Annotated in this window: 56 protein-coding genes (2 of these 56 only partly in view); 36 read left to right on the forward strand and 20 right to left on the reverse strand. The window is 57.7% G+C overall.

What is annotated here, in order from left to right:
• The 4 genes from ACR0AU_RS00865 to ACR0AU_RS00880 form a co-directional block, all read left to right on the forward strand.
• On the forward strand, positions 1-780 hold the 3' portion of the coding sequence (locus tag ACR0AU_RS00865; protein WP_170597949.1) for a sulfite exporter TauE/SafE family protein. 45 nt of this gene lie to the left of the window's left edge; 780 of the gene's 825 nt are visible here — the last part of the coding sequence; the start codon falls outside the window, past its left edge; its stop codon occupies positions 778-780.
• Positions 774-1559: a hypothetical protein gene (locus ACR0AU_RS00870; RefSeq protein ID WP_480795150.1), complete on the forward strand. Its 786-nt coding sequence runs from the start codon at positions 774-776 to the stop codon at positions 1557-1559. Before ACR0AU_RS00865 ends, ACR0AU_RS00870 begins: the two co-directional genes overlap by 7 nt.
• A 36-nt stretch (positions 1560-1595) precedes the next feature.
• A complete protein-coding gene (locus tag ACR0AU_RS00875) occupies positions 1596-2324 on the forward strand; it encodes a SpoIIAA family protein (RefSeq protein ID WP_480795151.1) in 729 nt (242 codons plus the stop codon).
• Positions 2325-2604: 280 nt separating this feature from the next.
• Positions 2605-2805, forward strand: coding sequence for a hypothetical protein (locus tag ACR0AU_RS00880; protein WP_170733410.1), 201 nt, complete (start codon positions 2605-2607; stop codon positions 2803-2805).
• A 9-nt stretch (positions 2806-2814) separates the two neighbouring features.
• Here the strand turns inward: ACR0AU_RS00880 and ACR0AU_RS00885 are convergent, their stop codons facing one another.
• Genes ACR0AU_RS00885 through ccmI form a run of 3 tightly spaced genes read right to left on the reverse strand, consistent with a single transcriptional unit; the run spans position 2815 to position 4747 of the window.
• A complete protein-coding gene (locus tag ACR0AU_RS00885) occupies positions 2815-3048 on the reverse strand; it encodes a DUF1289 domain-containing protein (RefSeq protein ID WP_170396339.1) in 234 nt (77 codons plus the stop codon).
• Between the two features lie 17 nt (positions 3049-3065).
• Complete coding sequence (ruvX, locus tag ACR0AU_RS00890) at positions 3066-3530, reverse strand: Holliday junction resolvase RuvX (protein WP_170403288.1); 465 nt, start codon at positions 3528-3530, stop codon at positions 3066-3068.
• Positions 3527-4747, reverse strand: coding sequence for a c-type cytochrome biogenesis protein CcmI (gene ccmI, locus ACR0AU_RS00895; RefSeq protein ID WP_170466350.1), 1221 nt, complete (start codon positions 4745-4747; stop codon positions 3527-3529). The genes ruvX and ccmI overlap by 4 nt, the downstream gene beginning before the upstream one ends.
• Positions 4748-4925: 178 nt before the next feature.
• Here ccmI and ACR0AU_RS00900 point away from each other — a divergent pair, with 178 nt between their 5' ends.
• From ACR0AU_RS00900 to ACR0AU_RS00915, 4 genes are all read left to right on the forward strand, one after another.
• Positions 4926-6170, forward strand: a complete 1245-nt coding sequence (locus ACR0AU_RS00900; RefSeq protein ID WP_480795152.1) for a sarcosine oxidase subunit beta family protein — start codon at positions 4926-4928, stop codon at positions 6168-6170.
• Between the two features lie 88 nt (positions 6171-6258).
• The gene (locus ACR0AU_RS00905; protein WP_170396347.1) at positions 6259-6588 is read left to right on the forward strand and encodes a sarcosine oxidase subunit delta; all 330 of its coding nucleotides are present in this window, start codon (positions 6259-6261) and stop codon (positions 6586-6588) included.
• Positions 6589-6631: 43 nt separating this feature from the next.
• On the forward strand, positions 6632-9646 hold the full coding sequence (locus tag ACR0AU_RS00910; RefSeq protein WP_480795153.1) for a sarcosine oxidase subunit alpha family protein: 3015 nt from the start codon (positions 6632-6634) through the stop codon (positions 9644-9646).
• Positions 9639-10205, forward strand: coding sequence for a sarcosine oxidase subunit gamma family protein (locus tag ACR0AU_RS00915; protein WP_170422292.1), 567 nt, complete (start codon positions 9639-9641; stop codon positions 10203-10205). Before ACR0AU_RS00910 ends, ACR0AU_RS00915 begins: the two co-directional genes overlap by 8 nt.
• A 108-nt stretch (positions 10206-10313) precedes the next feature.
• Here ACR0AU_RS00915 and ACR0AU_RS00920 read toward each other — a convergent pair whose 3' ends face one another.
• Entirely contained in the window at positions 10314-11081 is a 768-nt protein-coding gene (locus tag ACR0AU_RS00920; RefSeq protein ID WP_170733408.1) for an FkbM family methyltransferase, read from the reverse strand.
• Positions 11082-11182: 101 nt separating this feature from the next.
• Between ACR0AU_RS00920 and ACR0AU_RS00925 the strand changes: the two genes are divergently transcribed.
• Both ACR0AU_RS00925 and ACR0AU_RS00930 read left to right on the forward strand, forming a co-directional pair.
• Positions 11183-11782 carry a superoxide dismutase gene (locus ACR0AU_RS00925; RefSeq protein ID WP_480795154.1) on the forward strand — a complete coding sequence of 200 codons (600 nt, stop codon included), beginning with the start codon at positions 11183-11185 and terminating at the stop codon, positions 11780-11782.
• Between the two features lie 284 nt (positions 11783-12066).
• Complete coding sequence (locus tag ACR0AU_RS00930) at positions 12067-12519, forward strand: baeRF12 domain-containing protein (RefSeq protein WP_170396355.1); 453 nt, start codon at positions 12067-12069, stop codon at positions 12517-12519.
• Positions 12520-12567: 48 nt separating this feature from the next.
• Here the strand turns inward: ACR0AU_RS00930 and ACR0AU_RS00935 are convergent, their stop codons facing one another.
• Positions 12568-13119: a TIGR00730 family Rossman fold protein gene (locus ACR0AU_RS00935; protein WP_170396357.1), complete on the reverse strand. Its 552-nt coding sequence runs from the start codon at positions 13117-13119 to the stop codon at positions 12568-12570.
• A 126-nt stretch (positions 13120-13245) separates the two neighbouring features.
• Between ACR0AU_RS00935 and ACR0AU_RS00940 the strand changes: the two genes are divergently transcribed.
• From ACR0AU_RS00940 to ACR0AU_RS00950, 3 genes are all read left to right on the forward strand, one after another.
• A complete protein-coding gene (locus tag ACR0AU_RS00940; RefSeq protein WP_170396359.1) occupies positions 13246-14586 on the forward strand; it encodes a LysM peptidoglycan-binding domain-containing protein in 1341 nt (446 codons plus the stop codon).
• A 59-nt stretch (positions 14587-14645) separates the two neighbouring features.
• Entirely contained in the window at positions 14646-16457 is a 1812-nt protein-coding gene (locus tag ACR0AU_RS00945; protein WP_170776390.1) for an ABCB family ABC transporter ATP-binding protein/permease, read from the forward strand.
• A 136-nt stretch (positions 16458-16593) separates the two neighbouring features.
• Positions 16594-16917 (forward strand): hypothetical protein, encoded by a 324-nt coding sequence (locus ACR0AU_RS00950; RefSeq protein WP_170511927.1) that lies wholly within the window; start codon positions 16594-16596, stop codon positions 16915-16917.
• A 46-nt stretch (positions 16918-16963) separates the two neighbouring features.
• Here the strand turns inward: ACR0AU_RS00950 and ACR0AU_RS00955 are convergent, their stop codons facing one another.
• Both ACR0AU_RS00955 and ACR0AU_RS00960 read right to left on the reverse strand, forming a co-directional pair.
• On the reverse strand, positions 16964-20779 hold the full coding sequence (locus tag ACR0AU_RS00955) for an efflux RND transporter permease subunit (RefSeq protein WP_480795155.1): 3816 nt from the start codon (positions 20777-20779) through the stop codon (positions 16964-16966).
• On the reverse strand, positions 20776-21999 hold the full coding sequence (locus ACR0AU_RS00960) for an efflux RND transporter periplasmic adaptor subunit (RefSeq protein WP_480585410.1): 1224 nt from the start codon (positions 21997-21999) through the stop codon (positions 20776-20778). Before ACR0AU_RS00960 ends, ACR0AU_RS00955 begins: the two co-directional genes overlap by 4 nt.
• Before the next feature lie 226 nt (positions 22000-22225).
• On the opposite strand from ACR0AU_RS00960, the gene ACR0AU_RS00965 reads away from it, so the two are divergent.
• The 5 genes from ACR0AU_RS00965 to ACR0AU_RS00985 all read left to right on the forward strand — a co-directional run bounded on the left by ACR0AU_RS00965 (position 22226) and on the right by ACR0AU_RS00985 (position 27609).
• Positions 22226-22897, forward strand: a complete 672-nt coding sequence (locus ACR0AU_RS00965) for a hypothetical protein (protein WP_170396370.1) — start codon at positions 22226-22228, stop codon at positions 22895-22897.
• Between the two features lie 40 nt (positions 22898-22937).
• The gene (locus tag ACR0AU_RS00970; RefSeq protein WP_170396372.1) at positions 22938-24260 is read left to right on the forward strand and encodes an outer membrane protein assembly factor BamB family protein; all 1323 of its coding nucleotides are present in this window, start codon (positions 22938-22940) and stop codon (positions 24258-24260) included.
• A 49-nt stretch (positions 24261-24309) separates the two neighbouring features.
• Positions 24310-25773 carry a ribosome biogenesis GTPase Der gene (der, locus tag ACR0AU_RS00975; RefSeq protein WP_480795156.1) on the forward strand — a complete coding sequence of 488 codons (1464 nt, stop codon included), beginning with the start codon at positions 24310-24312 and terminating at the stop codon, positions 25771-25773.
• A gap of 164 nt (positions 25774-25937) precedes the next feature.
• Positions 25938-26924 carry a fatty acid desaturase gene (locus ACR0AU_RS00980; protein WP_170396376.1) on the forward strand — a complete coding sequence of 329 codons (987 nt, stop codon included), beginning with the start codon at positions 25938-25940 and terminating at the stop codon, positions 26922-26924.
• An 88-nt stretch (positions 26925-27012) separates the two neighbouring features.
• Entirely contained in the window at positions 27013-27609 is a 597-nt protein-coding gene (locus tag ACR0AU_RS00985) for a helix-hairpin-helix domain-containing protein (RefSeq protein WP_170626636.1), read from the forward strand.
• 51 nt (positions 27610-27660) lie between these two features.
• Here the strand turns inward: ACR0AU_RS00985 and serS are convergent, their stop codons facing one another.
• A complete protein-coding gene (serS, locus tag ACR0AU_RS00990; protein ID WP_170733402.1) occupies positions 27661-28953 on the reverse strand; it encodes a serine--tRNA ligase in 1293 nt (430 codons plus the stop codon).
• Positions 28954-29025: 72 nt separating this feature from the next.
• Complete coding sequence (locus ACR0AU_RS00995; RefSeq protein WP_170565860.1) at positions 29026-30690, reverse strand: mechanosensitive ion channel domain-containing protein; 1665 nt, start codon at positions 30688-30690, stop codon at positions 29026-29028.
• A 192-nt stretch (positions 30691-30882) separates the two neighbouring features.
• Here ACR0AU_RS00995 and yajC point away from each other — a divergent pair, with 192 nt between their 5' ends.
• From yajC to ACR0AU_RS01045, 10 genes are all read left to right on the forward strand, one after another.
• Positions 30883-31170: a preprotein translocase subunit YajC gene (yajC, locus tag ACR0AU_RS01000; protein WP_155151194.1), complete on the forward strand. Its 288-nt coding sequence runs from the start codon at positions 30883-30885 to the stop codon at positions 31168-31170.
• 33 nt (positions 31171-31203) lie between these two features.
• Entirely contained in the window at positions 31204-32865 is a 1662-nt protein-coding gene (secD, locus tag ACR0AU_RS01005; RefSeq protein ID WP_170403231.1) for a protein translocase subunit SecD, read from the forward strand.
• A gap of 1 nt (position 32866) precedes the next feature.
• Positions 32867-33835 carry a protein translocase subunit SecF gene (gene secF / locus ACR0AU_RS01010; RefSeq protein WP_170396385.1) on the forward strand — a complete coding sequence of 323 codons (969 nt, stop codon included), beginning with the start codon at positions 32867-32869 and terminating at the stop codon, positions 33833-33835.
• On the forward strand, positions 33816-34574 hold the full coding sequence (locus tag ACR0AU_RS01015; RefSeq protein ID WP_480613196.1) for a TSUP family transporter: 759 nt from the start codon (positions 33816-33818) through the stop codon (positions 34572-34574). The genes secF and ACR0AU_RS01015 overlap by 20 nt, the downstream gene beginning before the upstream one ends.
• Before the next feature lie 10 nt (positions 34575-34584).
• On the forward strand, positions 34585-34938 hold the full coding sequence (locus tag ACR0AU_RS01020; RefSeq protein WP_170565867.1) for an Mth938-like domain-containing protein: 354 nt from the start codon (positions 34585-34587) through the stop codon (positions 34936-34938).
• A 130-nt stretch (positions 34939-35068) separates the two neighbouring features.
• The gene (ccmA, locus tag ACR0AU_RS01025) at positions 35069-35683 is read left to right on the forward strand and encodes a heme ABC exporter ATP-binding protein CcmA (RefSeq protein WP_170403218.1); all 615 of its coding nucleotides are present in this window, start codon (positions 35069-35071) and stop codon (positions 35681-35683) included.
• Positions 35680-36336, forward strand: a complete 657-nt coding sequence (gene ccmB / locus ACR0AU_RS01030; RefSeq protein WP_170396393.1) for a heme exporter protein CcmB — start codon at positions 35680-35682, stop codon at positions 36334-36336. Before ccmA ends, ccmB begins: the two co-directional genes overlap by 4 nt.
• A 61-nt stretch (positions 36337-36397) precedes the next feature.
• Positions 36398-37171: a heme ABC transporter permease gene (locus ACR0AU_RS01035; protein ID WP_170396395.1), complete on the forward strand. Its 774-nt coding sequence runs from the start codon at positions 36398-36400 to the stop codon at positions 37169-37171.
• Positions 37168-37326 carry a heme exporter protein CcmD gene (gene ccmD / locus ACR0AU_RS01040; protein ID WP_170422269.1) on the forward strand — a complete coding sequence of 53 codons (159 nt, stop codon included), beginning with the start codon at positions 37168-37170 and terminating at the stop codon, positions 37324-37326. The genes ACR0AU_RS01035 and ccmD overlap by 4 nt, the downstream gene beginning before the upstream one ends.
• The gene (locus tag ACR0AU_RS01045) at positions 37319-37861 is read left to right on the forward strand and encodes a DsbE family thiol:disulfide interchange protein (RefSeq protein WP_170396396.1); all 543 of its coding nucleotides are present in this window, start codon (positions 37319-37321) and stop codon (positions 37859-37861) included. Before ccmD ends, ACR0AU_RS01045 begins: the two co-directional genes overlap by 8 nt.
• Here the strand turns inward: ACR0AU_RS01045 and ACR0AU_RS01050 are convergent.
• The 3 genes from ACR0AU_RS01050 to acnA form a co-directional block, all read right to left on the reverse strand.
• Positions 37856-38557, reverse strand: coding sequence for an SDR family NAD(P)-dependent oxidoreductase (locus tag ACR0AU_RS01050; RefSeq protein WP_480570282.1), 702 nt, complete (start codon positions 38555-38557; stop codon positions 37856-37858). The two genes, ACR0AU_RS01045 and ACR0AU_RS01050, sit on opposite strands and share 6 nt — an antisense overlap.
• Positions 38558-38672: 115 nt before the next feature.
• On the reverse strand, positions 38673-40175 hold the full coding sequence (locus tag ACR0AU_RS01055; RefSeq protein ID WP_480795157.1) for a BCCT family transporter: 1503 nt from the start codon (positions 40173-40175) through the stop codon (positions 38673-38675).
• A 117-nt stretch (positions 40176-40292) separates the two neighbouring features.
• Positions 40293-42983, reverse strand: coding sequence for an aconitate hydratase AcnA (gene acnA, locus ACR0AU_RS01060; protein ID WP_480795158.1), 2691 nt, complete (start codon positions 42981-42983; stop codon positions 40293-40295).
• 226 nt (positions 42984-43209) lie between these two features.
• On the opposite strand from acnA, the gene ACR0AU_RS01065 reads away from it, so the two are divergent.
• Positions 43210-43911: a DUF1223 domain-containing protein gene (locus ACR0AU_RS01065; RefSeq protein ID WP_170396404.1), complete on the forward strand. Its 702-nt coding sequence runs from the start codon at positions 43210-43212 to the stop codon at positions 43909-43911.
• On the opposite strand, the gene ACR0AU_RS01070 is transcribed toward ACR0AU_RS01065, so the two are convergent.
• From ACR0AU_RS01070 to purB, 4 genes are all read right to left on the reverse strand, one after another.
• Complete coding sequence (locus ACR0AU_RS01070) at positions 43912-44835, reverse strand: lysophospholipid acyltransferase family protein (protein WP_170396406.1); 924 nt, start codon at positions 44833-44835, stop codon at positions 43912-43914.
• An 85-nt stretch (positions 44836-44920) separates the two neighbouring features.
• A complete protein-coding gene (locus ACR0AU_RS01075; RefSeq protein ID WP_170733501.1) occupies positions 44921-45997 on the reverse strand; it encodes a FliG C-terminal domain-containing protein in 1077 nt (358 codons plus the stop codon).
• An 84-nt stretch (positions 45998-46081) separates the two neighbouring features.
• Positions 46082-46624: a hypothetical protein gene (locus ACR0AU_RS01080; protein ID WP_170403198.1), complete on the reverse strand. Its 543-nt coding sequence runs from the start codon at positions 46622-46624 to the stop codon at positions 46082-46084.
• A gap of 380 nt (positions 46625-47004) precedes the next feature.
• The gene (gene purB, locus ACR0AU_RS01085) at positions 47005-48309 is read right to left on the reverse strand and encodes an adenylosuccinate lyase (protein ID WP_170396410.1); all 1305 of its coding nucleotides are present in this window, start codon (positions 48307-48309) and stop codon (positions 47005-47007) included.
• A gap of 88 nt (positions 48310-48397) precedes the next feature.
• On the opposite strand from purB, the gene ACR0AU_RS01090 reads away from it, so the two are divergent.
• From ACR0AU_RS01090 to ACR0AU_RS01110, 5 genes are all read left to right on the forward strand, one after another.
• The gene (locus ACR0AU_RS01090; RefSeq protein ID WP_170733393.1) at positions 48398-48730 is read left to right on the forward strand and encodes a hypothetical protein; all 333 of its coding nucleotides are present in this window, start codon (positions 48398-48400) and stop codon (positions 48728-48730) included.
• Entirely contained in the window at positions 48727-49149 is a 423-nt protein-coding gene (locus tag ACR0AU_RS01095) for a DUF6314 family protein (protein ID WP_170626642.1), read from the forward strand. The genes ACR0AU_RS01090 and ACR0AU_RS01095 overlap by 4 nt, the downstream gene beginning before the upstream one ends.
• Before the next feature lie 75 nt (positions 49150-49224).
• Positions 49225-49812, forward strand: a complete 588-nt coding sequence (locus tag ACR0AU_RS01100; RefSeq protein ID WP_170396416.1) for a biotin transporter BioY — start codon at positions 49225-49227, stop codon at positions 49810-49812.
• Positions 49813-49951: 139 nt separating this feature from the next.
• The gene (locus tag ACR0AU_RS01105; protein WP_170511968.1) at positions 49952-50509 is read left to right on the forward strand and encodes a hypothetical protein; all 558 of its coding nucleotides are present in this window, start codon (positions 49952-49954) and stop codon (positions 50507-50509) included.
• 10 nt (positions 50510-50519) lie between these two features.
• Positions 50520-50870 carry a hypothetical protein gene (locus ACR0AU_RS01110; RefSeq protein ID WP_170511970.1) on the forward strand — a complete coding sequence of 117 codons (351 nt, stop codon included), beginning with the start codon at positions 50520-50522 and terminating at the stop codon, positions 50868-50870.
• Positions 50871-50925: 55 nt separating this feature from the next.
• Here the strand turns inward: ACR0AU_RS01110 and ACR0AU_RS01115 are convergent, their stop codons facing one another.
• On the reverse strand, positions 50926-52140 hold the full coding sequence (locus tag ACR0AU_RS01115; protein WP_170403180.1) for a bifunctional alpha/beta hydrolase/OsmC family protein: 1215 nt from the start codon (positions 52138-52140) through the stop codon (positions 50926-50928).
• A 255-nt stretch (positions 52141-52395) separates the two neighbouring features.
• On the opposite strand from ACR0AU_RS01115, the gene ACR0AU_RS01120 reads away from it, so the two are divergent.
• Positions 52396-52590, forward strand: coding sequence for a hypothetical protein (locus tag ACR0AU_RS01120; RefSeq protein ID WP_170396424.1), 195 nt, complete (start codon positions 52396-52398; stop codon positions 52588-52590).
• Positions 52591-52600: 10 nt separating this feature from the next.
• Here the strand turns inward: ACR0AU_RS01120 and dddP are convergent, their stop codons facing one another.
• Positions 52601-53944: a dimethylsulfonioproprionate lyase DddP gene (gene dddP, locus ACR0AU_RS01125; RefSeq protein WP_170626646.1), complete on the reverse strand. Its 1344-nt coding sequence runs from the start codon at positions 53942-53944 to the stop codon at positions 52601-52603.
• Positions 53945-54068: 124 nt separating this feature from the next.
• Here dddP and ACR0AU_RS01130 point away from each other — a divergent pair, with 124 nt between their 5' ends.
• Positions 54069-54812 (forward strand): heme-dependent oxidative N-demethylase family protein, encoded by a 744-nt coding sequence (locus ACR0AU_RS01130; protein ID WP_170612390.1) that lies wholly within the window; start codon positions 54069-54071, stop codon positions 54810-54812.
• 36 nt (positions 54813-54848) lie between these two features.
• Here ACR0AU_RS01130 and ACR0AU_RS01135 read toward each other — a convergent pair whose 3' ends face one another.
• Complete coding sequence (locus ACR0AU_RS01135; RefSeq protein ID WP_480436677.1) at positions 54849-55757, reverse strand: hypothetical protein; 909 nt, start codon at positions 55755-55757, stop codon at positions 54849-54851.
• 197 nt (positions 55758-55954) lie between these two features.
• Positions 55955-56486 carry the 3' portion of a lytic murein transglycosylase gene (locus ACR0AU_RS01140; protein ID WP_170733389.1) on the reverse strand. 263 nt of this gene lie beyond the right edge of the window, so 532 of the gene's 795 nt are visible here — the last part of the coding sequence; its start codon lies beyond the right edge, outside the window; its stop codon occupies positions 55955-55957.

Below are 56486 nucleotides of genomic sequence, written 5' to 3' on the forward strand. Positions count from 1 at the left end.
GTGATCGGCGCTTTGGCCGGGGTGTTGGCTGGACTTTTGGGCGTTGGCGGTGGAATCGTTCTGGTGCCCGCGTTTTTCTATGCGTTTCAGACACTTGGATATGGCGGGCCTCAGCTGATGCAGCTATGCCTCGCAACTTCGCTGGCGACGATCATTGTAACGTCGATCCGATCGGTTCTTAGCCATAACAAGAAAGGCGCGGTGGATTGGGGCATCCTGCGCGGCTGGGGGCCAGGCATAGCGGTGGGTGCGGTGATCGGTGTTCTGGTGGCTTCAGCTCTGAGGACAGAGTTTTTGCAGGCACTGTTCGGCATGCTTGGCATGGTTATCGGCATCTATCTTGGATTGGGTAAATCCGAGTGGCGGTTGGGGGATGCAATGCCCAAGGGATTGCGCCGCGCTGTGCTTTCGCCTTCGGTCGGGTTTCTGTCGGTACTGATGGGAATTGGCGGGGGCAGTTTCGGTGTTCCGCTCATGAGCCTTTATAACACTCCGATCCACCGGGCGGTTGCGACCGCAGCGGGCTTTGGCGTGATCATCGCTGTACCGTCGGTGCTGGGTTTTTTATTTCTCAACATCGCTCCGGAGCATCGCCCGCCGCTGACCATTGGCGCGGTCAATCTGGTGGCTTTCGGTATCGTCGTTGCGATGACTATGATCACCGCCCCGTGGGGCGTTAAGCTGGCGCATGCGATGGATCCGAAGCCGCTCAGGCGGGTCTTCGCGGTATTCCTTACCCTGGTTGCTCTGAATATGCTGAGAAAGGCGTTGGGGTGGTAGCGTCGTTTTACGAGCTAGGTTGGATAAAGTTTCCTTATGAAGGAGTGTTGGCGGATTGGGTGGCGCACGCTCTTCCCACTGCGCGTGCGTCCGTCAGCGATCCGGCTCATTCAGCTTGGCACGATTGCGATGGCACGTGGTTCATTGGCGTTGATGCACTGGACAATGATGCGCAGGGCAGGGTCGCGGGTTCGCCTGCACTGGCGGGCGCGGCCATCGAACTGGCACACCAGCAGTTTGGATCGATTGATCTGCACAAAGGGCAGGTATCGGTAATATATCCGGGCTACCCTCAACCCCGGCGTGGCGAAAGCGAGGCTGCGGCGCGGTATCGTGCGCGGCGAGATGCGGCGCATGTGGACGGGCTCAAGCCAGCTGGCCCTGATGGACGACGGCGGGTGGATGAACCTCATGCCTGGATATTGGGTATCCCACTTACCGAGGCCAGTGTGGACGCAGCACCAATGGTGCTGTGGGAGGGAAGCCACAAAATCCTCGGCGATGCTTTTCGGGCCGCGATGAAGAAGGTGCCGCGGCATGAATTGAGCGAGGCCGATATCACAGATGTCTATCAGGCTGCGCGTCGCGAAGTGTTCGAGACCTGTCCGCGCCTCGAGCTACCGGCGCGGCCGGGCGAAGCCTATCTGTTGCACCGCCACTGTCTGCATGGTGTTGCACCATGGGGTCCGAATGCCAGCGCTGGACCGGATGGACGGATGATCGCCTATTTCCGCCCTCAGTTGCCTGGTGGTGTGGCGCAATGGCTCGAATCCCCGTAACCTCCTGCCATTGTTTGGCTTTGGAGAGTTGGTTCGATGATTACGGTTCACACGAATGCAGATGGTGCCCTTATTGAGGTCGAGCTGTCGGGCGAGGTCACTAGCGCAGATTACGCGAGCACGCTTGTTCCCGCTATTGAGGCCGCATTGGAAGAGCACGACGCCATACGTCTGCTGGCGATCGTTGGGTCCGAGTTCAAGGGATATGATCTGGGCGCCGCATGGTCTGATACCAAGTTGGGGCTCAGCCATTGGCGCGGATTCGACCGGATTGGCGTTGTGGCGGACCAGGGATGGGTGCAAACAAGCGTCCGCCTGGCTGCCCCGATCCTGCCTTGCCCGGTGCACGTTTTTGGAATGGATGAGGTGGAGGAAGCGCGTCGATGGATGCGCGAATCTCTCGGGGCGATCCACGTGACGGATCTGGGCGGACCTTGCGTGCAGATCAGCCTGATGGGCAAACTGGATTCGCAGGAATACGGTCAGGCTCAAACCGATCTTGATGCGCTGTTGCGCGAACGTGGCGGGTTTCGCCTGTTGATCGATCTGCGCGAGTTCGATGGTTGGCAGGGTCTGACTGCAATGGCAGCTCATTTCAGACTGGCGGCTGGTCATATTGGGATGCTGGATCGCGCAGCGATTGTCGGTGACAAGACATGGCAAAAAATGGCGCAACGCATGGCCAGCCATGTCCTGGGAACGCGGACCCAGTATTTCCCGGCTGAGGAATACGAGAATGCAAAAACCTGGCTTGCGACTGGCTAAATGCTCTAAAAATGGTTCAGAAACAATGCCTTGTAATCATAGGCATTGTTCTTTTTTGCGTTGACGTTACGGAATGCAACTTTAAGTTAGCGCTATTATTGACTGGTTGGTCAAATAACTTAAAAAGTCCTTACCTGTCCCGGATTTAGAGGGAGAGGAAACAAGCTGTTTCGCGTCGCTGTGGGCCACCACTCACTCAAACACAGCTTCCGGACTCTTCCCCCTCGGTGTTCGGAACGGTCCCGCAGTGGCGCGTCGTTTATTACATATTGGAAGAGCAATGGTTTTTCGCTCAGTACTAAAGCGCATTCTTTCGAAGGACACCCCCGAACAGGCTGAAAGCCACGAGTTGGAAGCTGAGTTGCGCCCGCGACCTGCAAAGACGACAACCCAGAACGAGCTGGTTGAACTGTTCGGTTCTGAGTTGCGGGATCACGAATCTCTGAGTGATCTTAAGCCTACGCGGACACCAAAATACTAGGCTTGCGGATCAGGACCCTTGCAGCCGGGCGGCACGGCCACCACGGCGCTTTGCCAGACGGGGTTTGCGTTCCGGCAGATCCTGCATGATTTCGGCCCGTTCGGTGCTGTCCATCTTTGACCAGCGCGTGATCTCGTCAATGGTGCGGTAGCAGCCGGTGCAGATACGTTCGGTCGGATGAACGACGCAGATTTGGATGCAAGGGCTTTCGACCTCGTCCCGTTTCCAAACCATATTCGTCATGGGCGTTTTCCGATCCGTCAAAGAAAGCGCAGTCTGTCCAGCGCGCCTTGCAGAATATAACCTGCTGCGACGTGATCAATAACCTGTCCGCGACGTTTTCGTGTCGTATCCGCCTCAAGCAGTGCTTTTTCTGCCGCAACGGTGCTTAGTCGTTCGTCCCAGAAACCGATGGGCAGATCGGTCAAACGGGTCATGTTTCGTGCGAAGGCGCGGGTTGACTGGCAGCGCGGCCCTTCGCTGCCATCCATGTTGCGCGGCAGTCCGAGGATAATGCCGCCGATCTCACGCTCGGTCACAATCTCGATCAAACGCGCGGAATCCAGTGTGAATTTCTTGCGTCGTACCGTCTCAAGCGGGGTGGCCACGCCGCGCATCCGGTCCGAGACGGAAACGCCGATGGTCTTTTCTCCCAGATCCAGCCCCATCAGGGCTGACATTGGGGGCAGGGATGCTGCGAAGTCTTCGAACGCGTCGTGGATCATTGAGCGATTCCGGCCTGCAGCGCGGCAGCGTCGATCATCTCCAACGCTTCAGCGTTACCCGCAAATACTTCCTTGGCTTCGTTCCTGATTTTGATGGCGCGTTGGCCTTCGCCCAGCACGCCCAAGGCGGCAATCAGGCGTGCCCACTCCTCGGGTGTCCCGCCCTCGGTCGCAAGGCGGTCCGAAAGGCCATCGACCATACCGCGGATCATTTCTTGTCGTTCTTCTGGCGACATCTCGGCAGCGGCATTTACATCGTCTTGGCTGGGGCCGGATGCAGCAGAAAAGTCGGGTGTGTTGAACACGCCTGCGCGGAATGCCAATTCATCGATCTGTGACCGGATGGCATTCGCCCATGGCGCGCCGGCCGGGGCGTCATTCAGGGTTTCGACCCAAACGCGATAAGCCATATCAGGCCGCCCGGTCTGTGCCAGCATCTGCCCCCAATAATACCGGGCAGGACCCAAGCGCTGATTGCGCTCAAGCGCCTGTCGCAAGGCGGCTTCCGCTTCCGGTGAGACGTAGCCGCCAGCGGCCAAAATCATCATCTCTGCCTGATCCGAATAGGCCTGAGCCGAGGCATTGTCACCCGACAGTTCGATCACACGGGTTTGTGCCTCATACCCTGCTTTGAAGTTCCCCGCATTGGTTTCATGTTGTGCCAGCAGGGTATGGCCTTGCAGATCATCGGGGCGTTCGGCCACAGTTTCGCGCAGCCGGTTCAGCAAAGTTGCATAGCTTTCGTCCAGCGGAGGCGTCTGGAGCGGTGTGGCAATGCCCTCGGCCTCAGCCTGGCTGGGTCGATTTTCGCGCAGGTCTTCTGCCATTTCCAGACGAACTGAAAGGGGCATGTCAGGGAAACCGGCAGCACCCAACTGGCGATACATCGCCAACCCGCCACCAACCAGAACGGCGGCCATGGCGAGGAACGCAATTATGGTAACCAAGCGTGATGGCCCGGTGCCTTTGTCTTCATTGCGCATCTGCGCGTCTGCGGCCAGGATACGGCGCGAGATTTCCGTGCGTACACGCTCGGCATCAGCTTTCGCGATCACGCCGCGCGCCAAGTCTTTGTCAACGCCTGCTAGCTGTTCACGATAGACTCGCAGATCATAAGCAGCTGTCGGGCCGGTGCCGCGACGACCGCGCAGCATCGTGTAACCCAGGAAAATCGCGATCAGCAGCGCGATCAAGAAGATGAGAACCCAGAACGGCATGGTCCCTCCAAAATGGTTGCCCTGACTTAGACCTGTCGGCGCATGGAAAAAAGGGACAAATAGCCGCGAAGGGCGCTCATGTCGCAATAGTGCATTATTGCGGCGTTGCGCGGCAGGGTTAAAATGTATGGGCACGGCATACCTGCGCCCAATCATCGAAGACCGGACGGATTCGCACATGAAACACTACTCAGCCTTTGCTGTAGCGCGCGAAGCGCTGCGCTATCACACCGGATGGGAGCGCGCATGGCGTTCGCCGGAGCCTAAGAAGCGCTATGACGTCATTATCGTCGGGGCCGGCGGTCACGGTTTGGCAACAGCCTACTATCTTGGCAAGAACTACGGCATCCAGAACGTCGCCGTAATAGAAAAAGGCTGGTTGGGCGGTGGCAACACCGGTCGGAACACGACCATCATCCGATCGAACTATCTGCAGGACCCGTCAGCGGCGATTTACGAAAAGGCTCGCGGTCTCTACGAAGATCTAAGCCAGGAACTGAACTATAACATCATGTTCAGTCCGCGTGGCGTAATCATGCTGGCGCAGACCCAGCACGAGATTCGCGGCTATCAGCGTACTGCGCATGCGAATGCGCTGCAGGGTGTTCAGACCGAATGGATTGGGCCCGAGCGTGTGAAAGAACTGGTGCCGATCATTAATCTGGAAGGTCCGCGCTATCCGGTTCTGGGCGGGCTTTGGCAGGAACGTGGTGGGACCGCGCGCCATGATGCGGTGGCATGGGGCTATGCCCGCGCGTGCTCGGCCATGGGTATGGACATCATCCAGAAATGCGAAGTCACCGGCGTCCGGTCCGAAAACAGTCGTGTTGTCGGGGTCGATACCACAAAAGGGGCCATCGATTGTGACAAGCTGGGGATCGTGGTTGCGGGGCATTCCGGCCAGTTGGCTGAGATGGCGGGTTTCCGACTGCCACTGGAAGCCGTCGCGCTGCAGGCGCTGGTATCCGAGCCGATCAAACCCTGCATGGATGTCGTTGTGATGGCGAACACCGTACACGGCTACATGTCTCAGTCCGACAAGGGCGAGATGGTGATTGGTGGTGGCACGGACGGGTTCAACAACTATACCCAGCGCGGCAGCTTCCATCATATCGAGGAAACGGTACGCGCATTGGTCGAAACTTTCCCGATGATCTCGCGCCTGAAAATGCTGCGCCAGTGGGGCGGTATTGTGGATATGACCGGCGACCGTTCACCCATCCTGTCGAAAACACCGCTTAATGGCTGCTTTATCAACGCAGGCTGGGGCACCGGCGGCTTCAAGGCCATTCCGGGATCGGGCTGGGGCATGGCACAGCTGATGGCCACGGGGCATTCACCACTGACCGAAGCCTTCTCGCTGGATCGTTTCAAAGAAGGCCGCTTCATCGACGAAAGCGTCGCGGCCGGGGTGGCGCACTGATGAAGATTTTTCGTCGAAAAATCTCGCACGCCCGTCACGCAGAATTTGCAGGCAGATACGTCTCGCCTGCTGCCAAGAGGATGATCACATGCTGATCTTGAAATGCCCCTATTGCGGCGTCGAAGCCGAAGAAACTGAACTGGCTGCGGGTGGCGAGGCGCATTTGAAGCGTTATGGCCCGGGCTCGTCAGATGATGAGTTCCACGACTACCTGTTCATGCGCGAAAACCCCAAGGGCGTTCATTTCGAACGCTGGCGCCATGCCAATGGGTGCGGCAAGTGGTTCCACGCCGCGCGCTGTACGAACACGCTTGAGGTCTTTGGCACCTATCCGGCGCAGACAACCGAGCCGCCGCAAGAGATCAAGGATGCCATCACCGCCAAGCGTCCCGGCTGGACGTGGAGAGAGTACAAATGATCCGTACAGCCATCCGAAATACCGCCTGCGAAAGGTCCGCATCATGAGCACCCGTCTCGCAAAACATGGCCGTTTGATTGATCGGTCGAAAAAGGTCAACTTCACCTTCAACGGCACCTCGATGCAGGGCTACGAGGGCGATACGCTCGCGTCTGCCTTGCTGGCCAATGATCAGATGATGATGGGCCGGTCGTTCAAGTATCACCGCCCGCGCGGCGTGGTCGCTAGTGGCGCGGAAGAGCCAAACGCTCTGGTCGGTCTGGGTGAGGGCAACCGGTTTGAGCCGAACCAGCGCGCCACCACGACAGAGCTGTTCAATGGTCTGACATCCGCATCACAGAACCACTGGCCGAACCTCGAGTTCGACATCGGCGCGATCAATACGCATCTGTCGCGGTTTCTGCCCGCCGGTTTCTATTACAAGATGTTCATCCATCCGAAACCGTTCTGGAAACATGTTTACGAGCCGTTTATTCGCCAGTCGGCGGGTTTGGGCAAAGCGCCCGACAAGGACAACCGTGACGCGGACACATACGAGCACTTTTACGCCTTCACCGATGTCTTGGTGATTGGCGGTGGCGTTGCAGGTCTGCAGGCCGCCAACACGGCAGCCCAGTCCGGTGCCAGGGTAATGTTGATTGAACAAACCGCACATTGGGGCGGTCGCGCTCCGGTTGATGGCGGTACCATCAATGGTGAGCCTGTGGATAAGTTCGTGGAACAATTGGTTTCCGAACTCGAAACAATGGGCAACGTCACCATGCGCAATCGCTGCATGGGCGCTGGTGTCTATGACCACGGTTATGTGCTGGGTTATGAGCGCCTGACAGACCACAAGCCGGGTGTTCAGGGCCCGCGTCACCGCCTGTGGCGCATTCGTGCGAAGCAGGTCGTGACCGCGACTGGTGCGATTGAGCGTCCGCTGTCATTCGCAGGCAATGATGTGCCTGGCGTCATGCTGGCCTCTGCCATGCGCGACTATGTGGTCAACTGGGGCGTGACGCCGGGTGACCGTGTCATCATCGCCACCAACAATGATGACGCCTACCGGACTGCAATTACCTTGAAGCAGGCCGGTGTCGATGTCCTGCGCGTGGTTGATGCGCGCGACACCGCCGGACCTCTGGCCGAAGAGGCGCGTCAGCTGGGTATCCGCGTCGATCCGGGCAAGGCGATCGCAAAGGTCAAAGGCGGCAAGCGGGTCAAGAAAGTTGCGATCTGCAATCAAGAGGGGATCGGAGGCGCCCGGGAAGAGGTCGAATGCGATGCGATTGCCATGTCAGGTGGCTGGTCTCCGGTCGTGCATATGTGGTCGCATTGCGGCGGTAAGCTGATCTGGGACGAGGCGAACGCGCATTTCCGCCCCGATCCTTCACGTCCTCCGCTGGGGGCAGACGGTGAAGGTTTTGTTCTGGCGGCAGGGGCTTCGAACGGCCCGCTGGCCCTGGGGGATGTCCTGAAGGATGCAGATACTGCCGGCAAAGCGGCAGCGAAGGCGGCCGGGTTCTCCGCGAAGCGCACCAAAGCGCCAGTTGGTGAGACTACGGCCGAGGCCCCAATGGCCGCTGTCTGGCTCATGCCTTCTAATGCCGAGATTGATCTGCGCATGAAATCGTGGCTGGACTTCCAGAACGACGTCAAGGTCTCGGACGTGCAACTGGCTGCGCGCGAGGGCTATGAAAGTGTCGAGCACACCAAGCGTTACACCACGCTGGGCATGGCAACGGATCAGGGTAAGTTGAGTAATATCAACGGTCTGGCAATCCTTGCTGATGCGCTGGATTCAGAGATCCCGAAGGTCGGTACCACCACCTTCCGCCCGCCATATACTCCAATCTCGATGGCTTCGATTGGTGGTGAAGCGCGTGGTGAGGTGTTCCAGCCGATCCGTCAAACGCCGATGCATAACTGGCACGATAAGAACGGGGCCGATTGGGAGCCGGTCGGCCATTGGCGTCGAACCTATGCCTATGTGCGACCCGGAGAATCCGTGCATGATGCGGTGAATCGCGAGGTTAAAAACACCCGCGAAAACCTCGGGCTGTTGGACGCTTCGACCCTCGGCAAGCTGATCGTCAAAGGCCCCGACGCAGGCAAGTTCCTGGACATGATGTACACCAACATGATGTCCACGCTGAAGGTCGGCAAATGCCGCTATGGCCTGATGTGTTCCGAGAATGGCTTCCTGATCGACGACGGCGTTGTTGCCCGCATCGATGAGGACACGTGGCTGTGCCACACCACCACCGGCGGGGCCGAGCGTATCCATGGCCACATGGAAGAATGGCTGCAGACCGAGTGGTGGGACTGGAAAGTCTACGTCGCGAACGTCACCGAGCAATATGCGCAGGTCGCCGTGGTAGGTCCGAACGCCCGCAAGGTACTTGAGAAGCTGGGCGGCATGGATCTGTCGAAAGAGGCGCTGCCCTTCATGGAATGGCGCGATGGCAAGATCGGCGCGTTCGACGCGCGGGCCTACCGTATCTCGTTCTCGGGTGAGCTGTCCTATGAGATCGCGGTCCCTGCAAGCCAAGGTCAGGCGTTCTGGGACGCTCTGATCGAGGCAGGGCAGGAGTTCGGAGTGATGCCATACGGCACCGAATGTCTGCATATTCTGCGTGCTGAGAAAGGCTTTATCATGATCGGCGATGAGACCGACGGCACCGTGATCCCGCAGGATCTGGGGCTGCACTGGGCGCTGTCCAAAAAGAAAGAGGATTACCTCGGAAAACGCGCCCATTCGCGGACCCATATGGCCGATCCTGAGCGCTGGAAACTGGTTGGTCTTGAGACTGTGGATGGATCGGTTCTGCCGGACGGTGCCTATGCGGTGGGCGAGGGCGTGAATGCGAACGGTCAGCGCAACATGATCGGTCGCGTAACTTCGACCTACTACTCGGCCAATCTGGGCAAAGGCATCGCCATGGGCCTGATCAAACACGGCCCCGACCGGATGGGCGAAGTGGTCGAGTTCCCGGGCACTGACGGCAAAACCTACAAGGCCAAGATCGTGGACCCGATCTTCTATGACAAGGACGGGGAGAAGCAGAATGTCTGAACCCATCAGCGCACTGAACCACGCCTCATATGATGGCATCGCCAAGATCGAGGAATGCGGCCTACAGGGCATGATCACACTGCGCGGTGATCTGTCGGATAAGGTACTGGCTAAGGCTGTCAAAGACGCCACCGGGCAGAAAGTGCCCGGTCAGCGTGAAGCGTTTGTGAATGGCGACACCGGTGTTTGCTGGATGTCCACCGACGAATTGCTGGTGCTTGTGCCTTATGCCGAGGTCGAGGCCAAACTGGCCGCGATGACCAACGCGCTAAGTGGTACGCACGCACTGGCGGTCAACGTCTCCGACGCGCGGGCCGTATTCCGCGTTTCGGGCGCGAACGCGCGCGAGGTATTGGGCAAGCTGGCTCCGGTTGAGCTGTCGGCCGAGGCATTCCAACCCGGCCAGATCCGCCGTTCGCGTTTGGCGCAGGTGGCAGGTGCCTTCTGGATGGACGACGCTGAGACTTTCCGCATCGTCTGCTTCCGCTCTGCGGCGGACTATGCGTTCAAATTGCTGAAGGTTGCGGCGCAGCCCGGCAGCGAGGTCGGGGTTTATTAAGCCCTGATCGCCTGATGATACGTGGGTGAGGGGCTTTGCCCCCTCGGCCTGCGGCCTCACTCCCAAGGTATTTCTGTCGAGATGAAGGCCGGATCTCTGGTTCGGGTGTCAGGGGTTCGCGCTGAACAGGAATGTCGGGAATTGAGTGAGTGCACGCTTGCTCGTGAGGGCTGACTTGCCGGTTTCGCCTGTGTGTGGGTCGTGGCAATGGCTATAGAAAGCCAGGTCTTCTGATAGTTTTTTCATGGCCGCGCTGCGGTTGTCTGCGCTCAGATAAGGTGCGTGCGTTGAGAGAAACAGCGCAGGGTTATCTTTTTCTAACCAAGGCAGCATAGAAGGCAGGACCGAAAATTCGGCGCCTTCGATATCCATTTTGACCAAAGAGACATTAGTCAGGTCGACGGATTCAGAAAACTGATCCCAACCGATGGTAAGTGCGTCAGTGCCATGGCTTCCTTCGTGGAGCAATGATGACGTTGAATCGCCTGCCTCTCCGTGCGCTGAAGCCATTCGTGTCACTCCAAACCCATCTGACAAGGCGATGCTGAAGGCTGATACGTTTCGGATGTCGTTCAGCTCTAGGTTCCAGACCAAATGGCGGTAAGCCACTGGGTCAGGCTCAAAACACCACACATGGCGAGCGCGGCGCGCGGCATAGAGGACCGTGGGGCCGATCCATGCACCGATATCAAGATAGTCCTTTTCGGGCGACAGATAGTGGTCCAGCACCGAATATGTCTCAGGTTCCCACTCCCCGGCTGATACCTTGCGCCAGAATTTCGAGTGGTAGGGGTCCAGGCGAAAGGGTTCACCGTTCAAGTTGCCCGCATAGTATCCGCGGGCGCGATAGAACATTTTGCGCGCCTGTGTCAGCATCGCGGACCTCCGGGTTTTTGTGTTGCGGCCCTTGACCTGCGGCGGCTGTCAAAGCATTTAACCTTTGGAACCGCAACATTCATTTTCAACAGGGGGCCGAGATGGCTTTTGAACTTCCTGATCTTCCTTATGCACATGACGCGCTGGCAGCCAAGGGTATGTCCGCGGAAACGCTGGAATATCACCACGACCTGCACCACAAGGCCTATGTCGACAACGGCAACAAGCTGATCGCCGGCACCGAGTGGGACGGCAAGTCACTGGAAGAGATCATCGTTGGCACATACGACGCAAATGCCGTCGCGCAGAACGGTATCTTCAACAACATCAGCCAGCTGTGGAACCACAACCAGTTCTGGGAGATGATGGGCCCCGGTGGCAACGCGATGCCCGGTGAGCTGGAGAAGGATCTGACCGAAAGCTTCGGTTCGGTTGACGAATTCAAGTCGCAGTTCAGCGCTGCCGGTGCCGGTCAGTTCGGTTCCGGCTGGGCGTGGCTGGTCAAGAATGCCGACGGTTCGTTGGCAGTGACGAAAACTGAAAACGGCGTGAACCCGCTGTGCTTCGGTCAAACCGCACTGCTTGGCTGTGATGTGTGGGAGCACTCGTATTACATCGATTTCCGCAACAAGCGTCCGGCGTATCTGTCGAACTTCCTCGACAATCTTGTAAATTGGGAAAACGTCGCCTCGCGGATGTGATTTCCACTTGGTAGAACTTAATGAATGGCCCGCTGGCAGTGATGCTGGCGGGCTTTTTGTTATGAATTGATGGGTGGCCGGTAAAAACCTGCCGGTACGTCAACTTTCATTATTCCACCTATTGTGCACGGCCTTTCAGCACCTACGTAAAGTAGGCGGAGGGAGAGTACCGCCAATCAACCAAAAACCTATCAAAATGCGAGCGAAACACCAACGCCGCATCGTGAAACAGGTGTGTCTAAGGGACAGGCGAAGGCCAACCTAAGCGATACAGGAGATCACGAATGGCTGCACTTGAACAGGGAACATGGGTTATCATCGCCGATGGGGAAAAAGCGCTGGTGATGGAGAATATCACGGACGCACAGGACCCCAACTTGGTCGTCGTGTCGGTCGAAGAACAGGACGCAGCACCGACCAAGCCAAGTGACAGGGCAGGGCGGCGACCCGATACGGGACCGAACCAGAAATCTGCGGTTGAAGAGGAGACATGGAAGTCCCACGCAAAATCTCTGTTCGTTCAGGATGTGGCGAATCTTCTGAATCGCAAGGGGCTGAAAGGGGCCTATAAACGATTGGTATTGGTTGCCAGTCCGCATGTTCTGGGCCTGTTGCGCCGTCGGCTGCACAGTGAAGTGCTGGCAAAGGTGGTGGCCGAGGTTGACAAAACACTCACAAACCACCCGTTGCACAAGGTCGAACGGATATTGAAGACCCGATTGGCAAAACCTGCCTAAACGAATGCCGACAATCGGGCGGTTTGCGTCGCCCGATTGCCAGTTTATTTAGTTCAGTAATTTGCGAAGCGCGGACATGGTCGCATCCGGTGTGTCGACCCAGGTGATGAATTCTGCCAGAGAACCATCTGCAAACCCCTGACCGATCAGTTGATTCAGCAGCGTGTGCAGCGTGTCCCAGTACCCGTCAACATTCATCACCAGAATGGGTTTGTCATGAAGCCCCAGTTGCCGCCATGTCAGTGCTTCGAAAAGTTCGTCCAATGATCCGGGGCCGCCGGGCAGGACAACTACGGCATCCGCGTTCATGATCATCACTTTTTTACGCTCGTGCATCGTCTCGGTCACGATGAACCGGGTAAGGTCGGTCTTGCCGACCTCGCGCTGAAGCAAGTGCACCGGGATCACCCCAAATGTATCGCCGCCGGACGATTGTGCCGCCCGCGCGACCTCGCCCATAAGACCCACATCTCCGGCCCCGTAGACCAGCCGCCAGCCTTCGTTGGCCAACAAGGTTCCAAAGCTGTGGGCAGCGGCGGAGTAGGCAGGATTCACACCATTGCGTGACCCGCAATACACACAGACGGATTTCTGGGACATAGGTAGGGCTCTCTGCTCTTGTGTTAGGGGTTTTGACCCCTGATAGCGGGATTGATAGGTTGGCTCAACCGCTCCATGAAATGCGCGCCAAACTGGGCATTTCCCGGGCGGAGTGAAAGGAAAAGAATGAACGCCAAATCGGGAAGCGGAGGTTCTGGTACCTTCATATGGGGGCTGGTTGCCGGGATCGTTGTGGTGCTCGTTGCGGGCGGGTTGTACCTGTCCGGTCTGTTCGGCGGGCCGGAACAGCAGGCTGAGCAGGAAGCGACTGAAACATCCGAGCCGATTGCGGAGGTCGCCGAGCCGGAAACCCAGCCAGCGGAGGCGCAGCCCGAAAGCCAGGCGGCGGAAGCCGGCGAATCTGTTGCTGAAGACACACCGCCCGAGATTTCCGATCAAACTCCGGATAGCGAAGAAGCGGATGTTCCGGTTTTGGCCGCGCCGGTTCTGGATCAGATATTCGTTGAGTCCGATGGAAACGCGGTACTGTCCGGCAATGCCGAACCGGGGTCCGAGGTCAGTGTTCTGCTGGACGGTGAGACTGTTCACAGCTTCACCGTCGATGACAGCGGCCAGTTCGCCGAGTTTGTATCGATCCCGTTTGCAGACGACGCTCGCGGGCTTTTTCTTGAGACCCGGAGAGGCGAAGACACCAGCCGTTCAGATGATTATCTGATCGCGGCGCTGCCCGAACCGGCCCCACCGGCCGTGTCGGAGCCCGCTGCCGATGAGCCGGTCGAAGAGGTTGCCGAGGCACAGACGACGGATACGGAAACAACCGATCAGCAAGCAGCCAACCAAGTTGAAACCGAAGAGAATGAACCAGAAGTTGCAGGTGCCGCAACGCCACCTGTGAATGAGACCGCGCCCGCGACTGAAACTCAGCCGGAATCAGGCGACGCGCCTGACCAGCAGGTTGCGATCCTGCGCTCGGGCGAAGAAGGGGTTGAACTTTTGCAAGCACCCACTGTTCAGGATACGCCGCCAGAGCAGATTGCCCTGGACACGATTGGCTATTCGGACGCGGGTGATGTGGAATTGACCGGGCGGGCACAGGATGGATCGGCCGTACGCTTGTATCTGGACAACCAGCTTGTGGCCGACATTGCGCCAGCGACTGACGGGCAATGGCGCGGCGAGGTCGAGGGCATTGACCCCGGAGTGTACACTCTGAGGGTGGATGAGGTTGCCCCTGATGGCACTGTGGTCAGCAGGCTTGAAACGCCATTCAAACGCGAACCCGTCGAGGTCCTGCGCGCGACCGAAACCACCAATCCGGGTGAGGCCTCAACCGACGCTCCGGCGATCCGTTCGGTCACGGTTCAAAAGGGTGATACGCTTTGGGCGATCTCGCGCGACCGGTTTGGTGACGGTGTGCTGTATGTCAAACTTTTCGAGGCTAACAAAGATTCGATCCGTGATCCTGACCTGATCTATCCAGGGCAGATTTTCACCATTCCTGAATAAACATGACCACTGGCCCAACCCGGGCCAGGGCTTTTCTCTGACCGCAGTTAAGGTACGTGATGAGACAACCATCCGCGATCAAAACCGACACGGACGAGCATCGTTCGGGCTGGCGAACCATCCGCAAGGTTTCGCCCTATCTTTGGCCCGAGGACGAGCCATGGGTGAAACGGCGTGTCATTTTGGCGATGGCGATGCTGGTGCTGGCCAAGTTGATCGCTGTGTATACTCCCATCCTGTACAAAGGTGCCGTGGATGGTTTGGCGGGCGAAGGTGTACCGCCGCTTGCGTTGGGTGCAATCGGATTGACCGTTGCCTATGGTGTGGCCCGCATGATGACTGTTGGCTTCCAGCAATTGCGGGATGCGTTCTTTGCGCCGGTTGGGCAACGCGCGCTGCGCGCGCTGGCGCTTGAGACGTTCCAGCACATTCACCAGCTCTCGATGCGCTATCACGTGACCCGGCGCACGGGTGGTCTCAGCCGGATAATCGAGCGGGGCGTGAAAGGCGTAGAGTTTCTGTTGCGGTTTCTGCTGTTTTCAATCGGGCCGCTGATCCTGGAATTGCTTCTGGTGTCGATCATCCTGCTATGGTTATTCGACGTCTGGTATCTGGTCGTCGTTGCGGTGACGATTGCGCTTTACATATGGTTCACCTTTGCGGTGACCGAGTGGCGCGTGAAGCTGCGGCGCGAGATGAACGATCAGGATACCGAGGCCAACCAGCGCGCCATCGACAGCCTGCTGAACTTCGAAACAGTCAAGTATTTCAATGCCGAAACCCGTGAAGCCGAACGGTATGATGTTTCGATGAAGGGTTACGCGAAGGCCGCGCTGAAGACGGCCTATTCGCTGGCATTCCTGAATTTTGGCCAGTCGTTCCTGATCACATGTGGCCTGATTGGCGTGATGGTTCTGGCTGCAATGGGCGTGCAGAAGGGGGCGCTGACCGTCGGCGATTTCGTTATGGTTAATGCTTACATGATCCAGATAACCGTACCGCTGAATTTTCTTGGCACGGTGTACCGCGAAATTCGTCAGTCACTGGTGGATATGGGGCAGATGTTTGATCTGTTGGAACAGCCAGCAGAAGTGATGGACAAACCCTGCGCCCCGAACCTGAAGGTAAATGGTGGGGAGGTCACGCTTGAAGATGTCCGCTTTGGATACGAGCCTGATCGCGAAATCCTCAAGGGCGTTTCCTTGACCGTACCAGCCGGTCAGACCGTTGCGATTGTCGGCGCCACCGGGTCTGGGAAATCCACAATCGGGCGGCTGCTGTTTCGGTTCTACGATGTCACCGGCGGGTCGCTGAAGATCGACGGGCAGGATGTGCGCGATGTTAGCCAGTCAAGCCTGCATGCCTCAATCGGCGTCGTTCCGCAGGATACGGTCCTGTTCAATGACACGATCCGATACAATATCGCTTATGGGCGTGAAGGCGCGACCCAGCAGGATGTAGAGGCCGCCGCCAAATCCGCGCAGATTCATGATTTCATCGTCAGCCTGCCAGAAGGATACGATACCAAGGTCGGCGAACGCGGCCTGAAACTATCAGGCGGTGAAAAGCAACGCGTCGGCATCGCCCGAACCTTGCTAAAAAACCCGCCGATCCTGTTGTTGGACGAAGCGACGTCAGCCTTGGATACGGATACCGAGCAGGACATCAAAGATGCTTTGGCCCGAGCGGGTGAGGGGCGGACGGTGATCACCATCGCACACCGCCTTAGCACCATTGCCGAGGCCGATCGGATCGTCGTTCTGGAACGTGGTGAGATCATCGAGCAGGGAACGCATGATGAGCTGCTCAGCCGCGAAGGGCGATATGCCCAGCTATGGAACCGTCAACAGGCCGACAGCGAAGCGGCCTAGGCCCGACAGCCTTGATTGCCTATGATTGTGCGGATCGGTTCGAAAAGAAAATCGACTGCTGTGGTACGGTTTCCATTTGACGCGGACCCGCCGCCGCGACACTTTGCAGACCGAAATACAGACAAGGAAAAACTTCATGAAAATGCGAGCAGCAGCAGCGTTGACTGCAACACTGTTGATGGCGACTTCGGCGGCAGCCGAGGATCTGGAATTCTTGATTATCAATGAAACCAGCTATGATCTGGTCGAGTTCAACGTGTCTCCGGCCTCATCCGGCAGCTGGGAAGGCAACCTTCTTGAGGGTGGATATTTGGGCGCGGATTACGAAGTGGGCGTCCTCATCGCGGACGGGCTGACCACGTGTGTCTATGACATCCGCGGTGTTTTCAGCGACGGAGAATCGATTGAAGACTATGGTCTGAACCTGTGTGATCTGGGCGAATACGCGTTCGTCGAGTAACGCGTCTGCCAGAATTGAAAAGGCGAGCCCGAAGGCTCGCCTTTTTTTATTCCGCCGCCTTCAGCGGTGTTGTCGGGGGATGATCGGGGCGGTCGTCCTGAGCGCTCTGATCAGGGGCAGCTTTGTCCTGTTCATCGGTCCAGATCATTTCGGCTGCTTGCACATCTCGCGCGCTTTGGCCGATTGCCATGTCCTGCGCGATTTGGCTGGATCGACCCGCCGTGGCGCGTGCCAGCGCCTTACCCAGCCATACCGCGTAGGTTGTGACCCACACTCGCAGCGCCAGGAATGACGGCGTCACGATCAGTGTCAACACCGTGGCCGTACCCAAGCCAAAGACCACCGCCGTGGCCAACTGTTTCCACCACAGTGCCGTGGGGCTGTCGATCGAATACCCTCCGCCGATGAAATCCAGCGACAGGCCGAACATCATCGGGGTCAGACCCGCCATTGTTGTCAGCGTAGTCAGCAGAACCGGACGGATGCGCGCCTCAGCCGTGCGGACAATTGCATCAATGCGAGACATGTAGCCGCTATATTCCTGATAGGTGTCGATCAGAACAATGTTGTTGTTCACCACGATCCCGGCCAACGCCACGATCCCGGTCCCGGTCATGATGATCGAGAACGGTTGTTGCATTACCATCATGCCCAGCAACACGCCGGTCGTAGACAGAACCACGGCCAGCAGCACCAGCACCGAGTTGTAGAACGAGTTGAACTGCGCCAGCAGGATCACGAACATTAGACCCAGTGCTGCCAGGAATGCGCTGGACAGGAACGCCTGGCTTTCAGCCTGATCCTCCTGATCGCCGGTCCATTCCCAAGTGATGGTGCGACCAAAAGGGTCGGTTTCCAGCCACTCGGTCAGCACGGCAATCCGTTCGTTCGGATTGATCAGGGCAAACCGAGCGTCACCGCTTTCGATGGCGGACCGCACTTCACCCACGTTCTCGGCACCCGTTAGTTGAACGAGTTCGAACTCTGCTCCGTCCGCGCTGGTAATCGTGGTGCCAGTTGGTGTGGCACCTTCGCCAATCGCGCGCACGGTTGCCAAACGCAGCTCTGCACCGTCAGGACCGGTGGTCACGATCTTGCTCAGCCCAGGCTCGACATCCGCTTTAACGTCATAGTAGCGCTGTTGATCCGCGCGATTGATCTCGGCGAGCTTAGCCACGGGTTTGCGGGTGACGAAGTTCGACAGGGGGACCAACCCGTCCGGTGTGCGAACTTTCAGCGTATCCAGCGTCGACAGGACGCGATCCTGATCAGGTAGGCGGACGCGGATTTCTACCTCTTCATCGGTTGTATCCGGCCGCATTTCACCCAGCAAGATGCCACGCGTCACAAGCTGTACCATCGCGCCAACGGTTGCGACGTCCGCGCCGAATCGACCCGCCTTGGCCACGTCCACGTCGATCTGCCAGTCGATGCCGGGCAGGGGCAGGGTGTCCTCGATCTTGATCAGGCCGGGTGTGGTGTCAAAGGCTTCTCGTGCTGTGACGGTCGCGGCCGTCAGATCCTGCCAGCTATCGCCTTTTATGCGCAGATGAACGGGCTTGGCGGAAGCGGGACCTTGTTCCAGCGCCTGAAGATCAACGATAAAGCCAGGAAGGGTTGCCAGCTCTGCGGTTAGTTCGTCCAGAACAAAATTGCCGTCATATTCCGCCGCGACTTCTTCCTTTGCAAAGCCAAGTAGACCTGCAATCGGTCCCCAGAACCAACCGGTAATCTGTTCAGAGCTGATTGGGCGATCTTCCCAAGGAATGAGCTCGAACTGGACGCGACCAATTGTGTCGGCGGGGGCTTCTGCACCGCCATTGTTCTGATTGAGCCCACCTTCGCCCGCAAAGGCAAATACGTTAATCACCGCCGGGTGTTCGCTGATCACGCGCTCGGCCTCAAGAACCATTTCGTCCTTTTCAGCCAGAGACAGGTTGCCGCGTGCCCGGACATAGGCCGTGGCCTGTTCCGGTTCGCTTTCCACGAAGAATTCAACTCCGCGAGAGTTTTGCGGGAATATGATGAATGCGACCCAGAACACCGCCGCAAAGACGACTGCGATGGACACCACCGGCATGACCGGATTGCCGACCAGGAACTTGATCACATAACCGAAGGGCGTGTGCTCTTTAGCGGTATGAACATGTTCATCCGGGGCGCGTTCGATCTTGGCAGCACTCAGCGTGACCGACCCAGCGAAGGCGCCGAACAGAAACAGTAGCACGCCAGCAAGTGAACCGCCGGGCAGCAGATAGTTGGGGTTCAAAACCTGCATCGCGCCGAGGAAGATCATATACAGTGAAGGCGGTACCAGAAGCACTCGCAGCCACCAAGGCGTGCGGGCCCGCAGCCAGTTCGAGCTGCGCTCGAAACTGCGGCTCATACGGCCCGAGACACCGCCCACGACCGGCAGGTAGATCAGTGCCACAATCAGCGAGGCCGACAGAACGAAGATCAGCGTGATGGGCAGCATCTTCATGAACTCGCCGGGAATACCGGGCCAGAACAACATCGGAAGAAATGCACACAGGGTAGTGGCCGTCGACGAAACAATCGGCCAGAACATCCGTTGCGCCGCCTCGACATAGGCGTGCATCGGACCAACGCCTTCTTTAATGCGCTTGTCGGCATATTCCACAACAACGATGGCGCCATCGACCAGCATGCCCACGGCAAGGATCAGGCCAAACATCACCATATTCGAGATGGTGACCCCGATCATCGCGAGGAAGGCGAAGCACAACAGAAACGAGGTTGGAATGGCAAAACCCACCAACAACGCGGCGCGTGTTCCCAACGAAGCCAGCACCACGATCATCACGAGCGCGACGGCGGTCAGAACCGATCCTTCAAGCTGGCGCACCATTGAATCGACGATGCGGCTTTGGTCGTTTGAGGTGCCCACATCAACAGCGGCCTGCAGTTCGGCTGGCCACTTGATTTGTTCTTCGGCGACAGTGGCTTTGATCAGCGCAACGGTGTCGATCAGATTGAAGCCCTTGCGCTTGACGACCTGCAGCGCGACGGTGGGTTCGCCGTTGAACCGGGCCGTGCCCGCGCGGTCTTCAAAGGTATAGTTGATTTCGGCCAGTTCGCCTAAAGTGACCACCCGGTCTCCGTTGACCTTGACAGGCAGGCCATAGACGTCCTGAGCAGTCTTAAATGACGACGGGATCTTGACCGAGAACGTGCCCTGTTCGGTCTCGACCTCACCTGCAGCGATCAGTTGGTTGTTGTTTTGCACAACGTTGATCAGTTCGGCGGCCGTGACATTGTAGGCCTCAAGCCGCAGCGGGTCGATCACGACCTCAAGCATTTCATCGCGGTTTCCGGCAATGCCAGCTTCCAGCACTGCGTCCAACGCCTCAAGTTCGTCCTGCAGATCTTTGGCAACGCGCGCCATTGTACGCTCAGGTACCGGGCCGGTCAGGTTAACAATGACGATGGGAAACTCGGAGAAGTTGACCTCGGTAATCGTGTATTGCTCGGCCCCATCAGGGAAATCAGCTTGCGCGGTGTTCATGGCATCGCGAACATCCGCGATGGTGGCGGATTTGTCCCAACCGAACTCGAACTCCAGCAGAATACCTGCATAGCCCTCGGCGGCGGTGGCTGTCATCGTGTCCAACCCGTCGAGATCGGCCATCTCGGTTTCCATCGGCCTGATCAGCAGGCTTTCGCTGTCCTCGGCTGAAATCCCTGGAAACTGCACCGACACAAAGAGCATCGGGATATCGATGTCGGGTTCACCCTCTTTTGGGAGCCCGACATAAGCATACCCGCCGATGACCAGCGAAATCGCGATGAAAGCCAGCACCATTCTGGCACGGCTTGCGGCCCAACTGACGATACCCGTCATTGCGATGCTTCCTTGTATGTCGGCGCGACCGTCACACCACGTGTGACGAATTCCTGCCCGATCACGATGATATCAGCAGTTTCCGGCAGGCCACCAACCCATACACCATCAGCGGTGTCACGCAGAAGGCGGATCGGAACAAAATCAACGACATTGTCGGCTACCACGGTGCGAACACCAAGCTCACCTTCATTGTTCAAGGTCAGTGCGGATTGGGGCAGCAGATGCGCCTTGACCCCTTCGGCCGCGATCTGAATGTTGGCGGTTTGGCCGTCACGGATCAGCAGTTCCGGGTTTGGCACTGTGATCTCGACCTCGAATGTCCGCGTGGTTTCATCAGCCGAACGGCTGAGGAAGGTCACGCGCCCCTCGACCTGCAGCCCCGTAACCAACTGCGCAGTTGCCATCGATCCGACAATGATCCGATTCACTTCGGATTCAGGCACAAAGCCCACCAGCTTGATCGGGTCGAGCTGGATGACGGTTGCACAGAGTGAGCCGGGCTGCATCAGGCTGCCCAATTCCGCAGTATCACTTTCAAGCAGACCCTTGAACGGTGCGCTGATGGTCAGGCGATCAATCTCGCGCTGAGCGGCTGCTACTGCTGCGGTGGCGGCTTCAATCCCGGCTTGCGTAGCTTCCAAACCGGCCTCGGCGGATTTGATTCCGGCCTCGGCAGTGCTCATTTCAGCTTCGCTTGAGATACGGCGCGTTTCTGATCCAAACCCGGTTTCCGACAGCTTGCGGGCTGCTTTCAGATTGATTTCGGCTTCAGCCAAACGGGCATGGGCTTCTTCCAGGCGCGCTTCGGCCTCGGGAACGCGGCTTTCGGCCTCAAGCTTGGCTGCCATGGCTTCGGCCAGGCTCGCGGGCCGGGTTCCGGGATCAAGCTCGCACAGCAGATCTCCTGCTTCGACAAAAGCTCCTTTGCGCTTGGGCTCGGACAGGACTGTCGAAATGGTTTCGGCAAGGACCTCGACCTGGCGGTTTGCCTTGGTCTGACCCCGTAATTGAACGGCGCTGCCGATCTCGCGCGCAGTCGAGCGCAGCACGACAACGCCGATCGAGTCCGGTGATTGCACCGATTCCGAGGCCTCGGTCGCGGTCTCGGATGGTTCGTCTCCGCGACCTGCAAATGCAAACAGCGCGTCGCGCTCGAAAACAAGAAAATACAACGCAACAATAACCAAAATGGCGTTAACGAATGAAATCAATCGCATGCGGTAGAATCTCCAGATCTGTTCGCGCGGTCGGCTTTAGCCGCTATCCCTTAAAATGGGGCTGTGGCCATGTCTTTTCCATACTGAACTGAATAGTTCGGTTTAGTTTTTTACGCAAGGGTCACCCATATGGTGGCAAATGTATGAATTCGGGCACTTGGCTTGGCCTGATCGCCGGGGTATGACATGGCGCTAGAAAACCGGACACTTAAGCCTGGGGGCAGGGATGAGCGACGCCGACAGTTTTATTGAAGAGGTCACCGAAGAGGTGCGCCGCGATCGCATGTACCTTCTTTTGCGCCGTTGGGGCTGGGTTGGTGTGCTGGCTGTCGTGGCCATTGTCGGGGGCGCTGCGTTCAACGAATACCGAAAAGCACGCGATACCAACCAGGCCGAGGCTCTAGGTGATGCGATTCTGTCAGCGCTGGCTGAAAACGGATCGGCCGAACGGGCACAAAGCCTGCAGGCGATCGATGCTGCGTCTGTCGGCGGTGACGCGGTTTTGAACATGTTGCTGTCCGCCTCTCAGGCCGAGGCCGGATCGGCGCAAGATGCGGTGAACAGTCTGAACGCGATCGCCACGCAGGGGGATTTGCCTGAAATCTATCGCGCGATTGCAAGTTTCAAGGCATTGCTACTGCAAACTGACACGATGCCAGTGGCGGATCGTCGTCAACAGTTCGAAGCGCTGGCCATACCTGGTGCTCCTTTGCGTCTGCTCGCCGAAGAACAATTGGCCCTGATCGATGTGGCCGAGGGCAATACGCAAGCCGCTTTGGACCGTTTGCAGGCGTTGCGCCAGGACGCCGAGGCCAGCGTCGATCTGCAACAGCGCGCGGCTCAACTGATCGTCGCGCTTGGGGGCGAACCCGAGCCCGTGGCGAACCAGCAGGGTTAACCGGCAGCGAAACGGAACATCACAGGCGAGTTTGTAGATTATGCTATCACGTTATTTCTCAGGCTTCGGATTGCCCGTTGCGGCAGCCGCGCTCACCGTTCTCAGCGCCTGTCAGGAACCCGAAGTCATTCTGCCGGGTGAGCGTGAGGATATTCGTGCCTCCATCGACAACGAAACCGTTGAAACCCGTGGCGCCAAACCGATCAGTATTCCGGCTCAAAGCCGCAACGCCAACTGGTCGCAAAGCGCGGGTACACCCGCCTTCCGCACTACCAACGCAGCGCTGAGTGCCACACCGCAACGTATTTGGTCTGCTAACATTGGGTCCGGCGATAGCCGAAAACAGCGGATCACCGCAGACCCTGTTGTTGCTGGTGGCCTGATATATACGCTCGATTCCGGGGCAAATGTCTCGGCTGTTACGCCCCAAGGGCAGGTCGCCTGGAGCACAAACCTTATCCCGCCGAATGAAAAGGACGGGGATGCCACAGGCGGAGGGCTCGCCTATGCCGACGGTGTGCTTTATGTCTCGTCGGGTTTCGGTAGGCTGACCGCGCTCGATGCGAAATCCGGGGCGCAAAGGTGGCAGAAACGTCTGAATGCAACTGGCAGCGGTGCTCCATTGGTTAGCGGCGGCATACTCTATCTGGTGGCCGGGGACGAAACCGGTTGGGCGGTGAATACCAAGGATGGGCGGATCATCTGGCAAATCGAAGGCACGCCGAGCGTCGGCAACGTTCTGGGTGCACCTGCGCCCGTGATTGCCTCGGACTTGTCAGTCTTTGCCTTTGGATCGGGTGATGTCGCGGCAACATTCCGCCGGGGCGGTATTTTACGCTGGAACGCGTCCGTTGCAGGCGGGCGTCGGGGCCGAGCGGCAGCTCAGATCGTGGATGTGACCGCCGGGCCCATGGTGTCGGGTAGTTCGGTCATAATCGGCAACCACTCGGGGCGCACGGTTTCCTTCGACGGGAATTCGGGTGAGCGGAACTGGACTGCACCGGAGGGGGCCGTTGATACAGTCTGGCCGGCGGGGAACAGTGTTTTTCTGATCAGTGATCGCAGCCAGTTGGTACGGTTGGATGCAGCCGATGGCTCGACTGTCTGGGCCATCGATCTGCCGGGCTTCGTCAAGAACAAGCCGGGCCGCCGGGGGCCGATCTTTGCCCATTACGGCCCGATCATGGCCGGTGGACGCCTTGTCGTGGCTTCGAACGACGGCTATCTGCGCTTCTTCAATCCCGTCGACGGAGCGCTGGTGCATCAGGTCGAAGTGCCGGGTGGCGCGACCACGGCACCGGTTGTGGCGGGTCAGACGCTGTATGTTGTGTCGACCAAGGGCGAACTGCACGCTTTCCGTTGACGACAAGATGCGTTAAAGGGCGCATCTTGAGTCTTGAAAGTTGAGTATCATGTCGCTGACCCTCGCCATCGTGGGGCGCCCGAATGTGGGCAAATCCACTCTGTTCAATCGCCTTGTGGGCAAACGCCTGGCTTTGGTCGACGACCAGCCCGGCGTGACGCGTGACCTGCGCGAAGGTGAAGGGCGGCTGGGCGACTTGCGTTTTACCGTGATCGATACGGCGGGTCTTGAGGACGCAACCGATGACAGCTTGCAAGGTCGGATGCGCCGCCTGACCGAGCGTGCAGTGGACTTGGCCGATGTCTGCCTGTTCATGATTGACGCGCGGGTGGGCTTGACGCCCACGGACGAAATGTTCGCCGAGATTCTGCGTAAGCGCTCCAAACACGTGATCCTGGCAGCGAACAAGGCCGAAGGGAACGCGGCTGATGCGGGCGTGCTTGAAGCATACAACCTTGGCCTTGGCGAGCCGGTGCGTCTGTCGGGCGAACATGGCGAGGGGATGACGGACCTCTATGCGCAGTTGATGCCACTGGCTGACGCGGCTGAAGAGGCGCGCGTAGAAGAGACACCGCAAACCGATATCGAGCTGGACGAAGACGGGAAAGGCGAAGCCCCGCTGATCACCGCTGACAAACCCCTGCAAGTCGCTGTAGTTGGCCGTCCGAATGCCGGTAAATCCACCCTGATCAACAAGATCATCGGCGAGGATCGATTGCTGACCGGCCCCGAGGCCGGGATCACGCGCGACGCGATCAGCTTGCGGATCGACTGGGCCGACCCTGACGGGGACAGCACCCCGATGCGGATTTTTGATACCGCCGGGATGCGGAAGAAGGCCAAGGTGCAGGAGAAGCTTGAGAAACTCTCGGTTTCCGACGGGCTGCGCGCAGTCAAGTTTGCCGAGGTCGTCGTCGTGTTGCTGGATGCGGCTATCCCATTCGAGCAACAGGATCTGCGCATTGCCGATCTGGCCGAACGTGAGGGTCGTGCTGTGGTCGTCGCCGTCAACAAATGGGACATCGAAGAAGACAAACAGGAAAAGCTGCGCGACCTAAAAGAATCCTTCGAACGTCTGCTGCCGCAGTTGCGTGGTGCGCCGCTGATCACAGTCTCGGCTAAAACAGGCCGCGGTTTGGAACGTTTGCGCACCGCGATATTGCGTGCCCATGACGTGTGGAACCGCCGGGTGCCGACCGCTGCGCTGAACCGTTGGCTGACCGCCATGCTGGAACAGCACCCGCCGCCAGCCCCGCAGGGGCGCCGGATCAAGCTGCGGTATATGACGCAGGCCAAGACCCGCCCGCCCGGGTTTGTTGTCATGTGTTCGCATCCGGACAAGATGCCTGACAGCTATTCGCGTTATCTGGTCAACGGCCTGCGCGAGGATTTTGATATGCCGGGCACCCCTATCCGCCTGACGTTGCGCGGACAGGGGGATAAGAACCCCTACAAAGGGCGGCGCAAGAAAAACGCAGGCGCACTGGCCAAGCATCTCAAGGGACGGGCGTAACTGCGCTAATTTCAAGCATTTTCAGAGAGGGGGCGTGACAGCCCCGTTTCTGCGCGTTAGCATTCAAGCACGTGCATTTGTTTTGCACGTGCTGCTTGTTTGCGGGATCTCCGCACTTAATTTTGAATTTGTGATTGGTCGGACCTCCGTGGGGAGCGGGCGTGATGGATCTGAGAGAATATACAAGACAATACGCGGTACAGGACAACAAGCTTGCCGCGCTCAGTTATTTCGGAACATTCGCGGTGTATTTCGCATCGCTTACATTGGCGATTACCTATGTCGACCGCTGGTACATCATGATCCCGGCGGGGATCGTTTTTGCCTTCTCTGCCGTGCGTCTCTATGTCCTGCAGCATGATTGCGGGCACCATTCGTTGTTTGAAACGCGCGAGCAGAACGAATGGGCTGGCCATGGGTTATCGCCCTTCACATTTGCCCCGTTCGAGGTGATGAAGCAGAACCACAATCTGCATCACGCCGGAATCGGCAACCTCGAGCATCGCGAGACCGGTGAAATCCACACCATGACGCTGCGCGAATGGAACGAGGCGGATTGGAAAAAGCGTTTGTTTTACCGACTGTATCGGAATCCCTTCATTCTAGTGCCGGTTGGCGCGCTGTTCACATACTTCATCCGCTATCGCTGGCCCAAGAACACCGTGCGGTTCGGTGTGATGGGCGTGGTGCTGCACAACCTCTCGATTGTTGTGTTTTTGGGGCTGCTGTATTTGATCGCCGGTGCCACCGGCATTCTGGTCTGGCTGGTGTTTTCGCTGCTGGGCGGGATGCTTGGGGTGTTCCTGGTGTATTTGCAGCACAATTTCGAAGACACCTACTGGGATCGCCGCCCCGAACTGGATCCGAAGCTGGCTGCGTTGGAGGGGTCCTCGGCGCTGGATTTCGGCTGGTGGTTCGATAATGCGGTGGCCTGCATCACATTGCATGACATCCACCATTTCAATGCCCGCATCCCATCTTACCGGCTGCGCGCGTGCCACTATAACCTGCCGCCAGAATACACACCGCGACGGATTAAGTTTCCCGAGGCAGTGGCGGCGCTGAATCTGAAACTTTGGGATGAAGACGCCAAAAGACTTGTCCCATTTCCCAGCCGAACTGCAGGCCATCGCCTGGCCGAAAGCGGGTAACCTCCTATCTAATTCTTGAATTGGCGCTCTCTCAGGAACGTATGTGCTGTGCATTTACAATCTGGGGGAGTTAACGAAAGGAAACGAAATGACCGCAGTTACCGAGGTGCGTGGCGTAGGGCCAGCGCTGGCTAAGGCCTTGAATGCAAAGGGCTACAAAACAGCAGAAGCCATTGCCAAGGCCAAACCGGAAGATTTGTCCGGCACCCCGCGCGTCGGTTCCACCCGCGCAGCTAAGCTGATCGCGGCTGCGAAAGAAGTCGTCGGTGCCAAGCCCAAGCCCGCGCGCCGCGCTGTCACCCGCAAGCCTGCCGAGCGGAAATCGGCTGTGCAGCGCGCGACAGCCAAAAGCAATGCGGCTGCGAACAAGGCCGAGGCCGAGCGTAAGGCGGCAAAGGAGCGCGCGGCGGCAGAACAGGCCGCTGCCGAGGCCAAAGCAAAGAAAAAGGCGAAAGCCAAGGCCAAGGCTGAAAAGGCGGCCAAGAAGAAGTCTGAAATGGAGGCGGTGTTTTCCAAAGCTAAGGAAAAGGTCAAAGAAAAGTCCAAGAAGGGTAAGAAAAACAAGAAGCCCAAAAAAGACGTTAAGAAAAAGGACGCCAAAAAGAAGGACGATAAGAAGTCTGATAAGAAGAAGTCCGACAAGAAGTCCGGAAAGAAGAAAGATAAGAAAAAGGCGAAGAAGTGATACTTCTCCGCCTTGTCTGATCGGGAACCGGCGCTTGAATGCGCCGGTTTTTTATGTCAGCGTGCCGTTGGTTTGAAGGGTTAGCTTGCCGCCCAGATAGGGTGCCAGAACCTCGGGCAGGGTGACCGTCCCATCCGCATTCTGACCATTTTCCAATACAGCTATCAGGCAGCGCCCCACGGCCAGGCCCGAACCATTCAAGGTATGGACATATTCTGGCTTGCCCCCGGCCTCTGGCCGGAAGCGCGCATTCATGCGGCGCGCCTGAAAATCCCCGCATGTCGAGACCGAGCTGATCTCGCGATAAGTATTCTGGCCCGGCAGCCACGCCTCGATGTCGTAAGTGCGTCGTGCACCAAAGCCCATGTCGCCGGTGCACAAGATCACGGTGCGATAGGGGATGCCCAGCTTTTCGAGAATGCCTTCGGCGCAGCGCAGCATACGTTTCTGTTCATCATCCGACTTGTCCGGATGGGTGACCGAGACCATCTCGACCTTTTCGAACTGGTGCTGCCGCAGCATCCCGCGTGTGTCCTTGCCCGCACTACCAGCCTCGGACCGGAAGCACAGTGAATGCGCGGTATAGCGGCGAGGCAGGTAACTCTCCTCGATCATCGTGTCGTTGACGATGTTGGTCAGCGACACTTCGGAGGTTGGAATCAACCACCAGCCTTCGCGGGTTTGATAGCTGTCTTCTCCAAACTTCGGCAACTGGCCGGTGCCCTGCATCATTTCCGATAGAACCAGAACCGGGCCGTTGACCTCGGTCAGATCATTCTCGTTGATATGGGTGTCCAGCATGAACTGCGCCAAAGCGCGGTGGATGCGCGCGACGCCGCCCGAAAGCAGCACAAAGCGCGAGCCAGAGAGTTTGGCAGCCGTCTCAAAATCCATGCCATTCTGAACGGCATCGATTTCAAAATGCTCTTTCGGCGCGAAATCCAATTCGCGTGGTGTGCCCCAGCGGTTGATCTCGACATTGTCGTTCTCATCCGCGCCTTCGGGCACATCCTCGGCGGGCAGGTTCGCGATGCGGATCAGCTGGTCGGCCAGCAGAGCGTCCAGATCCTTGGCCTCGGTCTGCATCCGGGCCACTTCGGCCTTTTTCTCGGCGACCAGAGCGCGCAGGCGTTCGAATTCAGCTTCATCCCCGCGCCCTTTGGCAGCGCCAACCTCTTTGGAGGCCTTGTTCTGCTCGGCCTGAGCTGTCTCAGCAGCCAGAATCTTGGCGCGGCGGCTTTCGTCCAGCCTCAGCAAGTCTGACGACACCGGCGCGTCCCCACGGCGCGCAAGGGCGGCGTCGAAGGCGGCTGGGTTTTCGCGTATGGCGCGGATGTCGTGCATGGTTCAGATCCTTAACTGCGTGAATCACTGAATCCGCTTATGCACCATCTGAATGGCAGGGTGTAGCACCGGTTACGACTTATCCGATTCCTCGTGGGATTCATGCGCCAAATGGCCATCCCACTCTTCGGCTGGGATTTTCGGCTCGGGCGGGTCGGCCATGTACGAAGGTGTCATGATCTGCACGTTATTCTCATTGAACACGGCCACGATGTTGCGATGTAAGTCCGAGCGGATTTTCGGGATGATACTGCCCCGAGTGGTATAACCGTTGATCTGATAGTTGATCGCGTAATCGGCCAAGGCGGTCCACAAAACAAAAGGTTCGGGCTTGGCCTTGATTCCCTTGGTGCGATGGGCGGCCTCGATCAGCATCGCTTCGATCTTTTCGGGCGGCTCTTCATAGCCAATCCCGACGGTCGTATGCAGCAGCAACCCGCTACCGTCGGTTCTCTTCGAGAAATTCACCACGTCCGAATTCATCAATTGGGCGTTCGGGATCGAGATCAGTTCATTCTTGATGGACTTCAGATGCGTCTCCATCAACTTGATCTGCACCACATCGCCAATATGGTCCCCGATCTGGATCCGATCCCCAATCGAGGTTGAGCGGCGATAGATCACGAAGAGCCCCGCCAGCATGTTCGAGACGACCGAGTTTGCGCCCAGCGACAGCATGGCACCAACCAGAATCGTCAGCCCCTGAAACGCCGCCGAATCTGATCCGGGGATGTAAGGGACAGCAAAGACCAGAGCGATCAGGATAACGACGACGCGGGCGATGTTGAAGGTCGGGTTCACCCAGTGGCTTTCAAAATCGCCCATGTCAAAGGTTCCCGCCTCGACGGCGTCAAAGAACACACGCATGCCCCGGATAATATACAGCGTTATCCATGCGATCAGTATCAACATGATCAGGTTTGGGATGTAGCTGAGGATGCCTTTGAAGATCAGCAGGACCGGCTCGGTCAAGTAGGTCAGCAGGAGTTGCGCGAAATAGCGCGTCTCGGCAAAGGCAAGCAGAACGAAGGAAAGGTAGTAGTAGAAGCCGAGGAAAAAGATCACCAGCAGGACAAAATTCAGAGCATACCGGATCAACGCGGCGATGGCCTCGGCCTGAACGCTTTTTGCGGTCGCGGTTTCGACATCCTTGAGGTAACGCTTGACCAGTTTCAGCGTACGGCGGCGAATGCGCCGGTGCAGCCACAGGATAACGACGACAAAAAGCGCGAATCCAGCTGTCCATGCTAAGGCTTCGATGGCACCCGAAACACGCGCCTGTTCAGTGCGGTTTGCGCGATAGCTTTCAATGGATTGTTTAATAGCGTCGCCGTGCAACAAACTGAGAACGTTCAAGTCCATCTGCTCAAGCTCGGAATCGGCATCGGTCACGATCGAAACTTGAACACCATCGGCAAAGATTCGAATGCCGAACTCTGAGTCCTCGAAGGTTATGGAGACCTGCTCGGCGTCTGAGGCCTCGGCGATTTCGATGATCTTGTTCTGTACACTCGCGGCCCGTTCCGGAGCGGGCAGCGCGCTGGAGCCGCGCAGGTGAAACAAGGTGTCGCCGTCAACGATAACCGGAGCCTGAAAAATCTCTGATTCAGTGTCTTCTATAGCAGGCTCTTCGCTAGTGGCGTTCTGTGCCCATACGGGCGACGCCAAAAGACCTATACAGGTTGTCACGAGCATCAGGCGAACAAATGCGCCAAGGGTCTGGATTGATTGAATCATTAGGCCTCCTGCCACAGGACTATATCTGACTGGAAGGGTCTGCCTAGAACATATCTGCAACGTCCGGCAGCAAACCTTTGAACCCGATGGTCGAAATGGGGCCAGGTTTGCTTGCAAACCCATGTTTCAAAGCATAGGTTCCCGCAAACTTTGCAGAGAGCTCTCTGCATCATCAGAACAAAGGAATATCCCATGGAAGGTGGCGCAATCGCCCAGTTTCTCCCGTTGATCCTGATCTTCGCGATTATGTATTTTCTGCTGATCCGTCCGCAGCAGAAAAAGATGAAGGAACATCAGGCCATGGTCGAAGCCGTGCGCCGGGGCGATCAGGTTGTCACCCAAGGCGGGCTGATCGGCAAGGTGTCGAAGGTCAAGGAAGGCGATAACGAGATCGAAGTCGAGATCGCCGAGGGCGTTAAGGTTCGCGTGGTCAAATCGACCATCGCTCAGGTTCTGAACAAGACCGAACCTGCGAAGTAACTTCGCGCGACAATTCCTTGAAAAGGCAGGGTAATGCTGCAAATTGATTCCTGGAAGCGGGTTCTGATCTGGTCGGTCTGTGTGATCGGTCTATTCCTTGCCCTGCCGAATGCGTTTTATACGCGCGTCGAACAATCTAACGATGCCAAGGCTGCGATTGAGCTTGGCATTGATACACCTGAAATGCAGGCCGAGGCCGCGCAATGGCCGAATTGGCTGCCGTCGTCTCTGGTCAATCTCGGGCTCGACTTGCGCGGCGGCGCGCATTTGCTGGCCGAGGTCAAGGTTGATGATGTCTACGAATCCCGGATGGAGGCGATGTGGCCCGAAATCCGCGACGCGCTGCGTGATGAACGCGCGACGGTCGGCACGATCCGTCGTCAGGATTCGGCGCCTGACGAGATTCGCGTGCGCATCAGCCAACCCGAGGGCATGTCCCGCGCATTAGAGGTTGTGCGCGGTCTGGCCCGACAGGTGCAGACGCTGACCGGGGCAGGGGCAACAGATATAGAGGCTCGCGCCGAGGGGGACACTATCGTTGTCCAACTGTCCGAGGCCGAAAAGCTTGCTTCGGATGACCGCACCGTGCGCCAGTCCCTTGAGATCATCCGCCGTCGGATCGACGAGGTTGGCACACGCGAACCAACGATCCAGCGTCAGGGCGCTGATCGTATCCTGATTCAGGTGCCCGGCATCGGCAGCGCCGGGGAGCTCAAAGAGATTATCGGCACGACGGCACAGTTGACGTTCAATCCTGTCGTTGGACGCGGGACTGACCCGGATGCCATTCCGGGAGTTGGCGAGAAGCTTGTGCCATCGATCGATGAAGATGGTGTGTATTACACTCTGGACGCCGCACCCGTCGTGACCGGTGAAGAATTGGTCGACGCGCAGCCATCTTTCGACCAGAACGGCCGCCCTGCGGTCAGCTTCCGGTTCAACACCTCTGGCGCGCGCAAATTCGGCGATTACACGCTGGAAAACATTGGCGCACCCTTTGCTATCGTCCTGGATGACGAGGTGATCTCGGCCCCTGTAATCCAAAGCCATATCCCAGGTGGTTCGGGCATCATCACTGGCAACTTCACAGTTGAAGAAAGCACCAATTTGGCCGTTCTGCTGCGCGCAGGTGCCTTGCCTGCAGGTCTGGATTTCCTGGAAGAGCGCACCATCGGCCCTGAGCTGGGTCAGGACAGTATCGACGCAGGTAAAGTCGCGACAATCGTGGCCTTTGTCGCCGTGTTGGTATTCATGGCTCTCAGCTACGGCCTGTTCGGCATCTTCGCCAATATTGCGCTGATCCTGAACGTGGGGCTTTTGTTTGGCCTGCTCTCACTGATCGGCGCCACGCTGACCTTGCCCGGGATCGCGGGTATCGTGCTGACGGTGGGCATGGCAGTTGACGCCAACGTGCTGATCTTCGAGCGTATCCGCGAGGAACTGAAATCTGCCAAAGGTCCGGCGCGTGCCATCGAACTGGGATACGAAAAAGCGCTTTCGGCCATTCTGGACGCAAACGTGACCACATTCATTACCGCAACCATCCTGTTTGCCATGGGCAGTGGTCCCGTGCGCGGCTTCTCCATTACGCTTGGTCTGGGTATTCTGACCTCGGTCTTCACCGCGATCTTTGTGACGCGTCTGATGATCGTGATGTGGTTCGAACGCCGCCGTCCGAAAACGATCGAGGTTTGACATGAGACTGAAACTCGTACCCCAAAACACCTCGTTCGATTTCTTTAGCCGTTGGAAGGTCTGGCTGGGCATCTCGGGTTTGATGATGGTAATCGCATTCACGTCATTCCTGCTGCAAGGCCTGAACTTCGGCATCGACTTTCGCGGCGGCACCACGATTCGGACCCAAAGCGCGCAAGAGATCGACGTCGGCGCCTATCGCGACGCCATCGCGCCGCTTGAGCTTGGCGATGTGACCATCACCGAGATTTTTGATCCCACCTTTGGCGAGGATGAAAACGTCGCGATGATCCGCATTCAGGCACAGGACGGGGCCGAAGCTGTGGCGGCCGCAACCGTCACAGCCGTCGAAGAAGCGCTGACCGTCGCCGCGCCGGATATCCAGTTCGTCTCGGTAGAATCGGTTGGCCCCAAGGTTTCGGGTGAGTTGATCCAGACCGCGGTCATTGCGGTCGCCTTGGCGATTGGCGCAGTGCTTGTCTATATCTGGCTTAGGTTCGAATGGCAGTTCGCACTCGGGGCGGTCGCCGCGTTGGTGCATGACGTGATCCTGACCATCGGCATCTTCTCGGAACTACAAATCCGTTTTGACCTGGCGATTATCGCCGCTCTTCTGACTATCGTCGGCTATTCGCTGAACGACACCGTGGTCGTCTTCGACCGGGTTCGCGAAAACCTGCGGAAGTACAAGAAGAAAGACCTCAAAGAGGTGCTGAACATCTCGATCAACGAAACGCTCAGCCGGACAGTGATGACCTCTGTGACCACGCTGCTGGCGCTGATCTCGCTCTATGTACTGGGCGGAGACGTGATCCGAGGCTTTGTCTTCGCGATGATCTGGGGCGTGATCGTCGGGACCTATTCGTCGGTCTTCGTGGCCTCGACCATCCTGCTGTGGCTGGGGGTCAAGCGCGACTGGTCGAAGCCGTCGAATACGGCGGGCAACCAGTTTGCCAACATTGATGCCTGAGTATTTCGGCCAGACCCCAACCGGTCTGGCCGTTATTATTTTCGCCGCCTTTGTTGGGGGCATCGTGCGCGGGTTCTCCGGCTTTGGGACGGCCCTGATCTTCCTGCCCATCGCCAGCCCGTATCTCGGCCCCTTCGGTGCCATCATCGCGCTGACGGTCATGGACATATTTGGCCCGATCCCGAACCTGCGCCGCGCATGGACGGTTGTTGACAAGGCAGATCTGATGCGCCTTTTGGTCGGGTGCGCGCTACTTCTACCGGTTGGCTTATGGCTGCTGACCCGGACCGATCCCGAAGTGTTCCGCTATATCGTCAGCCTGATTTCATTGTCGATGCTGGCCGTTCTGGTTTTTGGTCTGCGCTACCGGGGAGCGGTATCGCGTGGCATGGTTGCTGCGATCGGCGGGGCTGCAGGGCTACTTGGCGGGGTAGCCGGGATACCGGGGCCTGCTGTCATCCTGTTTTATATGTCACGGCCCTTACCGGTTGAGATCATCCGCGCGACGATCCTGCTGTTCCTGTTTGCTTTCGATTTGCTGATCCTCGGATATCTTGGCGGGATGGGGCGTCTTTCGATCGCGAGCATCGGATTGGGCCTTGCGCTTGCGGTTCCCAACATCGCGGGCAACTGGCTGGGGGGCTGGATGTTCCGACCCGAGTACGAGAACCTCTACCGCGCTGCAGCCTATCTGGTGATTGCAACAGCGGCCTTGTCCGGCCTGCCGCTTTGGGGCTAGAACCCTGCACATGCGCCTGAACGAGATCACATATACAAACGCTCAGCCGGTTGATGGCTATGGCCCCGGGTTCTTTCGGATAGGCGGGGAAGTTCATGATGGGGCAGTCCTGACCGGCCCCACTGGTACATCGGCTTGGGCGGGTTACTCCGACGCCCAGACCCTGCTGGCCTTGTCCGAACATGTCGATGTTCTGTTCATCGGTACGGGCAAAGAACTGACCCACATCCCAGCCGACTTGCGCACCACATTGGAAGAGGCAGGTATGGGTGTCGAAATCATGAACTCTCCGGCGGCCTGCCGCACCTACAACGTGCTGCTTTCCGAAGGCCGCCGCGTTGCGCTTGCGCTGATCCCGGTCTGAGGATCTGTTCTTCCACTGGCTAAAAATATCCTGGGGAGTGTGAGGGGCTGGCCCCTCACTGCGACCCAACCGGCCGCTCTGCGGCAATTCCGACCTTTTGCCCACACGCACAATCCGCTAAGCGGGCTTCATGACTTTAAAGGTAACCGATCTGGCCATCGCACGCGGCGGAGTTCCCGTGCTCGAAGGGCTGAGCTTCTCGCTCGAGGCAGGAAGGGCGCTGATCCTGCGGGGACCGAATGGGATCGGAAAGACAACATTACTGCGTACGCTTGCGGGCCTGCAACCGCCGCTGGCAGGGCAAATCGTCGGGGCAGAAGACCAGATCGCATACGCGTCTCATTCCGACGGGTTAAAACCGACCCTGACCGTTGTCGAAAACCTCAACTTCTGGGCGTCGGTCTTTGGCACCCGTGATATCCAGCACGCCCTTGATGCGTTTGAGCTGAACGAGTTGGCTGACCGCCATGCGGGCAACCTTTCGGCGGGGCAGAAACGGCGTCTGGGATTGGCGCGCATGTTGGTTACTGGCCGCCCGATCTGGATGCTGGACGAGCCGACGGTCTCGCTGGATCGTCACGCCGTGCAGATGTTTGCGGATGCGGTGCGCGCGCATCTGGGGCAGGGTGGTTCGGCCCTGATTGCGACCCATATTGATCTTGGACTGGACGGAGAGGTTCTGGACGTTGGCCCCAACAAGGCCAAGCCCAAACCTATCGACGATTTCGACGGAGGTTTCTTGTGATCGCCTTATTGCTGCGTGATCTGAAATTGGCCTTCCGTGCGGGGGGTGGCTTTGGCCTCGGTCTTGCTTTCTTCCTGATCGTCACCGTTTTGGTGCCATTCTCGGTTGGCCCGCAATCTTCGCTGCTTTCGACCATCGCACCGGGCGTTCTTTGGCTGGGCGCGCTTTTGGCGTGTCTGCTGTCACTTGATCGCCTTCTGGCGCTGGATTGGGAAGACGGCTCGCTTGATCTGCTCGCGACCGCGCCGCTTCCGTTGGAATCGGTTGTTACCGTCAAAGCGCTAGCCCATTGGCTAACCACAGGATTGCCGCTGGTTCTGGCCGCGCCGTTCCTAGGCGTGTTGCTAAACCTGCCTGTACCCGGGTTTTCGTGGCTAGTGATCTCACTGCTCCTCGGTACTCCGGCGATGAGCGTTATCGGCACCTTTGGCGCGGCCCTTACTGTTGGTCTAAAACGGGGCGGTCTGCTACTGTCGCTTCTGGTTTTGCCGCTCTACGTGCCGACTTTGATTTTCGGAGCCGAGGTCGCCCGACGCGGTGCGACAGGCATGGAGACGCAAACGCCCCTGCTAATGCTGGCAGGGATTACCGCCGCAACGGTCGCACTTTTACCCTTTGCCAGCGCAGCGGTACTGCGCATCAATCTTAGGTGATGGCCACAAAGCTTGACTGAGGTCAATTGAGAACCACGCCGACTCGGACTAGATAGAGCCCATGACAATCGCAGCCAAAGCCAATGCCCTTTGGGAATACGCCAACCCGCGTAAGTTCCTCGCGACCAGCGAACGGGTCCTTCCGTTCTTCTGGATCAGCTCAGGTCTGTGTCTGGTCGTCGGATTGATCTGGGGCTTTTTCTTCACCCCGGATGACTACAAGCAAGGCTCGACCGTAAAGATCATCTATTTGCATGTGCCCGCCGCGTTGATGGCGATCAATTGCTGGCTGATGATGCTGGCAACTTCGCTGGTCTGGCTGGTGCGTCGCCACCATGTCAGTGCGCTGGCTGCCCGCGCCGCTGCGCCCATCGGCATCGTGATGACGCTGATCGCATTGGCCACCGGAGCGATCTGGGGGCAGCCTATGTGGGGGACATGGTGGGCCTGGGACCCGCGCCTGACATCGTTCCTGATCCTGTTCCTGTTCTATCTAGGTTATGTCGCGCTTTGGGAAGCGATCGAAGATCCGGATACAGCGGCGGACCTGACCTCGGTCCTTTGCCTCGTGGGTTCTGTCTTTGCGTTCCTCAGCCGGTATGCGGTGAACTTCTGGAATCAGGGGCTGCATCAGGGGGCTTCGGTGATGCGCGCCGGGGCGATCACAGGCACGGATACTGAAGAGAAGGTAAGCAATATCTACTTCTATCCACTGCTGCTTTGCATCATCGGCTTTGTACTGCTGTTCATTGCGCTGGTCTTCTATCGTACGGGCACAGAAATTCGCGCCCGCCGGACCAAGGCGCTTATGGCGCGTGAAAGGGTGAGCGGATGATGCCTGATCTTGGAAAATATGCCGATACCGTCTTGTGGTCCTATGTCGTGTCAATCGGACTTCTGATCGCATTGGTGGGTTTCAGCGTGATCCGGGGCCGTAAAGTACGGGCCGAGATGGAGAAGGTTGAACAAAGGATGTCACGCAATGGCTAAGATTTCGCCCCTGATGATCGCGCCTCCGCTGATTTTCGGCGCCTTCGCTGTGCTCGCGGGCATCGGCATGTTCCGTGACGATCCCAACGCCTTGCCCTCGGCGCGCGAGGGTCAGCCAGCGCCGCCGGTTGTACTGACCGAGTTCGCGGGCAAACCGGGCTTCGATGATGCCACACTGCGTGATGGCGAGGTCAAGCTGGTCAACTACTGGGCCAGTTGGTGTGCACCATGCCGCGTCGAACACCCCAATCTGCAGGCTCTGTCTGACGAGGGTATCCCCGTCTATGGTATCAACTACAAGGACCAACTGGACAACGCCGAAGGATTTCTTGCCGAACTGGGCGATCCCTATGCCGGTATCGGTCGGGATGAACAGGGCCGAATGGGGCTGGACTGGGGCGTCTACGGTGTGCCCGAAACCTATGTGATCGACGGTGAGGGCACGATCATCCTGCGCTGGGCTGGTCCGGTCACTCAGCGGGTGATCGAAAGCACGATCCGCCCAGCACTTGAGAAAGCCGCAGGTGGCTCATAAGCGATAGCCACCGGTGACGCCCAGAACCTCACCAGTGATGAAGGATGCGGCATCGGACGCCAGAAACCTGACAACTTTGGCGATATCCTCGGGCTTTCCCGCGCGACCTAAAGCGGTTTCTTTGACAAACAGCGCGGTCAACTCCTCAGACCGGGGCGCTTCGGGGATGTTGATCGCACCCGGCGCGACTGCATTAACGCGTATCCCCTTTGGCCCAAGCTCCTTTGCCATGGCGTGGGTCCATAGATTCAGGGCGGCCTTGCTTGCCCCATAGGTCACCGCATCCCGAGGCGGCAAGACCGCGTTCATGGATGAGATATTGACGATTGAGGCGTCGCGTTTCAGATGTGGTAGCGCAGCAGCCAACAATGCGGCGGGGGCCAGCAGGTTCAAATCCAGAATGGCGCGGTGGTCCTCGGCTCGAAATTCCTCTTTGGGGGTAGATTTCACAAGGCCGGCATTGTTGACGATCACATCCAGCCGTCCAAACCTCTCGATCACCTGCGAAATCACGCTAGCCGGCTGGTCGGGCGCAGATAGATCAGAGCGTATGGCCAGAACATCCCCACCCAGTAGCTCGGGCGTGGGTTTACTCGACAACCAAGTAAACGCGACGCGGTGATCACGGCTGAGGTCTTCGACGATTGCACGCCCAATTCCGCGTGCACCGCCGGTTATCAATGCGACTTTGTCCATAATCGTAGGAAATCGGTAAAATGGCCGGGATTCAAGCCGTTACTTACGGACCAAAATCCAGATCATCGCGCCGATGAATGCAAAGGTGGTCAGATTCATAAGCGTATCCGTCAGATCACCGATCAGCATGGCTCAGCCCCTCTTCTCGTAGCCCTCGGAACAGGCAGACCATCAGCAGAACCGAGATGAACACAAAGGGCAGCGCCCCGAGTGAGATCAGGACTTTGACCGATTCCACCGAACCCGACAGGATCATCGCGACACTCAACAAGCCCAGCAATGCACCCCAGATCAGCCGCACGCGCGGGGGCGGGTTTTCATCCCCCTGGGACGAGAATGTACCCAGCACAAAGGCCGCGCTTACAACGCTGGTTACGATGAACAGAAACGCCGCCGCTACGGTTGCAAGTATTGTGATCTGCGATAAGGGCAAACGGTCGAGCAGGGCGAAGGTCACACGCTCGATGTTTGTTTGCGTATAGGCCAGCAGTTCTCCGGCACCGTTGAGCGCCTCGAACAGACCGATGCCGCCGAAGGCACTGAACCAAAGGATCGAGAACAGTGTGGGCGCAAAGAGTACTCCGATCACGAATTCCCGGATCGTGCGACCGCGAGAGATACGCGCGACAAACACACCAACAAAAGGTCCCCAGGCGATCCACCAGACCATATAGGTGAGAGTCCAGTCGCTGAACCATTTGGTGACGTCATCGCCGAAGAAGGTGAAGGTCTGAAAGCCCCGAGGGATGACATTGGTGACGTAATCGCCGAACCCTTGAACCACAGTGTTCAACAGATACTCTGTAGGCCCGAGGACCACTGTGTAGGCCACAAGGCAGATCGCGATCAGCATTGCCGCATTCGACAAGCGCGCCATGCCTTGGCCAAGGTCGATTAACAGAGCAGGGATGTAGGCTGCGACCATCGCCAGGAAAACAACGCCGATCAGAAGGGCACCAACCGTTTCCCGGCCACCCAGAACCGCAATCCCGTCCGCAACCTGGAACACGCCCATGGCCATTGAACCGCCAACACCGATAGAGATTGCAACAATGGCCATGAAATCCGACAGCCACCCGACCCGCTCGGCCCAGCGTTCTCCTGGGAACAGGCTTTTGATCGGTGCACTGACCATCATGCCTGTCCCGCGCCGAAAGCTGAAATAAGCGATGGTCAGCGCGGTCGAACCGTAAATCGCCCAGGCGTGCAGGCCCCAATGGAAGTTTGTTGCCAGCATCGCCTGCTGCGCGGCGACATAGTCGGGTGCCATGCCCGAGATGAAGTTGAAATGGGTCAGGGGCTCGGCGACCGCCCAGAACAGCAGTCCAACGCCCATTCCTGCGGAGAACAGCATTGAGATCCAGGTGGCGGTCGAGAACTCGGGCTCTTCATCATCTCGGCCCAGACGTATTTTGCCATAGGGCGAAAAAGCCAGAACCAAACACCCGATCAACATGCCCGAGGCCGCGAGCATCACGAACCAACCGCGACTGTGGAAGGTTTGTTGCACGATGCTGTTGGCCCAAGTCACCAAGCTTTCGATATCGACGACGCCCCAGATCCCGATCACGGCGATGACGCTAAGCGAGCAAACCAGTAAGGCGTTGGGCTTTTTCATGGTGATGGAATTCCGAAGACTGTCTTGCTCAACAGTTTCAGATTTTTGAATAAATGGCCAGAAAACAAAACCCCCGGCGCAGGGCCGGGGGCTGAGGTTGGATATCAACCTGCTGATTTATGACGCTTTTGCGAGATTGCGCAGCACGTATTGCAGCACACCGTCGTTTTCGATGTATTCGATCTCGGGCGCGGTATCGATGCGGCACTTCAGGGTGATCGTCTTTTCGGTACCATCTCCGTAAATGATGGTGCAGGGCACTTCCTGCAGGGGCTCAACTGAATCCAACCCGTGGATCGATACGGTCTCATCACCTTTCAGACCCAGTGTCTTGCGGGTATCACCATCGGTGAATTCGAACGGTATAACGCCCATGCCCACCAAGTTTGAACGGTGGATGCGCTCAAAGCTTTCGGCGATCACTGCCTTGACGCCAAGCAGAGCTGTGCCCTTGGCCGCCCAGTCGCGTGACGAACCTGCACCGTACTGTTCGCCGCCAAAGACGACCAGCGGGGTGCCTTGCTCCTGATAGGCCATCGATGCTTCGTAGACTGAGGTTTGTTCACCATCCGGGCCTTTTGTATAACCGCCTTCGACGCCATCCAGCATCTCGTTCTTAACGCGGATATTAGCGAAGGTGCCGCGCATCATGATCTCGTGGTTGCCACGGCGTGAGCCATACGAGTTGAATTCGCGCGGCTGAACCTGACGATCCGTCAGATACTTCCCGGCAGGTGTCGTTGTCGCAAAGGAACCGGCGGGCGAGATATGGTCGGTGGTGATCATGTCGCCCAGGATCAGCAGAACCTTTGCACCATCGATATTCGAGATCGTGCCCGGCTCAGGCCCCATGCCTTGGAAATAGGGAGGGTTTTGAATGTAGGTTGACGTCGGTGGCCAATCATAGGTTTCCTGTTGTGGAACCTCGACCTCCTGCCATTTCTCGTCGCCTTTGAAGACATCGGCATATTTCGACTGGAACGCCTCGCGGGTCACGGTTGCCTCAACCAATTCGGCGATTTCGCTTTGGGTCGGCCAGATGTCTTTCATGTAGACATCGTTGCCGGCCTGATCCTGTCCAATCGGTTCCGAGGTCAGGTCGATGTCCAACGTACCAGCCAAAGCATAAACCACCACCAGCGGCGGTGAAGCCAGATAGTTGGCGCGCACGTCGGGCGAGATGCGGCCTTCAAAGTTGCGGTTGCCTGACAGCACCGAAGTGGCAACAAGATCGCCTTCGGCAATCGCTTCGCTGATTTCTCTTTGGATCGGACCCGAGTTGCCAATACAGGTGGTGCAGCCATAGCCAACAAGGTTGAAGCCGATCTTGTCCAGATCTTCCTGAAGACCTGCAGCCTCCAAGTAGGCGGACACAACCTGCGAGCCGGGCGCCAATGAGGTCTTTACCCACGGTTTGCGATCCAATCCCAGCGCGGCGGCTTTACGTGCAACGAGGCCCGCGCCGATCATCACATACGGGTTCGACGTGTTGGTGCAGGAGGTGATCGAGGCGATCACGACTTTGCCCGATTCCATGCCGTAGTTTTCGCCTTTGACCTCTATTTGTTTGCCCATCGGGCGTTTGAAGGTCTCGGCCATTTCCTTGGTGAATGCGGCCTTGGCGTCGGTTAGTGCGACATAATCCTGCGGCCGTTTCGGGCCCGAGATCGCAGGAACAATTGTGCCCATATCCAGCGACAGAGTGTCGGTGTAGATCGGCGCGTAATCGGCATCGCGCCAGAAGCCGTTTTCCTTGGCGTAGGCCTCGACCAATGCGATGCGGTCTTCGTCGCGTCCAGTATTGCGCATATAGCGCAAGGTCTCGCCGTCAATCGGGAAGAAACCACAGGTCGCGCCGTATTCGGGGGCCATGTTGGCAATGGTTGCGCGATCGGCCAAGGGCAAGCGGTCCAGACCTTCGCCGTAGAATTCAACGAATTTACCAACCACGCCTTTCTCGCGCAGCATCTCGACGACTTTCAGGACAAGGTCAGTTCCCGTTGTGCCTTCGACCATCGAACCGGTCAGTTCAAAACCCACAACCTCGGGGATCAGCATCGAGATCGGTTGACCCAGCATCGCTGCCTCGGCCTCGATTCCGCCAACGCCCCAACCCAGAACGGCCATGCCGTTGACCATGGTGGTGTGGCTGTCAGTACCAACAAGTGTATCGGGATAAGCGACTTCTTCGCCGCTTTGGTCCGTGTCTGTCCAGACGGTCTGCGCCAGGTATTCCAGGTTTACTTGGTGGCAGATTCCGGTGCCGGGAGGCACGACGCGGAAATTGTTGAACGCGTTCTGACCCCATTTCAGGAACTGATAGCGTTCCATGTTGCGCTCATATTCGCGGTCCACGTTCATCTGAAACGCGCGTGGGTTGCCGAACTCATCAATCATGACCGAGTGGTCGATGACCAGATCGACCGGGTTCAGCGGGTTGATCTTTTGCGCGTCCCCACCAAGGCCCTTGATGCCGTCGCGCATCGCTGCCAGATCCACCACGGCCGGAACTCCGGTAAAGTCTTGCATCAGAACCCGGGCAGGGCGATAGGCAATCTCACGTGGGTTCTTGCCACCGTTGGCACCCCATTCGGCAAAGGCTTTGATGTCATCGACGGAAACCGAGAACCCGTCATCTTCGAACCGCAGCATGTTTTCCAGAACCACTTTCAACGCGGCAGGCAGATTCGAAAAATCGCCTAAGCCTGCTGCTTGCGCGGCTGGAATCGAATAATAGGAAATGGATTTGCCATTCACGTTCAGGCTGCGGCGTGTCTTGGCGGTGTCCTGTCCGACCTTGATGGGCATCTGTGGCCTCCCTCTCAAATGACTTGGAATACGGGCTTCGCTAAGGGTTATCTGCATTACCACACCAGTTGTTTCAAGGTGAAACGGGCAGTTTGGGTGGTTTTTTGTATACCATTGCACACATTTTGTCGAAAGCTTGTGTCTGAGGTCTCAAGAAACCTTGATTGGCAGTTTATTCGGTTCCGACTTAAACCTTTCAGGCAATCATCCTCTATCGAGAGAAAACATGCTCAGATCAGTCGCTGCGACCGCGTTTGTTTCACTCTTTCTTGCTGCCCCGGCTCAGGCGCAGGATGACCCGGTGGTGGTCGAACTGTTCACCTCGCAGGGGTGCTCGTCCTGCCCGCCAGCAGACCGGATCATGCATGAATTGGCCAAGCGGGATGATGTAATCGGTCTGGCGTTGCATGTGGATTATTGGGACTACATTGGCTGGAAAGATGAATACGCCAATCCCGACCATACCGATCGTCAGCGCGCCTATGCACGTGAAGGCGGGCGGACGATGATCTATACGCCGCAGATGGTTGTGAATGGGCAGCAGGATGTGGTTGGGGCCAAGTCAATTGAACTGAACCGGCTAATCGATGCACACCTGACTGCGCCGCCGGAGGCCGAGGTCAGTGCCACGCGTACTGCGAACGAAGTATCCATGAATGTCGTTCCGATCGAGTTACCAGACGACGAAACCTATGATGTTCGGATTGTGCAGTATTCGCCGATGCGTCGCACCTCGATCCGGCGTGGCGAATTGGCCGGACATGATCTGGATTATGCAAACGTGGTCGAGAATTGGCAGATTGCCGGTCGCTGGGATGGCCAAACACCGCAGAGTTTCACCGCAACATTGTCATCGGAATTGCCTGCCGTTGTTCTGATCCAGCGCAGTGGCCATGGTCCGATCGTGGCCGCAGCGCGGGTTAAGTGATCAGGGCATATCCTTTGGCTGGACCCCCAGTCCCCTCCAGGACTTCCAGCGCCGATGAATCCAGAACCATTGTCCCATGTGCTGACGCACCATCGCTTCCAGGTCGTCATTGGTGAACTGGGTCATGGTTTTGGCATCAGTATGCGGGACCGGGTCGTGCAGGACGATCTCAAAATCGATCCCGTTGGGTTGGCGCACTGCATAGCAGGGAATCAGCACAGCCTTGTATTTGATCGCAAGTTCCGCGTTCAGCACCGAGGTGACGGCGGGTTTGCCGAAAAAGGTCAGCTCCTCACCACCATGCGCATGCAGGTCGGATACAATGGCAATGATGCCTCCGCTTTTCAGTGAACGGACCATTTCGACCATACCTCGGCGGCCCTGTTCGAACATGGGCGACCCGGTCTGATAGAATGCCTCGACATACATGTCGTTGAAATATGGATTTGCCATGCGGCGATAGAGGCTGCCGATGGGTTTACCGCTACGCGCCTGCAGCGCGACCCGCGCGGCCAGATAGTGCCCGAAATGCGCAGTGATCATCATCACTGGACGCCCTTCCGCCACGGCGGCATCAAATGCTTCGACACCCGAGCCCGATACTTTGGCCTTGCTTTGTCGCTCGATGAAACCGTCGGCTGAAAAATGCTCCATGATCGCGCGCCCGGCATTGTCAGGCACGGCGCGGCAGATGCGTTTGACCTCGGCCTCGGGCAGGTCTGGGCAGGTGAGTTTCAGGTTGCGGCGCACGCGGGTTCGAAACCCGACAATGGGGGCAAGCCAGCGCACAATCGCGCCCATCGCTCCGATGCGGCGCTCATATGGCAGCAGGCGCATGCCGCGGATTACGCCGGTCAGAAACAGGTTGGCGACGTAGTATTTTCCAAGCTCAAATCGGCTTAGTTCCGACTTTTCGACGGGCATGGGGAGAGACACCTGAGCGTTGTGAACTGCGCGACGAGACATACAGGCCCCATCGTGCGATCACAAGTGGTCGCGCCTTGCCGGACTATTCTGCATTCTCCTCCGCCTCGACCAGTGCGATCGCGCCCTCGTCCAAAAGCGCGCGGATGGCTGCAACGATCTGCGACATCGCTTCTTCACTGTCGGATTGTTTGACCTTGCCACGTTCGGCCATTTCTTCCCGTAAGTTTTCCGCCATGCGAGAGGACATGTTGGCTAGGAAGAACTCGACCGTGGCGAGGTCTTCGTCGCTATTGGCTCCGGCCAACGCCGTGATGAGAACGGGTTGATCCACACCGCGCAGAATCGCTGGAACATCGCGGGGTTGGATGCGCGAGGGCACATGCGAAAAGATGAAGATCGATTGCCGGACGGTATCCGCAAAATCGGCGTCTTCTTCGTCCAACGCGGTCAGCAAACCATTACGCGTCGCCGCGGCTGACTGGTTGAGGATCGCGCCCACACGCTCACCCGGCCCATCCCGAAAGGCGGGCTCGGGGCGTTGATCCAGCTGAGCGGCCAAGGACCATCCGATCCGCTCAACCGCCTCGGGCGTCACGTTGGCCGTTTTCGAGACTGCATAAGTTATCCGTCGCGCTGTGGGGCCGGGCAGGTGGCCCAACAACTGGGCAGCCTTGGCGGTTTCGAGTTTCGAAAGCATAACGGCGGCGACTTCTGTGCTTTCAGCTTTGGCCATTTCGGCCAGATCTTCTGAGGGTACTTCGTGCAAACGCTGCCATGGGTCACCGATCTGCCTCACGCCAGCTACCTTGCGCAGCCGGGCGGCGGTGGCTGGGGCGATCTTGCCGTTCACCGCGTCCAGAGCACCGGCTAGCCCATGGGGAAATGCAAGCCCTACGCCATCCAGCGCATCGGCAAATTCCTGTGCGACGGCGGCCAGCGTTACCCGGTCAACCAACCCCATCTGTCCAAGTTGGTGGGTAAGTTGTTCCTGCAGTGAATCGGGAAGCTCTTCCAACGGGATATCCGCCCCCTCGTTCAGCAGCAGCCGAACCACAACCGCGGCTTTCTCTCGGTTGCTGAGGGCGCGCGGCACAACACGTGGCGCATCATCGTCTTGTTCAACGACCGGGGGTTTCGTGCCCGGCGTCATCTGCACCATTAGGTTCGTGTCCTGCATCTGCCTGCAATGCCTCATTCGCGTTGCAGGCAGAATATAGAGAGTCGGGTAAAGAAACCCTGAAACTCAGTAGCTATATGTCAGCCCTGTTCTGATCGCTTCGCGCAGCGATGTCTCAGCCCATGTGCCTTCGCCACCACGCGCCTTGATCTCGCGCCATTGTGCGATGGCCAACTCGGTCTTGCCCTGGGTAACAAATCCCTGACCCATGTAGCTGCGGGCGAGGATGTTGTCGGGGTTGGATTCAATTGCTTTCTGGTAAAATGCGTCAGCCAGTTTCAGCTCACCCATCTTGCGATAGGTGAACCCCCAATAGGTCTGCACCCGATCATCATCTTGATCCATGATACGCAGAATGCCCTGAGCATTTTCGTACTGCCCGTCGTAAGCCAACTCGCGCACGGCATCATACAGTTGGTCTTCGGTGAAATTCGTCTTGTTGGGTTTGACGCAGCGCCCGGCTGCCTCGTCATAGACGCGGCCAAACAGGCATTTCTTTGTGGTGTTGGTGGGCTTGGGCGGGCTGCTGTCCCCACCACCCGCAGCAATGGCCATGGGCGCGAAAGTAAAGGCCTGAAGAGCGATGGCCGAGGCTAGTACAAGACGCATTTTCCTACTCCGTTGTCAAAGAGACTTGTTACAATCATAGCTTGATCTTCAAAAAAGCTAACGATTGACTGATCGCTTTTATTCACAAGCAGGAAATAAAAATGTCAGCTATTGACGATTTTCATGCAGCTTTGGCTTTCGCTGTCCCAAATTGTGCCTTCAGCACAGGACTGGGTTTGCTTGGTGTTACCGTTACAGGCAAATCCGGCGGTGCCCGCACAGATAAGAGCAATTGCGCATAGAGCAGTTCGTAGCATCGAGTTTTCCTTTCGCGGAAACTGTGCCAACAGATTAACCGATTTTTGCCAATCTGGCAAAGACACAAGGCCCGGCTGCATTGAGCAAACCGGGCCAAGTTTTTAGCACTATTTGAGTTTGAATTATTCGCCGAATACGCGGGCGAAAATCGTATCTACATGTTTGGTATGGTAGCCGAGATCGAATTTCTCTTCGATTTCTTTCGGGCTCAGCGCGGCGGTGACATCGGCGTCGGCCAACAGTTCCTCTTTGAAGTCGGTGCGATGCTCCCAGACTTTCAGCGCGTTGCGCTGAACCATGGCATAGGCATCCTCGCGGCTTACACCGGCTTGGGTCAACGCCAACAGCACTCGTTGGCTCATGACAAGACCGGGGAACTTGTTCATGTTCTCGATCATGTTCTCGGGGAAGATCAGCATCTTGTCGATTACACCGGTCAATCGCGCGAGTGCAAAGTCCAGCGTGATAGTGGCATCCGGCCCGATCATGCGTTCGACCGAGGAATGCGAGATATCGCGCTCGTGCCACAGCGCCACGTTCTCCATCGCCGGGATCACGGCCGCACGCACCATGCGCGCAAGACCGGTCAGGTTCTCGGTCAGCACCGGGTTCTTCTTGTGCGGCATCGCGGATGAGCCTTTCTGACCCATCGAGAAGAACTCGGCCCCCTCCAGTACTTCGGTACGCTGCATGTGGCGGATTTCGATAGCGATGTTTTCGATGCTGCTGGCGATAACACCCAGTGTGGCGAAGAATGCGGCGTGACGGTCGCGGGGAATGACCTGCGTGCTGATCGGTTCAGGCACCAGACCCAGCTTGTCGCAGACATGCTCTTCAACCTGCGGGTCGATATTCGCAAACGTCCCGACCGCGCCGCTGATCGCTCCGGTGGCGATTTCCGCGCGGGCATCGCGCATCCGGGACAAGTTGCGGTCCATCTCGGCATAGAAGCGGGCAAAGGTCAGGCCCATCGTGGTGGGTTCGGCATGGATACCGTGGCTGCGACCGATGCGAACGGTGTCTTTGTGCTCGATCGCGCGGCGTTTCAGGGCAGCCAACAGACCTTCGAGGTCTGCAATCAGCAGGTCGGCGGCGCGGGTCAGTTGCACATTGAAGCAAGTGTCCAGCACGTCCGAGGAGGTCATGCCCTGATGCACGAAACGAGCTTCCTCGCTACCCACATGTTCGGCCAGATGGGTCAGGAAGGCGATGACGTCGTGTTTGGTGACGGCTTCGATCTCGTCGATACGGGCGACATCAAACTCCACATCCTTGGCTTTCCACACGGCCTCGGCGTTTTCACGCGGGATCACGCCTAGATCGGCCATGGCGTCGCAGGCGTGCGCCTCGATCTCGTACCAAATGCGGAACTTGCTCTCGGGTGACCAGATGGCGACCATGTCGGGGCGTGAATAGCGGGGAATCATTGGCGGCAGCACCTTTTTATGATTGGGATGAGGCGTTGGCGCGGGGTTTAGCCGCGCATTGACCAAGGAACAAGGCGCGAGTGCTGGGATGAGACGGTTTGCCCTGATTTTATTGCTTTGGCCCGGATTTGTGACCGCCGACGAGTTTCAGCAACTGACGGGTGATGAGATTCTGATGGCGCTTGCTGGCAAGAAGCTCGACTATGGCGAGGGGATCACCCAGACCTTCGATAGCAACATGCAAACGCAGTACTTTTCAGGTCGCCCAAGTTCGGGACGATGGGCTGTTCGTGATGATCGCTATTGCTCGGTCTGGCCGCCTTCGGATTTCTGGGCTTGTTATGATGTTGAGCAAAGCGGTGAAACCATCCGGTTTGTGGATGATTCAGGCAATACAACTGACGGAATCTATTTGAAGTGAGCCTGCCCAGAAATATTTATGATTTCCAGGGGGTTTGGGACCTGAGCCGCCTCATCCGGGACGAGCGTGCAGGCCAGATCATTCAGGCCGAGGGTAAGGCAGAGCTTCGGCAAGATACCCAAGGGTTGGTCTATGATGAGACGGTCACGCTGCGTGTTCCGGGGCAGCCTGCAATGACGGGAACGCGTCGATACCTTTGGCGCGACGCCGGTGATCGGATCGCTATCCATTTTGATGATGATCGGTTTTTTCACGCACTCAAACTTGGCCAAACCCGGGTCGAGGATCATCACGATTGCCCGCCAGACAGCTATGATGCAGACTATGATTTCTCAGGATGGCCGCGCTGGACAGTCCGCTGGACTGTATCAGGACCGCGAAAATCCTATGAAATGGAGACCAAATACGCGCTGCGATAGCGTAATCATCTTGCAGCAACGGCCCGGAACGGGCATTGCTGCATGTGCAAATAAGTCCGAATGTGGAGAAATGAGATGAACGCAAACGTACTGGCCAATGCTTTTGGCCCGCGTGAGGGGACGGCGCTGCGCGTCAAGCAGGTGGCTCTGGTTGCCCTGGGTATCGTTGCTCTGGCTGTTGCAGCCAAAATCAAAGTGCCGATGTGGCCGGTTCCGATCACCATGGGCACATTCGCCGTTCTGACCATCGGCACCGCCTATGGCGCGCGCCTTGGCCTGATCACGATGCTGGGTTACCTGCTGGTTGGTGCTCTGGGCTTTGACGTGTTTGCAGGCTCCTCGGCCGAAAAATACGGCCTGACCTACATGATGGGTGGCACCGGCGGCTATCTGGTCGGTTACCTGATGGCGACCATTCTGCTGGGCGCACTGGCCGCGCGCGGCTGGGATCGTTCGGTCGGCAAGCTGGCGCTGGCGCTGGTACTGGCCAACGTGCTGATCTACGTGCCGGGCCTGCTGTGGCTGGGTCAGCTGTATGGCTGGGACAAGCCGATCCTGGAATGGGGTCTGACACCGTTCCTGCTGGGTGACGCGATCAAGCTGGCGCTGGCCGCTCTGCTGATCCCTGGCCTGTGGAAGCTGCTGGGCGACGCACGCACCTGATAGCGCGCTCTTGCGCAAGATACACCCGCGTTCGGAGCTTTCCGGACGCGGGTTTTTTATTGTCTGCAGAACAGGATGCTGGACAAAGTCAAACTGCATGGGCAACCTGACATCAGAAAACTGATCAGGTTATTGAGATATGCGTATTTTGTTAAGCTTGGTGCTTGCTGCAAGTGCCGTGACTTGGTTGGCTGTAACGCCTGTGCAAGCCGACACGCCGGTGACTTACACCGATGAAGGACGCGCCCTGTTCCGCTTTGAGGTTCCCGACTTCTGGACATTGCGTACCGGTGGCCCGCGTGAAATCGAGGATACCAATCTGGGCGATGCCCGTGCGGTTTCGCGCGTCATGGGGATCAGACCGGTGACCGACGATAATGTCTGGATGGGCTTCGTCTCACCATCACGGGTTTCCAGCATTCAGGGCGGGCTGAGCTATCTTGAGGATATCGACAAATTCCTCGTCAAAGACCCGACCGTGACCAGCACCAGCAATACAAGGATTGGTGGGCGGCCAGCCCACGTTATTCGAGGCACCGGCAATCGGGATGGGCGAGGCGTAAACTTTACCGCCACCGTGATTGACCTGCCGCGTGACCGTGTTGCGATAGGGGTTGCGATCCTGCGTGACGGGGCCGACCCGTCTTATGTTGATGCCTTGAACGCCGTTTTCGCGTCGTTCCGGTCTTTGCAGTAAGGAGGCTCGGATGACTCGCAAACTGTTAAAACGGTCTGTTCTGGCGCTGGGGTTGGGTACTGCAACGTTTACATTGTCCGCCTGCGATGGCGTGTCCGTCGGGGTAGGGTATGGCGTTGGGTATGACCCGTTCTACGACTCGATGCTGTGGAATGATTACTACCACGACCGTAACGTGAATGTAGATGTTGACATAAACCGCCCAGACCGGCCCGACCGCCCCGATCGACCGGTTCGTCCGACCCCTCCACCGCGGCCAAAGCCACCGATCGCCAAACCGCCGTCGCGTCCGCATCCCCCGGTGGCGCGTCCTCCGACGGCACGGCCACCAATTCACCGACCCTCACCGAGGCGCCGTTAGAAAAAGGGGGCAAAAGCCCCCTTCAATCATTATCATAAGCTGACAAAGGTGGTTTTCAGTCCAGCAGCTCAGTCGTGATATGGGCCGAGCCTTCAAGGGTTCGGTGCACGGGACATTTATCTGCGATCTCCAATAGCTTAGCACGTTGCGCGGCATCCAGCGGCCCTTGTAGCCGTATCTTGCGGCGGAACTGATCGACCTTGCCATCGCTGGCCAGTCCGGCGTCCTGCGCGTGTACCTTGTCGTGGCAGACATCGACGGTGATACCCGTCAGAGGCCATTTCTTGCGCCGCGCATACATGCGAATGGTCATCGAGGTACAGGCGCCCAATCCCGAGGACACAAATCCATAAGGGGACATGCCTCGGTCCGTTCCTCCGTACGAAGCGGGCTCGTCAGCGACCGCATGGTGGCGCGGGCCGGACTGGATGTCTTGCAGGAACCCTGCCGGGTCTGCCTCGGTCACGCGAACAACACCTTCCGGGGCACCGGGTGGTGGGGCGGGCGGGCACAGTTTGACGTATCTCGACACCCAAGCCGCAATGACATCCGCCGCGTAATCCGCATCAGCGGCGCGCGTGATCAGATGGTCGGCATCGTCCAGCGTGACAAAACTTTTTGGATGCTTCGCAGCCAGAAAGATGGTGCTGGCGTTGTCAATGCTGACCGTGTCATCGCGCGGTGCGTGCAGGATCAGAAGCGCTGCTTTCAAATCTGAAACGGCAGGGCTAAGCGCGGCCTCTGAAATGTCATCGACAAAAGCTTTGCCAATGCGGAACGGGCGACCGCCAAGCGAAACCTCTGCGCTGCCTTGCGCCTGAATCTCGGGCAGGGCGGCCTCGAAATGGTGTGATACGTGGCCCGGGTCAGCAGGCGCACCCAATGTGACGACCGCCTTGATCGACGGTATGCCAGCGCGTGCGCGCAGTACCGCAGCGCCGCCAAGTGAATGGCCAATCAGCAGGGCGGGGGCCATGTTGCGGCCGGACAGGTAGTGCGCTGCAGCGATCAGATCTTCGACATTTGAGGTGAATGTCGTATTCGCAAACTCTCCATCCGAGTGGCCAAGGCCTGTAAAATCAAACCTGAGCACGGCGATGCCCATCGCCGCCAAACGCGCCGAAATGCGCCGTGCGGCAGGTATGTCCTTAGAGCAGGTAAAGCAATGCGCAAACAAAGCCGTTGCCAGTACCGGCCCGTCCGGCAGATCAAGGCGCGCGGCCAATTGGCTGCCGTCGTGACCGGCGAAAGTAATGCGTTCGGTGGGCATGATGAATCCTTGGTGGTCCAGGTTTCGACAATACTGTGTGCTGTGTGCGGTTCTCTCAACCCCTGTGTCAGTGGCGTAACAGGAAGGTGAGGGGGTGGGACCACGTAGCCCTTGGCGCGTCGCATCAATGCATTGTTGGGGTTGGTATTTGAACAATCAAAAAATGTGATGATAATTCGGATAAACATTCATTTTACTTATTTATACTTGGACCCCAACTTGCAATCATCCTTCTTATCCAAAGCAGAGGTCAAAATGGCACATACAACATCTGCACCGCTAAGCCCGACACTCCACGCCGGAGTTCTGTTGGCAATTCTCGTGACTGGCGCAATTGGTTTTGCACTGGGACAAAGCTGGCCGCTGACCAATACGTCTGAGGACACGCCAACTCTCACCGCGCCTGAAGATTGGCACGGTAATGTCAGACGGTCCCACTGGTCGAACTAGGCCATAGCGCTTAGCCAGACCCCATCAACTGTGCGTCGAACGGATACTTCGTTAGGTTTTCATAGCCGTCTTCAGTGATCAGAACCTGATCTTCCAGCTTGATCGAGAAATCGCCGCCAACCTCGCCAACTGCCGCTTCGACGCACAACACCATTCCGGGTTCAAGTGGATAATCATAGGATCCCTCGACCGCCTTGTCGGGATAGGCTACCAAGGGCCATTCATCGCACAATCCAACTCCATGCATCAGGCAGCCGTATTTCTGTGCCTGAAACTTGTCATCCAGCCGATGGGCATTCGCAGTTAGTTCCGGGATCATGACGCCGGGCTTCAGCATTTCCATATTGGTCATGATATGTTCATGCGCGTGCTGCATGGCATAGATCATGTCGGGGCGCGGTTTTTGATCGCCGATCCACCAGGTTCGTGAGATGTCGACGCAAATGCCGTAAGACCCGATCAGGTCGGTATCGAACGCGATGATTTCATTTTGCCGCGTGATGCGCGGGCCGCATTCCTGAAACCAGGGATTGGTGCGCTGGCCCGAGGCAAGCAAGCGGGTCTCGATCCATTCACCACCGCGCCGGATGTTTTCAGCATGTAGCACTGCCCAAATGTCATCCTCGGATGTCTTCCCGTCTCCGACATTGACACGTGCGAAGCGCTCCATTTCGGCCACAGCGGTCTCGCAGGCGTGGCTGGCGCAGCGCATGGCGAGGATTTCGTCTGGGCCTTTGATGGCACGGGTTTTCTCGGTAAGCTCTTCGCCCTCCATCACCTCGAACCCCTGCGCCTCAAGCGCGCGCAGGCCGTGCAGCATGATCTTGTCGACACCCAGCCGCATGTTGCCGCCGCCGTGTTCTTCGATCAGGGCGCGCACCTCGTTTGAAAACACATCTGCGGCAACGTCAATCTTGTCGCCCCGGTCGAAATAGAACAGATCGGCGCCCGAGCGCTGCTCGCGCACCAGCGGGTTGAATTTCGACAAGAACGGAGAGTTCTTGTAGTCCCAGATCACCATATACCCGTCAGCGCAAACCAAAACGGCCCGGAACGGGTTATGGGTATTCCAGAGCTGCATGTTGGTGCTGTCAGTCGCGTAGCGGATATTCAGGGGGTCAAACAGCAGGATCCCGCCCCAATCGCGTTGCACGATGGCTTGAGTGAGGCGTTTCCAGCGGTATTTACGCATCTGTTCTAGTTTGGGCAGGCTAAGCCCGGCAGCGGCCCATTCGTCGAAGGCAAGCTGTGTCGGTCCGATCTCGATCCTGTCATTGTCGTTCGGTGTCCCGTCCCCGAGGGTGGCGCCCCGGGTCGGGTCAATCTTACGGGTGTCACGATATGGTGTGTTCACGGTTGGACCTTTCTGCTTGCCTGCCCAACCTGCAAATCCAGATGCGCTGCGTCTTCTAGGTTTGCGACCGTCTTCTGGTCGCTTTTTGACCGACAGCGTCAGAGCAGGGTGCTATGCCTCGACTATGACCGTGATATTACAACAAGCCATTCCCTATGATCCACTCGCCCAAAACCCGCTGCCTGGCATTAAGCCTGCGGACCCCAGGGCCTGGTTGCATCGCGACGATGCGTTTTCTGCCCAGATGCAACGACGCGCCGCGCTGTTGGCGCAGCAAAAACTGGACGTCTTGGCGCAAAGCCCCGAGGCGTTGGCACCCGCGCAGGAGTTGCTGGAACTGGTCATTCAGCAAGTTTATCCGAATGTCTCCGATCACGTTGTGCGGCCCGACGGTGTGCGGGTTGAGGTTGACCGGGAACGCCCGTTGGAAACGCTATGCCATTTGGTGCAAGAGGATTTCTGCATTCTGCAGAAACACGATGACGAGCATGTTTTGACTGGCGCGATCCTGTGCTTTCCCGCAAGCTGGATGCTGTCGGAAAAGTTCATGCGCCCGTTGATTGGGATCCATGAGCCGGTTGACGCCTACGACGCCAATATTGCCCGCAGAGTTCAACGTTTGTTTGACGGCATTCAACCCAACCGGCCACTCTGGCGGTTCAATGCGCTTTGGTACAATGACGCCGAATTGTTCCAACCGCGCAGTCTCATGCAGCGACGCACACCGCGGGATGAAAATTCGGCCCGATATCTGCGTAGTGAACGTCAGACTCTCTTGCGTTTACCTGAGACAAACGCAGTGGTGTTCGCGATCCACACTTATGTAATGGCCGCTGATCAGGTCCTTAAAATGGAAAACCCCGCCTGACGGCGGGGCCTCCAAGGAGGGTCTTGGGTAATTTGATTACATGCCAATCGCGCTGGCGACCTCGGCAAAAGCATTCGTAGCGTTCAGGCCAAAAATCGCTGTGGTAAAAGCCAGAACCTGAGTGTTGAGGCGGAAATCCTCACCCCGGATCAGATTGACTGCTGCCAGGGATATGGCAATCGGTGTCGATATGCTTGCCACAGCACCAGTCATGCCCCAGCTGGTCAGTCGCAGAATATCGCTTGGGCGTTCCGTTTCGTCCTCGGACTGGTGAATGTTGCCGGCGGGCAGGGGAGCATCAGCCTCGGTCCGGAAGGCGATACTGAGCAGTTGGTCGTCACTTAGCTTGATCGGACGCGGCTTGGCGTGTTTGGTCTGTGTATCTTCCGCATCAGGATCGGGCAGATCAAGCCCCGCAAATGGGCCGCTGACTGCTTCGAATATCTGCTTTCGGTTCCGGGCGTTGCGCGGCGCAATTGAATCAAAGGCACTCATGAATTGTTCGATGGTCAGAACCGTTTTGGGCGACAACCATTCGACACGACGGGTCGTGCAGATGTCGACCATTCGGTACAGGATCACCACAAGCATCAACTCGGATATTTCACTGTCATCGAGCAGTTTTGACACCGGACAAATCGAGATCGTCAGCCGGTTTCCCGGCAGCGTAACCGCAGCACGCGGCATAGTTTTGAGACCAGCGGTTCGATCCATCCGCTCATGGTGATTGTGATCTACTTGGGTTGGTTCCGAGTCCAATGTCAGACGCACGAGATATTGGCTGCTGACGATACTGGCCTCCGATGCGCTAAGAAGCGTCTTGCGCTCGACCAGATGGCCATAGTCACCCAGCGTCGTTGAGACGACCTCGCACAGACGCTCAAGCGCGCCATCTGCCGACCCGTCAAACTGGAGGCCACCGTGGTAACTATGCTTTGCAGTCACAGCATGTTCCTTTGCTGTCATAATCTTCACAACAAATTAACAGGCGAAATGGCGCAAATTTTGACCAAAATGGAAAAAAGTCGAAATATTCCAAGATTGATTACGCTTTGGAAACCAAGAAAATCGGGGTTTCCTTAAATCTATGTGGCAACAATGTGGCCGAATTCAGGTGCTCTGACGTCAAGCCTATGACTGCCCTAGTTGTCGATTCGCGCCGCCATGATTGCAATGGATTGCTGGTAGACCGAGGCCGCATTCCATTGCTGTATGACCGCAAAATTCGGCTCTCCGGGTTGATAGCCGCGACCGGGCTTCCACCCTTTCTTACGTAGAAAATTCGCGGTCGAGGCGAGCGCGTCGGTCATGTTATAAAAATCGACCCGACCGTCACCGGTGGCGTCCACACCATAGGTCAGGGCGTTGCCGGGCAGGAACTGTGTATGCCCCAGCTCGCCATGTTTTGCCCCTTTTGTCGCCATCGTAAGGGTACCTTGGTCAATCAGTTTTAAGGCGCCGATAGCGTGCGGGATGAAGAATTCGGACCGGCGACAATCATAGGCTAATGTCGTGATTGCGGAAACAACCTGACTATCGCCCATGAAACCTCCAAAGCCGGTTTCCATGCCGTGAATGGCAATTAGCACACCCGCCGGTACGCCATATTGACGCTCGAGCGCGGCGTAAAACTGCGGATTGCGAGCTTTGCGCTTGCGCCCTTGCGCAACGATG

The organism is Ruegeria sp. CG1, from assembly GCF_056537265.1.

What these genes read in the sequence shown, in the direction of transcription:
- ACR0AU_RS00875 (WP_480795151.1), top strand. Translation starts at nt 1,596, where the DNA reads ATGATTACGGTTCACACGAATGCAGATGGTGCCCTTATTGAGGTCGAG.
- ACR0AU_RS00880 (WP_170733410.1), top strand. Translation starts at nt 2,605, where the DNA reads ATGGTTTTTCGCTCAGTACTAAAGCGCATTCTTTCGAAGGACACCCCC.
- ACR0AU_RS00885 (WP_170396339.1), bottom strand. Translation starts at nt 3,048, where the DNA reads ATGACGAATATGGTTTGGAAACGGGACGAGGTCGAAAGCCCTTGCATC.
- ruvX (WP_170403288.1), bottom strand. Translation starts at nt 3,530, where the DNA reads ATGATCCACGACGCGTTCGAAGACTTCGCAGCATCCCTGCCCCCAATG.
- ccmI (WP_170466350.1), bottom strand. Translation starts at nt 4,747, where the DNA reads ATGCCGTTCTGGGTTCTCATCTTCTTGATCGCGCTGCTGATCGCGATT.
- ACR0AU_RS00900 (WP_480795152.1), top strand. Translation starts at nt 4,926, where the DNA reads ATGAAACACTACTCAGCCTTTGCTGTAGCGCGCGAAGCGCTGCGCTAT.
- ACR0AU_RS00905 (WP_170396347.1), top strand. Translation starts at nt 6,259, where the DNA reads ATGCTGATCTTGAAATGCCCCTATTGCGGCGTCGAAGCCGAAGAAACT.
- ACR0AU_RS00910 (WP_480795153.1), top strand. Translation starts at nt 6,632, where the DNA reads ATGAGCACCCGTCTCGCAAAACATGGCCGTTTGATTGATCGGTCGAAA.
- ACR0AU_RS00915 (WP_170422292.1), top strand. Translation starts at nt 9,639, where the DNA reads ATGTCTGAACCCATCAGCGCACTGAACCACGCCTCATATGATGGCATC.
- ACR0AU_RS00920 (WP_170733408.1), bottom strand. Translation starts at nt 11,081, where the DNA reads ATGCTGACACAGGCGCGCAAAATGTTCTATCGCGCCCGCGGATACTAT.
- ACR0AU_RS00925 (WP_480795154.1), top strand. Translation starts at nt 11,183, where the DNA reads ATGGCTTTTGAACTTCCTGATCTTCCTTATGCACATGACGCGCTGGCA.
- ACR0AU_RS00930 (WP_170396355.1), top strand. Translation starts at nt 12,067, where the DNA reads ATGGCTGCACTTGAACAGGGAACATGGGTTATCATCGCCGATGGGGAA.
- ACR0AU_RS00935 (WP_170396357.1), bottom strand. Translation starts at nt 13,119, where the DNA reads ATGTCCCAGAAATCCGTCTGTGTGTATTGCGGGTCACGCAATGGTGTG.
- ACR0AU_RS00940 (WP_170396359.1), top strand. Translation starts at nt 13,246, where the DNA reads ATGAACGCCAAATCGGGAAGCGGAGGTTCTGGTACCTTCATATGGGGG.
- ACR0AU_RS00945 (WP_170776390.1), top strand. Translation starts at nt 14,646, where the DNA reads ATGAGACAACCATCCGCGATCAAAACCGACACGGACGAGCATCGTTCG.
- ACR0AU_RS00950 (WP_170511927.1), top strand. Translation starts at nt 16,594, where the DNA reads ATGAAAATGCGAGCAGCAGCAGCGTTGACTGCAACACTGTTGATGGCG.
- ACR0AU_RS00955 (WP_480795155.1), bottom strand. Translation starts at nt 20,779, where the DNA reads ATGACGGGTATCGTCAGTTGGGCCGCAAGCCGTGCCAGAATGGTGCTG.
- ACR0AU_RS00960 (WP_480585410.1), bottom strand. Translation starts at nt 21,999, where the DNA reads ATGCGATTGATTTCATTCGTTAACGCCATTTTGGTTATTGTTGCGTTG.
- ACR0AU_RS00965 (WP_170396370.1), top strand. Translation starts at nt 22,226, where the DNA reads ATGAGCGACGCCGACAGTTTTATTGAAGAGGTCACCGAAGAGGTGCGC.
- ACR0AU_RS00970 (WP_170396372.1), top strand. Translation starts at nt 22,938, where the DNA reads ATGCTATCACGTTATTTCTCAGGCTTCGGATTGCCCGTTGCGGCAGCC.
- der (WP_480795156.1), top strand. Translation starts at nt 24,310, where the DNA reads ATGTCGCTGACCCTCGCCATCGTGGGGCGCCCGAATGTGGGCAAATCC.
- ACR0AU_RS00980 (WP_170396376.1), top strand. Translation starts at nt 25,938, where the DNA reads ATGGATCTGAGAGAATATACAAGACAATACGCGGTACAGGACAACAAG.
- ACR0AU_RS00985 (WP_170626636.1), top strand. Translation starts at nt 27,013, where the DNA reads ATGACCGCAGTTACCGAGGTGCGTGGCGTAGGGCCAGCGCTGGCTAAG.
- serS (WP_170733402.1), bottom strand. Translation starts at nt 28,953, where the DNA reads ATGCACGACATCCGCGCCATACGCGAAAACCCAGCCGCCTTCGACGCC.
- ACR0AU_RS00995 (WP_170565860.1), bottom strand. Translation starts at nt 30,690, where the DNA reads ATGATTCAATCAATCCAGACCCTTGGCGCATTTGTTCGCCTGATGCTC.
- yajC (WP_155151194.1), top strand. Translation starts at nt 30,883, where the DNA reads ATGGAAGGTGGCGCAATCGCCCAGTTTCTCCCGTTGATCCTGATCTTC.
- secD (WP_170403231.1), top strand. Translation starts at nt 31,204, where the DNA reads ATGCTGCAAATTGATTCCTGGAAGCGGGTTCTGATCTGGTCGGTCTGT.
- secF (WP_170396385.1), top strand. Translation starts at nt 32,867, where the DNA reads ATGAGACTGAAACTCGTACCCCAAAACACCTCGTTCGATTTCTTTAGC.
- ACR0AU_RS01020 (WP_170565867.1), top strand. Translation starts at nt 34,585, where the DNA reads ATGCGCCTGAACGAGATCACATATACAAACGCTCAGCCGGTTGATGGC.
- ccmA (WP_170403218.1), top strand. Translation starts at nt 35,069, where the DNA reads ATGACTTTAAAGGTAACCGATCTGGCCATCGCACGCGGCGGAGTTCCC.
- ACR0AU_RS01035 (WP_170396395.1), top strand. Translation starts at nt 36,398, where the DNA reads ATGACAATCGCAGCCAAAGCCAATGCCCTTTGGGAATACGCCAACCCG.
- ccmD (WP_170422269.1), top strand. Translation starts at nt 37,168, where the DNA reads ATGATGCCTGATCTTGGAAAATATGCCGATACCGTCTTGTGGTCCTAT.
- ACR0AU_RS01045 (WP_170396396.1), top strand. Translation starts at nt 37,319, where the DNA reads ATGGCTAAGATTTCGCCCCTGATGATCGCGCCTCCGCTGATTTTCGGC.
- ACR0AU_RS01050 (WP_480570282.1), bottom strand. Translation starts at nt 38,557, where the DNA reads ATGGACAAAGTCGCATTGATAACCGGCGGTGCACGCGGAATTGGGCGT.
- ACR0AU_RS01055 (WP_480795157.1), bottom strand. Translation starts at nt 40,175, where the DNA reads ATGAAAAAGCCCAACGCCTTACTGGTTTGCTCGCTTAGCGTCATCGCC.
- acnA (WP_480795158.1), bottom strand. Translation starts at nt 42,983, where the DNA reads ATGCCCATCAAGGTCGGACAGGACACCGCCAAGACACGCCGCAGCCTG.
- ACR0AU_RS01065 (WP_170396404.1), top strand. Translation starts at nt 43,210, where the DNA reads ATGCTCAGATCAGTCGCTGCGACCGCGTTTGTTTCACTCTTTCTTGCT.
- ACR0AU_RS01070 (WP_170396406.1), bottom strand. Translation starts at nt 44,835, where the DNA reads ATGCCCGTCGAAAAGTCGGAACTAAGCCGATTTGAGCTTGGAAAATAC.
- ACR0AU_RS01075 (WP_170733501.1), bottom strand. Translation starts at nt 45,997, where the DNA reads ATGGTGCAGATGACGCCGGGCACGAAACCCCCGGTCGTTGAACAAGAC.
- ACR0AU_RS01080 (WP_170403198.1), bottom strand. Translation starts at nt 46,624, where the DNA reads ATGCGTCTTGTACTAGCCTCGGCCATCGCTCTTCAGGCCTTTACTTTC.
- purB (WP_170396410.1), bottom strand. Translation starts at nt 48,309, where the DNA reads ATGATTCCCCGCTATTCACGCCCCGACATGGTCGCCATCTGGTCACCC.
- ACR0AU_RS01090 (WP_170733393.1), top strand. Translation starts at nt 48,398, where the DNA reads ATGAGACGGTTTGCCCTGATTTTATTGCTTTGGCCCGGATTTGTGACC.
- ACR0AU_RS01100 (WP_170396416.1), top strand. Translation starts at nt 49,225, where the DNA reads ATGAACGCAAACGTACTGGCCAATGCTTTTGGCCCGCGTGAGGGGACG.
- ACR0AU_RS01105 (WP_170511968.1), top strand. Translation starts at nt 49,952, where the DNA reads ATGCGTATTTTGTTAAGCTTGGTGCTTGCTGCAAGTGCCGTGACTTGG.
- ACR0AU_RS01110 (WP_170511970.1), top strand. Translation starts at nt 50,520, where the DNA reads ATGACTCGCAAACTGTTAAAACGGTCTGTTCTGGCGCTGGGGTTGGGT.
- ACR0AU_RS01115 (WP_170403180.1), bottom strand. Translation starts at nt 52,140, where the DNA reads ATGCCCACCGAACGCATTACTTTCGCCGGTCACGACGGCAGCCAATTG.
- ACR0AU_RS01120 (WP_170396424.1), top strand. Translation starts at nt 52,396, where the DNA reads ATGGCACATACAACATCTGCACCGCTAAGCCCGACACTCCACGCCGGA.
- ACR0AU_RS01130 (WP_170612390.1), top strand. Translation starts at nt 54,069, where the DNA reads ATGACCGTGATATTACAACAAGCCATTCCCTATGATCCACTCGCCCAA.